Below are 56,428 nucleotides of genomic sequence, written 5' to 3'. Positions count from 1 at the left end.
GTTTTTGAAGTACCCCGCATTGAGACGTTGCCAAATCCGGCGCGTGTCAGCCGGGTGGGGGACATGTTTGAGCCGAAGGCGAGTTTTGTCCCCCACCCGGCTGGCATGCGCCGGATTTGGGGACCCGACCGAAGGGAGGGCAACGGCTTTGCGGTCGCCTTTTCTTTGCTTACTTTCTTTTGGCGAAGCAAAAGAAAGTGAGCGGCTGCCGGGCCGCTCCCGGCTAGCGTCCACGGAGTAGAAAAAGTTTTAGCAATCCACAGACCGTTCTTGGATTTCCGCCGCATATACTCCGTAGCCCGTTAAATAGGGTCGGAGTAATTTTCGCAAACGGCCGCGAAAAAAAACTCCGACCCTATTTAACTAAGTTACCGTTGCTTTTGGCATTCCCTCCGTGGAGGTCGCCAAATCAGATCGAGCTTAGAACGCTATCGCACCTACGTCGTAGAACGTCAAATGGGGTCAGAGTAATTTTCGCAAAGGACGCGAAAAAAAACTCTGACCCCATTTGACTGCTACCGGAGTAGCGCAATCGCTTTTCTTTATTTGGTGGCGGCTTTTAGCTTGATGTTGCAGTTCTCTTTCAGGAATTTCATCGCGCGTGTGAATTTGAGGTCGTCGTCATCGAGCAGGTATTGCTCCGCCTCCGGCAGGAACTCGTCCTCCCACAAAGACAGCAGGTTATCCTTGATCTCGAACGGCGCCGCATCGCGGATGAACGCCAACACCGCTTCACTTTCGAAACCATGCTCGCGCACCCGCCGAACCATCGCCCGCGCCTCGGTCTCCGACACCGCTGTCTTCGGCTTGATGCCCGCCGCAATGCACATGAAGATCGTCAAACGCGAATAAGGATCTTCCTTGCCCTTGGTAACCTTGCTCCACTCCTTCGACACCAGCGCATCGAACCCGTCCGCATCCTCCAGCCCGCCCTCAAGCACGAAGTAACGCAACTCGATCAGATTCAGCAAGGAATCAAGCCCTACCCCGGCATCTGCCAGCGCATCCTGTTTCTCGATTTCACGCCGCACTTTGCCGGCAATATCGCGATGCTCAACCGGCACATCGTCCAGCAACTGCCGAGGAATTTTCAGCTTGCCGCCGACAACGCCTTCATCGCGCACCGTAGCGACCAGCCTGGCAAACCCCAGCCGCCCAGGAAACTCCTCGGCGCCGCCAAGCCGCGCCAGCAAGGCCGTGCGAATCACAGTCTCTGCCCCGGCAAACTCCAGCGCAGCGCGCTCCACGCCCATGTCATCGGCAAACCACAAAGCCGCCGCCAACACCGCCGCAGCCTCCTCGCGCGACTTCAATTCCTTGCGATAAGCATTCAGGGAAAACGGCTTTGCCAGCGTCCGCTCATCCTGGAATTCCTTGAGCCCCTGGCCCTTGCTATCGCCGAAAATGGTGGAATCCGGCAGCGCATGCAAAGCTTTCAGCATCTCGTTGCCGCCGCGCGAATGCGACAGGAAGGTGTTGTCGCGCAGGGATTCCGCGGCTTTGCGCAGATCGCCGCTGAACGTCTGTTCCAGGTACAGGCTGATCAGGTTGACGATACGCTGCCGCGCATTTTCCAGGTCGGCATGCAGATGGCTGGTGCCGAAAAAGGCGGCCACCTGCACCGTGCCCTTGGCGGCGTCTTCTATCATGGCGCGGCATTTTTCCTGGTCCAGGATGCCGCTCTTGAGACCAAAGCCAAGCGCCTTTTCAAAGAAAGGGCGCTTGTCGATGAGATCGATATTCCGGTGCTTGTCGGACATGGGATGCGTCAGTTCAGGAACGGTGAAAACAGAAACAGCCGATGCTCAGAGCGCCGACTCTTCGCCGGAATCGGCGATGGCCGCGGGCGTTGCGGCAGCAGCGGGACGCACACGCCGCTCCTGCGGCTCCTGCGCCTGCTGCTCCAGCATTTCCTGCTCGGCTTCGCGCCGCAGGCGTTCCTTCATGCGCTTCTTCAGCACCGGCCAGATCTGCTCGAACATGTCGGCATGCTCATGCTTGAGCAGCCAGGTCAGTTCCTTCCAGTCGCGATCGCTGATTTCCGCCTTGTCGACTTCATCGCCTTCTTCCATGCGGTTGACGTTGAAGGTGTCGTAGGTGACGAAATGCACGACTTCTTCGTCGCGATCCGACAGGTAATCGATCAGCGCTTCGCAGCCGCCGTCGACCTCGCCGATGGCTTCGATGAATTCGCCGGTGTGGCTATCGTCGCGGAACAGCACGGCGTTGATCATGCCGCGCAGGCGTATATGGCTATGGTCGCCGTACAGACGTTCCATGACCACGGCGCGCGCGAACTGCTCCGGCGTCACCAGCAGGTTGACCACCGACTCTTTCGAGGTGTCGTATTCGCGGATCACCGCCAGCAGGTCTTTCGGCGGCAGCGTGTCAAGCGCGGCGACCAGGGCGTAATCGCCTTCAGTCTCGGCCAGGCTGACCAAAGCGAATTCGGCCCCGGCGATATCGCCGTTGCGGATCAGGTTTGCTGCTTTTACTACGAGCGCGTTTGTCATGGAATCACAGTGTCAAAATGTTTAAATCAGCCCAGCCGTTCGAAGCCCTGCTCCGCCAGCCAGTCGGCGCCTTCGATTTCCAGGTCGCGGCCGTCTTCTTCGTCTTCCTCGACGCCTTCCACTGCGTCGTCCGATTCGCCATGGGCCGAGTGGCCGTAGACGCCCTGGTAGCTGCCGTTGCTCTTCTCATACAGGTATTCGAGGCAAACGCTGGTGATCAGGAAGCGCTCGCCGCCCGGTTCCTGCAAAGCGATGTCGGCCAGCTTTTGCGCCCACGACTCGAACTGCACCGCATCGGCGACCTCGTTCCAGGAAGGGAAATCGTCAGGCTCTTCGCCCAGCAGCATGGTCAGCTGCTGCGGATTGGTGAAATCGACGCCGCCATGAAACGCCACGGCCACCATTTCCGGATCGGTTTCTATCATCGGCATCATCAGCGCAAACTGCGAGCGCTTGCTCTTCAGGCGCGATGTCAGGATATCGTTGCCTTCGGAATCGCTTTGCAAGTCTTCCAGTTCTGCCTGGTAAGCCTTGGTCAAGTCTTCGAAAAAAGCGGAAAGCATCATTGCATAACCTTGTTCATATAAGTGGTCCAGATTTGTCGGGCGCTCTCAAGCGGATTTTCCAACAGGCTGCGGCGCCGGTTTTCATCGTATTCCTGGCGTTTCACGGCATCCGACAACAGATCGTAGGCTTCCTGCACATCGCGGAAGCGGGCCGGCGCATCGGGCGCGCTATTCCTGTCGGGGTGAAACTCTGAGGCTTTCTTGCGATAGGCGCTTTTCAGCGCGCCGCTCGTTGCATCACTGTCTAGGCCGAGAACGGCGTAATAGTCCTTCATGCGTCCTCACACGTTGGCTTGGCGGTCAGGCCGACTGCCAGACCGTTATCTTGTTACCGATGGAATACTTGCAGGGTAAGCATTTGTTGCCGAGAGAAAACAAACACTTAGGGAGAGACTGCGGAGGATACACGAGCGCAAGCCGGAAGTCGATGCCGCGCGTAGCCGGAAAACCACGGTTTTCAGCGCCCCCCATAGGCAAGCTGCTGCGCCACGAAGCCATCGAAAGCCGTCAGCAGGGGCAAATAGCGCTCCTCATTATGCTCCAGTTGCATCAGGGCGTGGCAAGTCGCCTCCAGCGTGGACAACTGCCCCGGCCGCTGGGCCTTGCGGATCAGGTAGCGCGAGGCCGGCATCGCGGTCGGCATATTCTGCAGCGCCAGGCGCGGCAGCTGCTGCAGCAGCGGATTGAGGTAGAGCATTTTGCGGCTCTTGCGCCAGGTGCCGTCGAGCACCACCAGCCGCAGTTTTTCCGCTTCAGGCAACCGCGCCGGGTCCAGCGGCGGCGGCGCGGCCAGCTGCAAGCTCTGGTCTCCGGGCGTGTCCGGATACAGCAGGACGGTGCGGCCGCCGGGCGGCGCTTGCAGCAGCGCCTGCAACACCGGTTCCGCAAAGGCTTCGCCGACCTCCAGCCGGCTGCCGGGCAGGCTCAGCTGCAGCAGGGCGGCGCTGCCCTTGGCTTGATGGACTTCCAGCGGATGCTGCAGGATCAGCACTTGCACCGCGTGCGCGGTCGGCCTGATCCAGCCGCAGAGGCAAGTGCGCTGCGGCCGCGTGCAGCCAGGGCAGGTGAGGCGTTTGACGGGGTCCGGCTGGGTCATGGTGTAAAGGAATCGATGGCAGCCCCGATTTTAACCACCGTTGGCAGCTGCGTGAGCGCCATGCCCTCGATTTGCACATCAATCAGCACATTAAACTGCTTGAAATCAGCTCCAGCAGGAAATCCGGCCGCAGATAAGCGCGGAAACAGGCTGCCAGCAAAGCCAGCAGCAGGGCGCCGCCGAGCAGGATCGCCAGCCATTGCCTTAAACGCAGGGGTGCCGGCTCAGACATGGACGGGCCTGGCCTGGACCGCGCGGTCGTCGATCGGCAGGCTGATGATGGCCGCCACCGCGCTGAGGCCTATCGCGATGGCCCAGACCGGCTGGTAGCTGCCGGTCATGTCGAACAGCAGGCCGCCCAGCCAGACGCCGAGAAAGCTGCCCAGCTGGTGGCTCAGGAAGACAAAGCCGTACAGGGTGGAAATATATTGGTAGCCGAAGATCTGCCCCACCACGCCATTCGACAGCGGCACCGTGCCCAGCCATATCAGCCCCATGACGGCGGCAAAGACATACGTGGTCAGCGGCGTCGCCGGCAGCAGGACGTAGGCCGCCAGGGCGATGCCGCGGATGCCGTAGATCGCCGCCAGCAGGTATTTCTTGCTGATTTTTTCACCGAAATAGCCGCACAGCCAGGTGCCCAGGATATTCGCCAGCGCCACGATCGCCAGCGCAGTCACGCCCACCGTCGGACTCAGTCCCTGGTCGGCTAGGTAAGCCGGCAAGTGGGTAGCGATGAACGCCAGCTGGAAGCCGCAAGCGAAGAAGCCCAGGGTCAGCAGCAGAAATCCCTTGTGGCGGAAAGCCTGGCTGAGCGCCTGTCGCATGCTTTGGCCGGCGCTGGCCGCAGGCTTGCCGGCGCCGGCCGGCGTGCCGAACGCCAGCGCCGCCATCAGCAGGCACAGGCCGGCGCCGATCAGCAGCGCATGCGACCAGCCCAGATGGCCGATCAAGGCCTGGTTGGAAGGCAGCATGGCAAACTGGCCGAGCGAGCCGAAGGCGCCGACAATGCCCAGCGCCATGCCACGCTGTTGCGCGCTGACGAGCTTGCCGACCGCGCCGTAGACGATGCCGAAACCGGTGCAGCTCTGGGCGACGCCGACCAGCAGTCCGGCGCTGGCCGCCAGCTGCAGTCCGCTGCCGGCTTGCGACATGCCGTACAGGCCCAGTGCATAGCAAATGCCGCCGGCGATGAAGGTGCGCCTGGCGCCGTAACGGTCGGCCAGCATGCCGGTGAACGGCTGGCTGACGCCCCACACCAGATTCTGCAAGGCGATGGCAAAGGAAAACGTGGCGCGCTCCCAGCCCAGATCCATGCTCATCGGCCGCAGGAACAGGCCGAAGCTATGGCGCTGGCCGATGCACAGGAACAGGATCATGCCGAAGCAGGTCAGCATCAGCCAGGTGGCGCGCGGCTTGGCAGTCATAAGGTTTCCGCAGAGGGGGTTGAGATGCGGCGCAAACGCTGCCGTCCGGGAGTCATTTTAGACGCGGCGCAGAAGCAGGATAAGGTAGCGCAGGATCACATCTGCGGTGAAGAAAACTCAACAATAGCGATGACTACTGGCTGCGCCGCTTGAGGAAATCAATCAGCCGCTTGACCCGCGGCGGCGTCATCCGGCCAGGCAGATGCAAGGCGTAGACATGATCGCCGTAGCCGGCATCGACCTGCCACTCGGGCAACAAGCGCAGCAGGCGCCCGGCCTGCACGTCCTGCTTCGCGTAATAGTCTGGCAGGACCGCCATGCCGAGCGAGCGCAGCAGCGCATCGCGCACCACCTGCAATTCATTCGAGACCAACACAGGGGAACGCATCGCCTGCAGCTTCTGCTTGCCGCGCGTGAGCACGATGTCGTGCAGCTGGCTGGCGCGGGCGAAACCGGCCACCGGTATCGCCGAAATATCGGGCACTGCCAGTTCGTCGGCAAAGCGCGCCGCCAGTTCCGGGCTGGCGCACAGCCACCAGGAAATCCCGAACAGCTTCTTGGCCACCACATTTTCCGGCGGCTGCGAGGTCACGCGGATCGCCAGGTCGAACGGATCCCTGGTGATGTCGACCGCGAACTCATTGAGACGCAAATCGACGCTGACCAGCGGATTGGCCTCCATGTATGCCAGGATCAGCGGCCGCAGCCAGACCGTGCCGAGGCCGGACGGCGCCGAGATGCGCAGCAGGCCGGCGCTGTCCTGGTTAAGGCCGTTGGCCAGCAGGTTGGCCTCGCCCAGGGTGTCTGCGATCCGGCCGGCATAGGCCGCCAGGCGGTAGCCGGCGTCGGTCAGACTGACGCTGCGGGTGGTGCGGATCAGCAGCTGGCAGCCGAGCCGCGCTTCAATCGCCTTGATACGGTGGCTGAGCGCGGAACGCGACAGCCCCAGCGCCTCGGCGGCCTTGGTCAGGCTGCCGCCGCTGGCGACATGATGGAAGATGATCAGCGAATTGGCGTCGAGATTGTTCATATTGGTGAGTCATGCTCAACAAAGAGATGATGGCAGCATACCTTATGCCCGCGCCTTTTGCTCTCTACAATCGATGACTTACAGAGCCGCAGTTCGAGGACAAATGCAGATCGAATCCCCCACCCGGATCACCGCCACCGATGGCTATCCACTGGCCGCCACCTTGCACTACTCCGACCGGCTGCAGCTGCCGCAAAGAGTGGCGATCATCAATTGCGCCACCGGCGTCAAGGCCAGCTACTATGCGCGCTACGCCCGCTTCCTGGCAGCCCATGGCTATCTCGCCGTCACCTATGACTACCGCGGCATCGGCGCCTCGCGGCCGCTTTCGCTGCGCAGCCTGAAGGCCAGCAAGTTCGACTGGGGCAGCAAGGATTTCGAAGGCATCCTGCAATGGGTGATCAAGAATTTTCCCGATGCCGGCATCGCCGTGGTCGGCCACAGCATAGGCGGCGTGCTGCCAGGCTTCAGCGCTTCCGGCGGCCGCATCGACCGCATGCTGACGGTGGCGGCGCAGTTCGCCTACTGGCAGGACTACGCCGCCCGCGCGCGCTTTCGCATGCTGCTGAAGTGGCATGTGCTGATGCCGCTGGCGACGGCGCTGGCCGGTTACTTTCCCGGGCGCCGGCTGGGCTGGCTGGAAGACTTGCCGGCCGGCGTCGCGTATGAATGGGCGTTCCGCCGCGCGCGCCTGGCGCCGGCCGGCGCCGGCCGTTTGTTCCCGCAGCTGCGTTGCCCGCTGCTGGCCTACAGCATCAGCGACGACGACTTCGGCACCCCGTCCGCCGTGCTGCGGCTGCTGCGCCACTACCGCGGCAGCGAGCGCACCCATGTAGTGGTCCGGCCGCAAGAGCTGGCGCTGGCCGAAATCGGCCATTTCGCATTTTTCCACGATCGCTTCAGCGACAGTCTGTGGCTGGAATCGCTGGCCTGGCTGGATAGCGGCACAGTGACGCGCCAGGCTGCCGACTTCTTGCCGGCGGAACCTGCCGCTAAGGCTTCGGTTTTGCCGCTTTAGCACGCGCCGCCGATTTCCTTTGCGGCTCTGCCGCCATCGGCGTAATGACCGGCGGCGCCGGCGCAATGTTTTTCTGCAAGGCGCACGCTTCGTCATGCAGCCAGCCGCGCAAGGCTTGCAGCGGCGCCCAGTCGCGCAGGGCGGGCGGATATACCAGGAAGTAGGAAGCGTAGTCGACATCCGGCGCCAGCCGCTGTTCCGACAGTTGCACCAGCAGGCCGTCGCGCAGGGCGTCGGCCACCATGAACTCGCGTCCCAGCGCAATCCCCAGCCCTTGCTCGGCGGCTTGCAGCATCAGGCCGGCATCGCTGAATGTGGCCACCGGATTGCTGCGCAGCTTGAGTCCGGCTTCGCTGAACCAGCGGTCCCAGGACTCGGCGCTGCCCAGCAGCGGTTCGTGCGCCAGGGCGGCGACGCTGCCGCCTTGCAAGCGGCGCGCGGTGGCGGGAGAAGCCACCACCACCAGCGGACTGTCGATCAGGCGCTCATCGCTCAAGCCCGGCCAGCCGCCCTTGCCTTGCCTCAGCGCGACGTGGAAACCATCGCGCTGCAAGTCCATCAGCTGCTGCGAGGAATGCAGTTCCAGCGCGATGTCGGGATGGCGCTCGCGCCAGCGATGCATGCGCGGCAGCAGCCAGCGTTGCAGAAAAGAGGGCATGACGGTCAGCCGCAGGCGTTGCGAGGTGCCGATTGCGGCGGCTGCGGCGGCCAGTACGCCGGTGTCCAGTTGCGCCAGCGCGGACTCGACGCTGCACAGCAAAGTCTGGCCAGCTTCGTTGAGCACGATGCGGCGGCCGCGGCGCTCGAACAGGGGAAAGCCCAGCTGCTGCTCCAGTACGCCGATCTGCTGGCTGACGGCGCTGTGGGTAAGGTGCATTTCGACTGCGGTGGCGCGCAGGTTCTGCGAACGGGCGGCGCTGCGGAAGACCGGCAGGGTGTGTAGTGGAAGTCGGCTCATGTTGGTAAGCATAGCTGACCAAGATGGTTAAAACAAGTCGTTTCCCAAGGGGAGTTTGGTTCGATATGCTTACCAATACCGAAGTTGCTTTAAGAAATTATTTTAAAACTCCCTTCAACTCACCTGTGAGCCCGCCATGAACTACACATCGACATCTTGCCAAACTGTTACAGCATCAACTGGTTCGTCCCTCGTCGTATCGGCGCGCTCGCAAGGTGCCGCGGACGGCATCCTGCAAACCCTGCGGCTGGCCGTCGGCCGCTTGCAGCAACGGCTGGAGGCTCAGCCCGCCAGGCCGCTGATCACCCTGCAAGACCTGAGCGATCATGTCCTGCGCGATATCGGTTATCTGGATGGCGCACAGCCGCGCCAGGACAGCCGCCGGACGCGCGAGTATTAATCTTGCGCTTGATCGATGAAGCCGCGCGCTCCCTGCATGCCGCCGGTATGCACGGCGAGCACGCGCTCATCCTCGCGGAATGCATGCGCTTGCTGCAGCTTGCGGAGTGCATGGAATAATTTTCCGGTGTAGACCGGCTCGACCGGCAAACCCAGTTCTTGCGAAAAATCGCGGCAGAACTGGCGCAGTTCCGGCGGCGCCTTGCCATAGCCGCCGTGATGGGCGTCGGTGACCAGCTGGTAGTTCTGGTAATCGGGATAGCCGGCCTGCTGCAACAGGCGCGCAACTTCCTGGCGCAGATAAGCGGCGTCTTTCAGGACAGCGACGCCGATCACCCGGCCGCGGCCGCGCAGGCCCGCCAGGATCCCGGCCAGGGTGGCGCCGGTGCCGCAGGCGACCATGATCACTTCAGGAATGAATTGCAGCTGCTGCTCGATTTCGTCCACCAGCTCCGCCACGCCGCGCAATGCCGCCGGCGCGCTGCCGCCTTCCGGCAGCCAGACATGGCTGTCGTCCGCCGAGCTGACATGACGGCGCCAGGCTTGCCCATCTTCGCGCAACTGGCGATAGTCCATGCGCGACACGAAGCGGATCTGCATGCCCAGGCGGCGGCAATCGTCCAGCGTCGCGCTGCTCATCTCGGCGGCGCCGCGCACCAGTCCTATGCTTGGCCAGCCGCCGAGGGCGGCGGCATGCGCCAATGCATGCAAATGATTCGACCACGGGCCGCCCATGGTGACCAGGGTCGGATGCCGGCCCTGCAGCGCCAGCAAAGGATATTTCAGCTTGCGAAATTTATTGCCGGAGACCTCGGCATGCAGCAGGTCGTCGCGCTTGACCCAGATGCCGCGGCCGAGGAAAGCCGTGCTGTCGATCAGCTGGCAGGGAGAAGGCGGCGCAGCAAACAGCACGGAAGCTCAGAGCGGCTCGATGCCGCGCGCAATTTCGGCGATCAGTTCGTACGAATGCAGGCGCGCCTTGTGCTCGAAGACGTCGGAAACGATCATCAGTTCATCGGCGCCGGTGAGCAGCAGGAAGCGCTCGATGCCGGCGCGCACGGTCTCGGGCGAGCCGATGATCGAATGCGCCAGCATGTGCGAAGCCTGGGCCTTTTCCAGCGGCGACCAGTAGCTTTCGATATCGTCGATAGGCGGCTTGCTGAGGCCGCGCACGCCGCGGTGCATGTCGGTGAAGGACATCTGCTGGGTAGTGGCCAGGCGCCGCGCCTCGGCATCGCTGTCGGCGGCGATGATGTTGACGCCGGCCATGGCATGCGGCCGGGCTTGCTGGCGCGACGGCTTGAACTGCGCGCGGTACATCTGCAGCGCCATCTCCAGCGAATCCGGGGCGAAGTGCGAGGCGAAGGCATAAGGCAGGCCCAACTCGGCTGCCAGGCGGGCGCCGAAGGTGCTCGAACCCAGTATCCACAGCGGCACATTGGTGCCATGACCCGGCACCGCGACGATGCGCTGGCCTGCCTCGGCCGGCGCCAGGAAGGCTTGCAGCTCCAGCACATCTTGCGGAAACGATTCGGCGCTGGCCGGGTCGCGCCGCAGCGCGCGCGTGGTGGCCTGGTCGGAGCCGGGCGCACGTCCCAGGCCCAGATCGATACGTCCGGGGAACAGCGAGGCCAGCGTGCCGAACTGTTCGGCGATCACCAGCGGCGAGTGGTTCGGCAGCATGACGCCGCCGGCGCCGACCCGGATCGTGCTGGTGCCGGCGGCCACGTGGCCGATGGCAACAGCGGTGGCGGCGCTGGCGATGCCGCGCATATTGTGATGCTCCGCCATCCAGAAGCGGCGGTAGTTCCAGCCCTCGGCATGCAAGGCCAGGTCGCGCGCATTATCGAGCGCGGCGCGGGCATCGCTGCCTTCCCGGATGCGGACCAGGTCCAGAATTGAAATTGGTATCACGGCGACTTCCTTGTTCAGCTATCGGTGCGGTTTTCGAGTATAGCCGCAGTGCTTTAAGCCTGCTGGCGGCGCGCTGTTTTGATGGCGCCGCGCCCGATGCAGCCGATTTGCGGGACCATGGCGATCCACTTGGAGTAAACTTGCCGGTCTAATAGCGGCATTCCTGTCCAGGCAGGGAGCCGATTCAACCTTGATAAGCAACGCACCATGAAAATTCTCTATCTGGACTACAACGGCGTGCTGCACGACGCCAAGGTAATCCGCAACCGCAAGCGCGGCCTCTATATCGCCACCCCCGACCGCGCATTCTTTGAGTGGATGCCGATCCTGGAAGAATTGCTGGCGCCTTATCCCGAGATCAAGATCGTCCTCTCCACCAGCTGGATCCGGGCGCTGGGATTCGACGACACCCGGCAGGAACTGACGGCAGGCCTGCGCGAACGCGTGATCGGCTCGACCTTTCATCACCCCAAGCTGACGCCGGCGGAGTTCGACACCATGCCGCGCGGCATGCAGGTCTGGCGCGATGTCGAACGGCGCAAGCCGACCAGCTGGCTGGCGCTGGACGACGATGCCTTCGGCTGGCCGGCGGCCTGCCGCGATCATCTGCTGGAAACCAAGGGCAACCTGGGCCTGAGCGATCCGGCCACACAGGACGCATTGAAGAAAATGCTGGCCGCGCTGTAAGCCGGAAAAACTCGACACCAGACAGGTAGTACAGGAGCGACCGATGCGCCGTCATCTGCACATGTTGATCATCGATCCGCAAAACGATTTTTGCGACCTCCCTCCCGGCTATCTGCCGGACAGCCGCACTGCGGCGACGCCGGCGCTGCCGGTACCGGGCGCCCACGCCGACATGCTGCGCGTGGCCGGCCTGATCGAGCAGGGCGGCGCCGGCCTCAGCGCCATCAGCATCACGCTCGACTCGCATCACCGGCTCGATATCGCCCATCCCGGCTTCTGGATGACAGCCGGCGGCGGCGAAGTCGCACCGTTCACCCAGATTGCGGCGGCAGAAGTACGCGGCGGCAGCTACCTGCCGCGCCTGGCCGGCGCCTTGCCGCGGGTCTTGCACTATCTGGATCAGCTGGAAGCAGCAGGGCGCTACCGGCTGATGATATGGCCGGTCCATTGCGAGATCGGCTCATGGGGGCACAACGTCCACGCCGATGTGCGGCGCGCCTACAACCGCTGGGAAGAACGCACCTTGCGCAGCGTCGGCAAGATCTGCAAGGGCAGCAATCCGTGGACCGAGCACTATTCCGCGGTGCAGGCCGAAGTGCCGGATCCGGACGACCTGCTGACACAATCCAACCAGGCCTTCCTCGACAGCCTGGCCGCGGCGGACCGCATCTATATCACCGGCGAAGCCGGCAGCCATTGCGTGAAAGCCACCACCGAACACATCGCCGATCATTTCGGTCCGCAGCATATGGCGAAACTGGTGCTGGTGAGCGATTGCATGAGTCCGGTGAGCGGCTTCGAACAGCAGTACCGGGAATTTGTCGCAGCCATGACGGCGCGTGGGGCGCGCAATGCGCGGGCGGCCGAGGTGCTGGCGGAGCTGTTGCAAAACGCGAACGGCTGAAACGCCCGGCCGGGGCTATTCGCAAGCGCTCAGTCCCGTCCAGCCCATATCCGTGCGTGAACGACGGCGGCCTGCCCGCAATTGATCATCGGCGTCCGACAGCGTGCAGGAACTCGGTGCGGGCCTGGGCATTGCGTTCGAACTCGCCGGCGTAGCATTGGGTCACAACGCGTTCGTCGCCGCGCCGGTTTTCACCCATCAGCAAGCAGAGCTGCTCGGCCTCGATCAGGCAAGCCGCGCCTTGCGCCGCGCCGTGCGTGACCAGCAGGTTGGCGATGTCGTTCGTCATCCATTCCTGATAGGTGTAGCGATGGCCGATGGCGTCGATCATGCGCGCGATCCGGCCGAAACCGTGCAAGCGCCCGCCCGGAAGATAGGCGACATGCGCCACGCCGCGGAACGGCAGCAGATGGTGCGGGCATACGCCATGCACCGCGATATTGCGGATCACCACCATGTCGCGGCGCGCATCTTCAAAGCCGGCGCCCAGCGCTTCCGCCGGATCGATATCGTAGCCGTCCAGCAGGCGTCTTTGCCAAAGTTCTCCCACCCGCTGCGCAGTCCTGCCGGTATGCACCGGATCGATTTCGATGCCGCTGGCCTCCAGCATGGCGGCCACCGCCTGCTCGAACGCCGCCGCATCGAACGGACGTACGCGGCGGATGCCGGCCTGTCCGCACTCAGGTGAAAAATGATGATCGCAATGGTCTGACGTGGACATGCTGCTTCCTTCCCTGGTTGAATGCGTGGAAATTCCAGGCACGTATTTGATAGACAAATTTACTTGCAATTTAGTTCATGAAAATGATGGCGCCCGAAGCGCCGCGCGGCAGCGGCGGCGATGGAGGCGGCCAGGATTTTTCTATCCATGAAAAAAAGAAGGGACGAAAAAAAACCCCTCGAATCGCTTCAAGGGGCTGGCACTCAGTCGCGCTGAATGACGATTGTTACCTTATTTCTTCTTCTTGTTCACAGCATCTTTGAATGCTTTACCAGCTGTGAATTTCACAGTCTTGGCTGCAGCGATCTTGATTGCTTCGCCGGTACGTGGGTTGCGACCGACGCGAGCGGCACGCTTACCGGAAGAGAACGAACCAAATCCAATCAATTGAACAGTACTGCCTTTAGTAACAGCCTTGATCACATTGTCCACGACGGACTCCAACGCGCGCTGTGCAGCGGCCTTCGAGATTTCGCAGTCGGTAGCAATGGCGTCGATCAATTCGGTTTTGTTCATTTCGTTAAATCCTCAAAAAAAGTGGTGAGTTGCAAATTCTAGCACCGTATTTGCTTGGAATCGGCGATGTAGACTACCGCAATCGCGGGTTTCAGACAAATTGCTTTTAAAATTCCGCGTGCAGCGGTGCATATCTGTAGCATAAAAAGCCGCTTCTACGATAAAAAAAGAGAGTCCTCATGCTGAAAATTCTGGGAAAAGCGTCGTCCATCAACGTCCGCAAAGTGCTCTGGACCTGCGATGAGCTGGGCCTACCGTTCGAACGGGAAGACTGGGGCAGCGGCTTTCGCGCCACCGATACGCCCGATTTCCTGGCGCTGAATCCGAACGCCATGGTGCCGGTGATCCGTGACGGCGATTTCGTTTTGTGGGAATCCAACGCCATCATCCGCTACCTGGCCGCGGCCTATGGCGACGGCCGGCTGCTGCCTGCGGCGCCGCGCGAACGGGCGCTGGCGGAGCAATGGATGGACTGGCAGGCGACCGAACTGAACAATTCCTGGCGCTACGCGTTTGTGGCGCTGGTCCGGAAAAATCCCGACTACAACGATGCCGCCGCGCTGGCTGCCTCGCTGGCCAGCTGGTCGCGCCATATCGGTATCCTGGAGCGCCGGCTGGCGGCCACCGGCGCCTACGTATTGGGCGACAGCTTCACGCTGGCCGACGTGCCGCTCGGCCTGTCGGTCAACCGCTGGCTGATGACGCCCATACAGCATGCCGCGTATCCGGCCGTGAGCGCCTATTTTGAACGGCTCAGCCAGCGCCCCGGCTTCCTGCGACACGGCCGCAACGGCCTGCCTTGAGATCTACAGGGCGTTGATGTCGGCGCTTTCCAGCACCTGTTTGGGGCCGCCCTGGCGCGCCAGCTTGATCATGGCGCGGCCGATCTGCTCGGTGCTGGTGATGTGTTTGGGGAAGAGGCGCTTCATCAATGGCAGCAGCGGCCCGGCCAGCAGATAGAACAGGCGGTAGGAACGGGTTTTGGACACCACCCCGTGCAGCGGCTGGATGACGCCCGGACGGAACATGAAGGCGGCCTTGACCGGCAGGCGCAGCAGAGCGTTTTCGGTGCGGCCCTTGACGCGCGCCCACATGCTGCCGCCGCGCTTGCTGGAATCGGTGCCGGCGCCGGATACGTAAGTCAGGGTCATGCGCGGACTGGCTGCCGCCACGGCGCTGGCGGCAGCCAGCGTGAGGTCGTAAGTCAGTTCGCTGTAGCGCGCTTCCGTCATGCCGGCCGCCGACACCCCGAGGCAAAAGAAGCAGGCGTCGATATCCTGCAAGGCGCCGGCGTGCTCGGCCAGCCGGCTGATATCGGGCAGCACGATCTGGCTCAGCTTGTCGTGCGTCGCTGCCAGCGGCGCGCGGCCGACCGCCAGTATCTTATCGACGCCATCGTCCAGCAGGCACTCGCGCAGCACGCCTTGTCCGACCATGCCGCTGGCGCCAAACAGTATGACTTTCATTGCTTATCCCGATCTTGAACGCCGCATGTCCGGCAAATAAATACACTACGCAGCGTAGTGCCTATTTTTCAAAAAGTAAACTGGGTGGTGTAAAATTCAGCTATCCGTCATCCCGAGATACAACATGACCACAGTCCAACGCCTCACCGACCGCAAGCGCGAGGCCATCGTCCAGGCAGCCATCGCAGAGTTCCGCAGCAACGGCTTCGAAACCACCAGCATGGACAAGATCGCCGCCCGCGCCGAAGTCTCCAAACGCACGGTCTACAACCATTTCCCCGGCAAAGAGGAATTGTTCGCGGAAATCCTGACCCGGCTGTGGCAGACCAGCGAGGAGCAAAGCGCGCTCAGCTATCGCCCCGGAAAACCCCTGCGGGGGCAGCTGCGCGAACTGCTGCAATCGAAGATGCGCATGCTCAACGACAGCAATTTCCTCGATCTGGCGCGGGTCGCCATCGCCGCCGCCATCCATTCGCCGGAACGAACCCAGGACATGGTGGCCAGGATGGGCCAGCGGGAAGAAGGCGTCAACACCTGGATCGTCGCGGCCCAGGCCGACGGCCGGCTGAAAATCGTGGATCCGGCGTTCGCCGCGCATCAACTGCAGAGCCTGTTGAAAACCTTTGCGTTCTGGCCGCAGATCACCTTGGGCCAGCCGCCGCTGGACGCCAAGATGCAGCAGCAGGTAGTCGATTCGGCGGTGGATATGTTTCTGGCCTATTACCAGCTTCCCGCCGAACGTTGAAATCCGCTGGAATCCTGCTTTAGCCGGCACGGCCGGACGGCTGCGGCATGCCACCCGGCTCGGTCTTGCAGCCGGCAAAATCCGCATCCGGCAACGCCACCGGACCATACCATTGGTAGACCCCGGCAAAGCCGCCGGTGCGCAGAATCCAGACGCGCTTCTGCTCTTTGTTAATCAGCGCTGTGTGGGAAAAGCCGTCGCGCACCTGGCCGTTCCGGTTGGGCAGGTCCAGCGTCAGCAGTGCCTGCGGGCGGCTTTGCTGTTCCGCCGGCAGGGCGACGCGGGGCAGGGATTGAGTGAAACCGGAGAAGGAGATGCCGTACTGGCCGATCAACGCATCGGCAACCGCACAGTTGGCCCGGTCCGGCGGCGTGGCGATTGTGACGGCTGCGGCAATGGTGAAGAAGATTACCCGGATCATGTCTGCTTCCTTTAAGGAATGGCGATCCGGCCATTATGCCAGCCCGGCCGGGGCTGACCGATGCTGCGGCCCGGCGCGCTGCCGGGCGGCGGCAGGGGCATCAGAAATGACGCTTGATGACTTCGTTGAAGGCGTCCGCGGCTGAGCTGCCTTTGAGCATCAGTTCGGTGATTTCCGCCGAATGCTCGCCTATGCCGTCTGGCATGGCCTGGCGGTTGCTTCTGAAATATTCATAGCGTGCGGCGTCGATCAGGTCCTTGGCTTTCATCGCCGACGAACCGGCGCGCGGGCTGCTGCTGCGGGTGGCGCCGCTGGAACCGCGGGAGCTGCTGCTGGTGGAGCGGAAGCCGCCGGCGGCGATGGCGGCCTTGATCTGCTCCAGCGAGAAGACCGGCGTGCTGTTGACGCCGACGAATTCGTCTTCCTTCGGATGCAGCAGATGGTTGTTGCCGTCGAAGGCCATCTTCTTGTCGGAGCTGTTGGTGAGCTGATAATACGGGCGCGGGCCCGGGCTGGTCAGTCCAAACTGTACGCGGTCGCCGTACACTTCCATCTTGCCCATGACATCTTTCAGATAATCAGTTGTCAGGGAATCCATCTTGCCGGTCCAGCGCTTGGTTCTTGTCGTGTTCAAAATGCGTTGCTTCCAATATTGATGGCCGCAGCCGCCTGGCGCTTCCGCAGAAATGCGCGCCGGCGGCTGCCGCCGTTTGTGAATCAAGTTCAAGACGCATTATCCCCCGACATGAATTCCCGGGCATCAATTACAGCAAAATATAAAGTTGCTTGTGGATCATTTTTTGATGCAAGCCATGCCTGCCAGCGTGCTGTGCACCGCCTGATCCCAGCCGGTATGCGGCTCGGTGCCCAGCACCTTGAGCAGGCGGCGGTTGTCCATGCGCAAGGGCTGGCGCCACAGGTAGGCGACCTCGCGCAGCTCGCGCATGAGCGGCACGAAGGGCGCCAGCGCCGGCAGCAGCCACCAGGGGAAACTCCTCACCTTCAGATCCGCCTGCCCGGCGGCGCGGGCGATGGCGGCCACCATTTCGGTGCCGTCGGCATCCCAGTGGCCGTTCATGTGGAAAGTATCGAAAGCGGCCAGGGCGTCTTCGCGCTCGATCAGCTGCATCATGGTCTCGGCCACGTCCGGCAGGTAAGCCCATTGGTGGCCGATGCCGCGCTTGCCGGGGTAGGTGACCGCCGTCACCGGGCGGCCAGGCTTGAGCATGCCTTGCGCAAACCAGGAATTGGCCAGGTGCGGTCCGAAGAAATCGCCGGCGCGCACCACCAGCGAGCGCACGCCGCTTTGCGCCGCGCTACGCAGCCGGCCTTCCATCTGGACCCGTATCGCGCCCTTGCGCGTGAACGGATTTTGCGGCGACGTCTCGCTCAGCTCAGGGAAAGCGTCGGCGCCGTAGTTGTAGACGGTGCCGGGCAGGATGATGCGCGCGCCGCAGGCGCGGGCGGCGGCAATGCTGTTTTCTATCATCGGCAGCACCAGCTCGCCCCAGTTGCGGTAACCGGGCGGATTGACGGCATGGACGATGATGGCGGCGCCCTCGGCGGCGGCGATCACGTCCACCCGCTGCATGGCGTCGCCCTGGTGCCAGCCGATGCCGCTGCTGTCCGCGGCGGCCATCTGTGCAGCGCGCCGGTGCAGGGCGCGCACCTGCCAGCCGCGCTGCAGCAGCTTGTGCGCCATGGCGTTGCCGATGCCGCCGGTGGCGCCCAGGACCAGGGCAATTTTCCGCGATGTGTGTGATGTAGGCTGTTGCATGGTGAATCTCCTTGGATAAAGAAAACAGGAGTCCAGCGTAACAGCGGCGCGATTAGTTTAAAATTGGCGATCTCGACATAGCAGCTATACATATTTGTATGACTATCCAAGAACCCGGATGGGATCTGTACCGTGCTTTCCTGGCCGTGCTGGAAGAGGGCTCGCTGTCCGGCGGCGCCCGCAGCCTGGGCCTGACCCAGCCTACCATCGGCCGCCAGATCGAAGCGCTGGAGCAGGCGCTGGGCGTCAAGCTGTTCACCCGCTCGCAAACCGGGCTGGCGCCGACCGACACCGCCCTGGCCTTGCGGCCCTTCGCCGACAACCTGCGCGTCACCGCCAATGCGCTGCGGCGCGCCTCGACTGCCGCCAGCCAGCGCGGCACGGTGCGCATCACGGCGTCGGACGTGGTCGGCGCCGAAGTCTTGCCGCCTATCCTGACCGCCTTGCGCGAGGCCCGTCCCGACATCAGCATTGAACTGGTGCTGTCCAATCGCACCCAGGACCTGCTGCAGCGCGACGCCGACATCGCGGTGCGCATGGTGCAGCCGAGCCAGGGCGCACTGATCGCACGCAAGGTCGGCGCGATTCCACTGGGATTGTTTGCGCACCGCCGCTACCTGGACCAGGCCGGCATGCCGGCCAGCGTGGCGGAACTCAAGCGGCATGCGCTGATCGGCTTCGACCAGGAAACCAGCTACATCCGCGCCATGCGACAGCGCGGCCTGCAGCTCTCGCGCGAGATGTTCTCGCTGTGCACCGACAACCAGCTGGCGCAGCTGGCGGCGATCCGCGCCGGCTACGGCATCGGCATGTGCCAGACGCCGCTGGCCCGCCACAATCCCGATTTGCAGCCGGTGCTGGCCGGCGCCGTCAAGAGCGAGCTGGAAACCTGGATCGTGATGCACGAAGACCTGCGCTCCAGCGAGCGCTGCCGCACTGCCTTCGACGCGCTGGCGGCCGGCGTTTCCAGCTATATTGCACAAGCCGTCTGAGTCCGCCATGACACTGCACATCACTCCTTTACTGCCCGACGCCCTGCCCATGCTGCAAGATCTGTGGAACCGGCAGCTGGCGCCGCACTTGGTGCATACGCTGGCCCATGACTTGCAGAGCCCGGCCCGCGCGCATGGCCGGAACGCGGTCATGATCTGGCGCGCAGAACAGGTGGCAGGATGCGTGGGCTGGGTCACGCTCGGCATCGCCGCCGACGGCTGCGCCTATGCTTCACCGCTGATCGCGGCCGATGCCGAGGCCGCCACGGCATTGATCGAGATCGTCAGCGAAGAAGTACGCGCCGCCGGCGCGCAACGCCTGCGCGTCAGCGTGCGCGCCGGCGAAGATGCCAAGCGCGAAGGCTTGCGCCGGGCCGGTTTCAGCGCCTTGTTCGAATTTGCCAATTTTTCCCGCGCCTTGCCGCTGGCTGTCCCGGCCGGCTTGCCGCCAGGCTTGCATGCGGTCGCCGGCGACGCCATCGACTGGGGCAAGCTGCACGCCTGTTATGCCGAAACATTTGCCGGCGTGCCGAACTCACCGATTCCTGAGCAGGCTGCCTTGCGCGAAGAATGGCTGGCGGCCAATCCGCGCGCCAGCCTGGTATTGGCGGATGCGGACGGCGCATATCAAGCCTTTGCATTGATTGACGGTTGCAGCGTCGAAGGTGTCGGCGTGCGCCTGGCCTGGCGCGGCAGAGGTCTCGCCGAAACACTGTATCGGCTGGCGGCGGCGCAGCTGCAGTCACAGAACGAGACGGAGATGCGGGCCCTGGTCGCCGCCAGCAATGGCGCTTCCATGCGGCTGCATCAGAAACTCGGCTTCAGCGAATATGCGCCGCGCTGGAGCGTCTACGAACTGGGCTGGTAGGTCCGTCTCGCAGTGCAGCCGGCGGCGACCAGGCTCAAGAGGGCTGCGGCAATGGCAGCCGGCCGCGCGCGAGGATGTTGATAATCGGGCGTCGGCTTGAGTCAATGGCCTGTTTTTATTGAAGGTTGAGCAGGATTTCGCTTCCAGGCAGTTAGCGCTATCATTTAAAATATATATCCGTACGGAAACTATTTGCTAGCTCACTGGGAAACTCATGCATCTATCCTTGAACAGGAAATTACTCGCTTCTTCACTGGCTTCGCTGCTGACAGGCGCGCTGCTGGCAGCATGCGGCGGCGGCGACAACGGCAGCAACGCTACCGCGCCGGCCGCGGCAGCGCAGGCGGCAGCCAAGGCCGCGCCGCAAATCCCACCGGGAAAAATGGTGCTGGCCTATTACTCGGACTATCCGAACAACTACAGCGATCTCACCAAAAATTACCAGAACTTCAATACCGTCTCGGTCGATTTCTGGAACATCGCCAGCAGCGGCGAGATCCCGGAAAACGACGATCCTGCGCTGGCCAAGGCGCTCGCCTTCCTGGCCGCCAAGAAGATCCCGGCCTACGGCTGCATCTCCAACATGGCTGACGACTGGAGTCCGTCGATTGCGCACGATGTCACCTCCGCCAACCGGGCAGCGGCGATCGCCAACCTGGTGGCGCTGGCGCAAACCAAGGGGCTGGCCGGCATCAATATCGATTTTGAAAACGTGGCGCCGCAAGACCGCGCGAACCTCAGCGGTTTCGCCGCCGACCTGGGCGCGGCGCTGCATGCCAACGGCCTGAAGCTGATCATCAGCGTGCCGGCCTTCTCGGCAAGCGATGAAAACGATGACTACAACAAGGCATTCGACCTGCAGGCGCTGGGACAGGCGGTCGATTTCATCCAGATCATGACCTACGATGAAACCATTCCGATATGGTCGCCGGGTCCGGTGGCCGGTTCCGGCTGGATGGAAGATGCGCTCGACTATGCCGTCAGCAAGACTGCGCCGGCGAAGATCCTGAACGGCATCCCGGCCTACGGCAACGACTGGCCGGAGAAGGGCGACGGCAGCCAGCTGTTCTGGCGCCAGACCGCGGCGCTGATCAAGCAGTACGGCGCCACGCCGCGCTACGACGCCAAGACCGACTCGCTGGTGTTCAACTACACCGCCACGGACGGCAGCGGCACGCATACTGTGTGGAGCGAGAACGCCGCCAGCATCAAGCTGAAAACCGGCCTGGTGAACGCCTACGGCCTGGGCGGCACTTCGATGTATGCGCTCGGCATGGAAGACAGCAGTTTCTGGAAGGCCTTCAACGCCGGCCTGCAGAACTAAGCGGTGGCAGGAGCGCTTGCCGCGCTGCTTCAGCGGTAAGCGTATCCCAGGCCCAGCGACAGGTCGCGCGCGCGCTGCACCACCAGGTCGATGAAGCCTTGCAGGTTGTCGGCGGTGATGCGGCTGGCCGGGCCGGCGATGCTGAGCGAAGCGATCACCGCGCCGTCGGCGTCCATGATTGGTGCGGCGATCGCCACCGCGCCGCTGGAGCGTTCGGCGAAAGACACCGCGTAGCCTTGCGCCAGCACTTGCTGCAATTCTTTTTCCAGCGCCTGGCGGTCGACGATGGTGTTGTCGGTGAAACGGGTCAGCGCACTTGCCAGCACCGCTTCCTGCACCGGCTGCGGCGCGTGCGCCAGCAGCACCTTGCCGGAGGCGCCGGCGTATAGCGGGCGGCGATTGCCGACATCGGTATGCACGCGGATCGCCTGGGTCGATTCCCAGCGCGCCACGCACACCATTTCCAGGCCGTCGCGCACCCGCACCTGGACGTTTTCATTGCAGATGCCGCCGATATCGCGCAGATGGCTGCGCGCCACCCGCACCAGGCTGACCTGCTCCTGGGCGGCGACGCCCAGATACAGCGCCTTGTAGCCCAGGTGATAAGTCGGCGTATCGCCTTCGCGATGCAGCAGCCCGCGCTGTTCCAGCGTGTAGAGCAGCCGGAAGGTGCGCGCCTTGGTGTTGCCGGAGCGGACCGACAGCTCGGTCACCCCGAGTCCCGGGCTTTGCGCCACCAGCAACAGCAGCGCCAATGCTTCATCTACTGCGGCAACGGTATAGTCGGCCATGCTTCCTGCTTCTGATCAGATTAATTTGTCGCTAATATACCTCGACATCGCTCCGGCAAGTTGGGTGAGGTGTTCCTGCAGTGTGGCAAAGCCGGCGCTGCGCTCCAGGCTTTGCTCGTTCATGTACAGGGCGCGGTTGATTTCTATCTGCATGCTGTGGCGGCCACGTTGCGGATCGCTATAGGCGCGCACCAGTTCGGCGCCGCGATAGGGATCGTTGATCTTGACTGCATAGCCCAGCGCCTGCAGTTGCTGCGCCACCCATTGCGTGAAGGCCGGATCGGCGGCGCTGCCGTCGCGATCGCCCAGCACAAAGTCCGGACGGCGCGCGCCGTTGTCGATATTCATGGCGTTGCCGACCGATTTCATCGAATGGCAATCGATATGCCAGACCTGGCCGAAACGGGCATGGGCGCTATCGATCAGTTGCTTCAGTTGCGCATGGTAGGGATCGTAATAATGTTCAATGCGCTGCTGCACTTCGGCCACGCTCAGCTTGCGCGCGTACATGGGCACGCCGGGCAGGGCGTAGCGGCGGATCAGCCCCATCCCGGCCTTGCTTTTTTCCGACACCTGGATCGGTTGCGGCCAGGGCTGCGCCAGCAGTTCCGGGTCGATATCGCCGCGGGCGCGGTTGAAATCGATGTAGCTGCGGTGCACGCCGGCCGCCAGCAGTGTCGCGCCAGACTGCGGCGCGCCGCTCCACAGCTCGTCGACATAGGCGTCCCAGCCGGACATCAGCGCCGCCTCCGGCGCAATGGCGCGCATGTCGGGCGGACAGAAGCGGCTGCTGTGCGGCGAATCGAAGATCAGCGGAATCTGCCTGCCTTGCTCCGGCCGGGTGAGAAAAAACGTGTCTTGCATGATGGTGCCTTATTCTATGAAACCGCGGCTCAATAGCCGCTGTAAACCGCAAACGCCATGAAGGCCATCGCCAGCAGGGTAAAGATGGCGAACAGCGGCAGGATGAAACGCAGCCAGGCGCCGTAGCCGACCTTGCCGGTCGCCAGGTAAGCCAGCAGCATGCCGGAAGTCGGCGTCACCATATTGGTCAGGCCGTTGCCGAACAGGAAAGCCAGCACCACGCTCTGGCCGCTGACGCCGGACAAATGGCCGATCGGACCGAGGATGGGCATGCTGATGGCAGCCTTGCCGGAGGTCGAGGGAATCAGCACGTCGAGCAGCATCTGCACCAGGATCATGCCTTCCGCCGCGAACAGCCGGCCGCGTCCTTCGACGATGGCGGCCAGGTGGAAGATCACGGTGTCCAGCACCAGGCTGTCGTGCAGGATGATTTCAACCGCCTTGGCCAGGCCGATCAGCAAACCCGCCAGCATCATGCCCTTCATGCCCTCTACAAATGCATCGCAGGCGGTGCGCACCGACATGCCGGCGGCGATGGCGATAACGATGCCCTCGAAGATATAGAAGGTGCCGAGCTGGATATCGCCCCATTTCCAGACGCTGGTGCCGACCACCAGCACGATCACGCTGGCGCCCACGACTGCCAGCACGAAGCGATGCGGCAGCGACAGCCGCTGGCTATGGTCGAGCGCGGCCGGCACGCTGTAGCCCTGGCGCTTGACGTAGTACAAAAGGTAGGCGATGCCGATCGCCAGGAACAGCACGAACACCGCCAGCCGCAAGCCGGCGCCGCTCAGCAGCGGCACTTGCACGATAGGCTGGGCGATCACCAGCGCCAGCGGATTGGTGACCGATGCCAGATAGCCGACCTTGGCCGCGATCGCCACCAGCGCGGTCGCATACAGCGGTCCCAGGCTGAGCCGTTCCGCCAGGATCAGCATCATCGGGATGATCACCAGGTATTCCGAGATCAGGCCGAGGAAGGTGCTGCCGGCGGCAATCGCCACCATCAGCACCGGCGTCAGCAGGTAGACATTGCCGCCGGTACGCGCCAGCAGGCGGTCGATGCCGGCATCCAGCGCGCCGCTCTTGCGCAGCACGCCGAACATGCCGCCGATGAACATGATCATGAAGATCAGCGGCGCGCTCTTGGCGAGGCCCGCCGGAATCGCCGCCATCGCTGAAAACAGGCTGGCGGGATAAGCCTGCTGGTCATTGCTGGCGGCGGGGCTGGCGGCCAGCAATGACATCAGGTCGCGCTGCTTGGCGATCAGCTGGTAGGTGCCGGGCACCACCAGCCTGGCCTGACGCTGGAACTGTCCCGAATCCAGGAGATAAGTCAGGCCGACCGCCACCAGCATGATCAGCAGCATCATCGCCACCGGATGCAGCATGCGGCTTTTGCCGTGCGCGTCCTGTTTTTCGCTTTCCATGCTGCTGCTTGCCATGCTGGTCTCCGCGGCCGATTTCCCGAATGATATGTTGCTGTGCCGGTCCCCGAACAGTTTATCGGGTACCGGCGCTATGCTGCCTTAGAACTTGTGGCGCAGGCCGACCGTGAAGGCGGTTTGCGCGTTGTCGGCGCCGGGTGCGCCGCCGGTGATGCCCGGACTGTACATGTCGGCGGCGCGCAAGTTCGCCACGTAGCTGTACAGATCGGTGCGCTTCGACAAGCTATAGTCGAGACCCAGGTTGACCTGCGTCAGGCGGCCCTTGGTGCTGCTGCCCACAAAGCTGTAGCGCGACTGCAGCACGCTACCGACCAGGCGCAGGCTGTCCGACCAGGCGTAGTTGACGCCGAGGTCGAAGACATTGGTGCTGTTGTTGTTGGAGCCGCCCGCGGTGAATGGCGAGGAACCGGCGCTGCCGCTGAATTTCACAGCCAGCGGCGCGGCGTTGCCGCCATTGACGGCCAGCGGCTGCAGCACTTTCGACCAGGCGCCGAAGAAGCGCCACGGACCGGTCTTGTAGCTGGAGCCCAGCATCCAGGTCTTGATGCAGGTATCGCCCGGGTGGCCGTAGCTTGGCGTACAGCCGGCGCCCAGCGTCACGCCCTGGTCGCTGGAGGTATTGACGCCGCCGGACAGGGTGCCGAGCTTGGATTGCCAGTAGCCGAAGCCGATGCCGAACGGACCGTTGTCGTAATTGGCGCCCAGGCCGATCGACTGGCCGGTGGAAGTCGAACCGGCGGTTTCGCCGAAACCGTAGGTAGCGTTCAGCACCAGGCCCTTGAGCAAGGGGGTGTCGTAGCGGATCTGGTTGTTGGCGCGATTGCCGCCGACGCGGTCCAGGTTGTTGTCGTGCACGCCGTTGATGAACACGCCGAAATCGTACACGCTGGAGTAGTAAGTAGCCACTTCGTCGATGAAATCCTTGCGACGCCCCAGTTGCACAGTGCCGAAACTGCCGGACAAGCCCACCACCGAGGTGCGGCCGAAGGTCAGCCCGCCCTGGCCGGAAGCGCCGGTATCAACGCTAAAGCCGCCTTCCAGGTGAAACAGGGCTTTCATGCCGCCGCCCAGGTCCTCGCTGCCCTTGAAGCCGAAGCGCGATTGCTGCAGATCGCCGGAATCGACGCTGAATCGGCTGCCGGTGCCGCGCGCATTGGCGGCGGTCGGCGTGGCGATCTTGTTGACATAGGTGATGCCCGAATCCAGCAGGCCGTATACGGTGACATTGGTTTGCGCCTGCGCGGCGCAGCTGCAACTGCCTAGAACGGATAATGCAATTAACGACTTCTTCATGACTCACTCCTCCCGGTTGAAAAAAATTCAAAGGCAGCTTCGGCTGTCCGGTCGTCTTCAGGCAGCGTTTTCCTGAAAATGCATGACCGCTTCCGGCTGCTCTATTGTTTCATCTAATAAAACAACGTATTGATATATGAAACAATGGTAGAGGCGATATTTTCCCGTGTCAATCGCAATTGCTGAAAATTTGAGCGCGCTCTACAGGACCCTGTTGTGCAAAAAGTCCGGAAACGCTTGGCGTTGCGGCAGGAAAGATGGCGCTGTCAGGAGGAACAGGACAGCATGCGAAGATCAAACGGGAGGCGGGAATTTGTCGGCATCCAGCAACAACAGCAACAACGCCGGCTCAAGCAGTGCGCCTGGACCGGCGTTGCGCAACGTTTCAGGAAAGCGCGGCGTCGGCTTCCGTTGCGGCTTGCTTGCCGTTTTCCGGAGTGACGGCGGAACGCAGCATCGCCGATGCCGCATCGAGCCGGCAAGGCTTGCCGAACAGGCGGGCGGAAATCAAACCGCTTTGCAGCGCGCCCAGGATGGTCATGGCGTAAACCGACGGCGCGGCCGGCAGTTTCACGCCTTTTTCAGCCACCGCGCGCTCCAGCCGCTGAGTGATCCAGGCTTCGTGCATGCTGTAGAAAGATTGCAAGGCGGTTAGCACGTTTTGCGGCAGGCTGGTGGCTTCGGCAGCCAGCATGCCGCACAGGCAGACGCGGCTGGTGCCGAGATTCTTGCGCCACAGCGCCAGGTATTTTTCGACCTGTTCCTTGAGCGGCCCGTTCACATCCATGCCGCGCATGATGTCGCCGATATTGCCGGCATAGGCCTGCACCGCCGCCAGCGCCAGGTCTTCCTTGGTCGGAAAATAGTAGTGGATGCTGGAAGTCTTGACGCCCACCAGCTCGGCCAGGTCGCGATAGCTGAAACCGTTGTAGCCGCGCGTGCCCAGCAGCACCAGCGTGTGCTCCAGCAGTTGTTCGCGTACAGGGGAGGCGGTTTTCATGATCTTGTTACCTATAAAGAGATAGAGGCGCAATATGGTGAGCGCACAATGCACGATTTCAGGCGGCAGTTCCAGGCTGCAAATATCCCGCCATGCTACGTCTTTTATCCCTGCTGCGGCAAGCCTGCGCGACAATCAAAATCACAAAGACGCTTTGTTCGGATAATATCATATGTTATCTACTGAAAGGTAGACAAATTCTTGATTTTCATTTTCTGTGGCGTATCAGGTAATGATTTATTTATATAAGCAAATACCATTTGACTACCTAGTAGTAGATAACTAGAATCCATCTTACAGTAGTTGCAGACACGTTGTTACAGCCTTATCCGACCCAGATTTTTTCCTACGGCAATATCAGGACTGGATCGGGCAACGTGCCCGGGCTGCGGGATGAAATAGCGGATTCAGGAAGCGTCATGTATCTCAGGCGCTTTTTATTTCCTCTAGTTATCTACCTAGTGATAGATATATATCCCAAAGCCTAGCACGACGGTCCAGCAAAGTTGCCGCCCCGTCAGACCATGCGTTGCATGGCCACTGTATTTGACACTTTGTTATCAACTCAAACAAGAAAGCATTCATCATGAAAACCAATCTGATCGCCGCACTGGCCCTGACCGCAATCGTTTCCGCTCCTGCATTTGCAGCCGACAACACCGCTCCGCTGACCCGCGCCCAGGTCCAGGCCGAACTGGTCCGCGCCCGCGCCGCCGGCGAACTCAATTTCGCCAACTCGCAATATCCGGTGTACCTGCCTGTCGCCGCCAGCAACGTTCCGGGCAAAACCCGTGCCGAAGTGCAGGCCGAACTGGCAAAAGCGCGCGCTGCCGGCGAGCTCGATTTCGCCGGTTCGCAATATCCGCAGTTCGTCGCTCCTTCCATTGCATCCACCAAGACCCGTGCCGAAGTCCAGCAAGAACTGGCGCAAGCGCGCAGCTCCGGCCAACTGGTTTTCTCCAACGGCCAATATCCGGTCGATGCAAATAACGGCAACTGATCGTCTGTCAGCGATCCTTCGGGAATCGGCGGTAAATGACAAAACCCGCGCCTCGTAACGAGTGCGCGGGTTTTGTGTTTTCTGCGCGGCACAACAGCGTCGTCTCTCCCCCAACAGACTACCTAACCTATAGCGCCTGAACGCCCCACCTGAGGATAACGATCCCTTTTGTTTGAATAACGTGAGCAGCAGTGCTTCCCAAGAGATATTTACCCATAGCGTAGGTGCGTGCATTGACATTGTTGCCATTAGACAAATAACAGTACAATAGGGACTTCCTTCGCCAGATATCGATCATGGGCAAAGACACAAGCATAGAGTGGACGCATCATACTTTTAACCCATGGTGGGGCTGTGTCCGGGTGTCCGCCGCATGTGATCATTGTTATGCGGAGACCTGGGCCAAACGCTTGGGTGAGGATGTATGGGGCGCGAAATCAGAGCGAAGACTCTTCGGCGACGCACACTGGAGCCAACCACTGAAGTGGGATGCAGAAGCAAAGGCCAAAGGGGTACGCAAACGAGTGTTTTGCGCGTCCATGGCCGACGTCTTCGAGAATCGCAAGGATTTAGCACCACATCGCCTGCGTCTTTTCAAACTCATTCTTCAGACTCCGCATTTAGATTGGTTGCTGCTAACAAAGCGCATTCACTTGGTTCGTAAGCAACTCCCAAAAGGATTTGAGCTCCCCAAGAACGTCTGGCTTGGTGCAACAGTAGAAAATCAGGCCGCTGCCGGCAAGCGAATTAAACATCTATTGGAGTTCACTACACCAGCTGTACGATTTTTATCATGCGAACCTTTGTTGGGCCCGCTAGATTTACGTGAGCATCTCGAACGCGGTCCACTGGGTACCCGAGTTGATTGGGTTATTGCGGGTGGTGAATCCGGTCCTGGATCTCGGCCTATGGCTCCGCATTGGCCGGATGACCTACGGAAACAGTGCAGTGCAGCGGGTGTCGCCTTTCATTTCAAACAGTGGGGGCACTGGGCACCGCTTGAACAAGCTAGCGATGTGATAACTAGACGGACTTTAATTCATGTAGTGCGTCACGACGGCACAGAAGTCAAATTAGCGGCCGTCGGAAAAGGAAAAGCAGGCCGTACGCTTGAAGGTCGGCAGTGGAACCAGTTTCCAAAAATATCCAATATCACTTAGATTGCTGTTGACGTCTTCTTGAAAGGCTCTCCTTGGCGAAGAAGCACTATGATTGGACGGATGGGCCTGCAGAGTTAGAAGCCCACAGCCTGACAAAACATGACGTATTGGTAGGTTACCTATGTCGCTACTTCGAACAAAGAACGCTCAACGCGCGTGGTCGTGAGCGCTTTCGCATCACGCTGGTCGATGGTTTTTGCGGTGGTGGGCTCTACAAAGTACGAGGAACCAGTCAAGAAGCGCTCGGTTCGCCGTTACGTATGCTTGCCGCAGTGGAAGAAGCTCGGGTTCGCGTCAATCACGGACGTATCAAACCGCTAGATTTAGATGTTCAGTACATCTTCATCGATAAGGATGTCAATGCGATTACGCACTTGGCCAAGATTCTAACTGAACGTGGGCACGGTGCTAAACTCGGACATTCAATTCATCTTATGCGTGATGAGTTTTCCACAGCCTTTCCCGCGGCCATGGTGCTCGTAAAGCGTCATACTCCTCGCTCGCCGACCGCACTGTTTTTTTTGGATCAGTACGGGTATAAGGATGTCCCTGCAACGCTAATACGGACGATATTCCAAGAGCTTCCGCACAGTGAAATCGTGTTGACATTCCATGTGTCGTCATTTGCGACCTACATGAACGACGAATTCGTGGACCAAATTAGCAACACGTTAGCTATTGATATTCGTGCTGCCCTCGGCGGTCAATCTATTGAAGACATAAAAAATAATGATGCAGATTGGAGACGTTTTATTCAGGGGGCACTTTATCAAGCTCTCGTAAAAAACTGTGGCGCGCAATTTTTTACGCCATTCTTCATACGCGGGCAAGGTAGTGGGCATGGAGAGTATTGGCTTGTGCATTTATCTCAGCACCATCGTGCACAAGATGTCATGAAGCAGGTCCATTGGCAGCACCAAAATCATTTTGTGCACTACGGCGGCGCCGGCCTGAATATGTTGGCCCCTCATTTGATGGGATTTAGACAGGAATTTACTGGTGGCTTTCAATTCGACGATGTAGCTCGAGATCAATCCCATGAAGCACTCATTGTGCAGCTTGCGCAAAACATATTCACATTAACGCAACCAACTCGTATCGGAGAAATTTTTTCCTCCACATGCAATACCTCGCCTGCAACCGCGGGAATGTACAACCATGCTTTAGAGACATTGGTAGGTGAGCGCGACATCATCATCGTATCGGCAGACGGCAAGCCTCGCAAACATGCCAGATATATGCAAGACACCGACGTAGTTGAAAAAAATCCTCAAACAAGGCTTTTCCCTTCGCTCGCGCAAGGTACTTCATGACTTTCTTGCTGGCACACGATCCAGATCCGTTACCGAACCTTTCAGTTGAGTCAGGGAAGAGCGGTGAAGGCGTCGGTCGCTGGGTTCCAGAAATGAAACATACATTTCTGGCCAAATATATAGAAGGAACGCGTCAAGCTCGGAAGAAATATTCGCAAAGAATCTATATTGATCTATTTTGCGGCCCCGGACGCGTGCAAGTCAAAGAGGAGACCACAACCAGGCACGGAGGGGCTTTGATCGCATGGCAGCATTCACATCTTGCTAATGCATCCTTCACGTCTTGTTTGGTAGGAGATCTAGATCCTGTTCGAGCAAATGCCTGTGTTGAGCGTCTACGTGCGTTTGGCGCGCCGGCGCGGGCTTTTGTTGGTGCCGCGGAGGATACGGTCAACGAAATCATACGAGCAGTTCCTGGGAACGCGCTCTGTCTCGCGTATCTAGATCCGTACAATCTTCAATATCTCAGTTTCAACATTATCGAAAAACTTGCGCAACTCAGCCGTGTCGATTTTGCTGTGCATTTTAGTACCATGGATTTAAGGCGTAACGTGCTGATGGAATATAACTCCGAGCGAGCACGTTTTGATCAGACAGCGCCAGGCTGGCGCGACCATATTGATCCTGAGGCCTTTGTACGTGGAGACGCTGATGAGATATTTTTCGATTATTGGTGTGAATTAGTGAAAAATTTGGGTTTTACGATTAGTCAGCGAATCCCGCTCGTCCGCGATGATGGAAATCGTCCTCTATACCATCTCGTCTTTTTCAGTCGACACCCATTTCCAAATAAAATCTGGGGACATGTAGCGCAAGGGCCAAATCGCGAATTCAATTTCGGCTAAATAACAATAGTAGGACACTCAAAAGCCAGGTTAAGTGGCGTTGGAAAAATATGATTTCGGTTAAACAGGCAATAACCTTCTCGGAGATAGAAGATCTGTATGAGGTAATAGATACTCCCGAGGCCGGTCTCTTACGCATCCCAACATCTCTGAAATATGGAGGTGGTTTTGGTGTTCCTGTCTCCCTGGTACAGTACCTTGCCAACTGGTCCCGCCAGCTTTTCCCGCCTACACTCAAGCTGTATCCGTCCCCGAACACCGACGTTTCGTTGAAGGCCTTGGCACAAGAGCCACATGGTATGGCAGCACTGTATTTTGCGCCAAGCCTTCTCGACAGTACCAATCAAAAGCTTGCATCACGCGATGGATTACGTTTTGTAATTCCGTATATTCAAGCTATGCAAGCAAGTAGCTACCGAGAAACTATGCATGGTCGCGGGGTCTTTTTGGCTTGCTTTTCGGCAGCCAAAAATGAATATCTCCTTCCGCTCTATTCGAAGGGACGAGTAGGGACACTTCGACGCAGGGAAGACTTCATCACTCTAACCGAGCAGATAATCGTCGCATGCGCCCCATCTGCAAAACGTGCCCTTACGAACCGGCGCTTGAGCTCAATTGCAAATTTGCTGTACGAGCTGTTTCGGAATACAGACGAGCATGCTCAAACTGACGAGATCGGAAATTCGTATACACGAAACATCCGTGGAATTATGGCTAAATTTGTTTCCATTAATGATTCGAATGCCCGCACGGCCTCAGATGTGCATGACGTTTCACAAAATTTATTCATGCTAAGAAATATTGCTAATAAAAGACTATTTCCCGATGAAGAGGGACGCGGGAGAGCGAGCGCCGAGACGTATTTTTTAGAGTTAACGGTATTCGACACCGGACCAGGCTTAGTTCGGCGGTGGATTTCAAAAAATTCCCATGGAACTAGTATTGAGCAGCTCTCCATCGAAGAAGAAGTAAACTTTGTCAAAAAGTGTTTTGAACAACACGCCTCGACCAAAGATTCCCAAGGAAGTGGACATGGCCTTGATTTGGTAATCGGTGTTTTGGCTGAGCTAAACGCCTTCCTAAAACTGCGTACTGGACGTGTGTGTCTTGTTCAGGACTTTTCGGCGTTACGATCGAAAAAATTTGACCCCCGCCACTGGATGAAAGATAGGCCCGAGCTTGCGCTGGCGGCCGGTGCTGCCTACTCAATTATTATTCCGTTGTCCCGGGGTGACACATGAAAGGATATTTTTCTTTCGATTGGGTAGCGGAGAATTCAAGTTTCGAGCGACGGAATTTCCGTTTTCTATTCAAATCACCAGGTGTGTTAAACGAAGGCGATTTAGCCGACGCGATTGAGCTCAGTGTGAATGCCGTATTGTTTCCAGATGTGATCGCGATTGTTTGCATTCAGTCGGAGCTAAAAGAGATACGAGAGGCCTTTTCATCTATTGTATTGAATCAGGCTGCGAACCGCACGTCCAAAAAAATTGGCTTATGCGTTTGTACCTACGACGGTCGCGGCGTAATCCGCCTCTCCAAGTTTATTAGAAATGAAATCCCGCAAGTAAAGCAAATCATCGCTAAACATTCGAACTCCATCACGAAGGCAGGTTTACGAGAGCTCTTTTCTTCGCCGCATATTTCGGTAACGGCACCTCCCGGATTTACATTTGTCAAACCATCTGGAGATAGATCGACGCACTTTCTTCGTGCGGAAGAGGCATTGACGGAGATCGAAGGGGTACAGTTTCTTAGTTTTTCTCTTCTTTCGAGAGTCAGTCAGCGCGATACATTATTAGGAAACCGCGTTGATGTAATTTACATAGATTCTATGGCAATAGCGTCTGTTGCATATGCATTGCGTGAGATGTATCGAAATCTATTTGAATGTGAGAATCCGAGGGTGGTCAGCTTTCACTCACACAACGGATTGGCCGATTTGGAGATGCCACTATACGGGACCTCATTCTGCCTGATTTCCGCCTCGTCATCGATGAAGTTGGAGCGAATCTGGAAAGAGAAAACACATTGCCATCCCGCTGAAGTAGTCACCTTTCTGACCTTACATGGGGTAACCGATGCGGAGAATGCCTTATTCACTCTCCCGCCTCCACTTAGCGATAAATCTAAACACAAAGAAACTGCCGGCGTTCTAAAAGATTTGCGTATGGCGGGTGAACGATTTGTGCCGGAAGAGATGCAACCTAAAAAAATTCTCCTGAAAAGTAAGGTTCACGCGGTTTCGTCAGCAGCCCAGTTTTCGGAGATATTTACCGGCTCCAATAAAGTCTTGGTATCAAGCAGAGGGGAAATCCCGACTGCAAAAATACGCCCCATATTTGTGGACGGTAGCGCACTTGTGAATGACAAAAAATTTTCCATATTTCTAAGAAAAATCATAGAACAAAAAACAGCTTTATCAGTTCAAGCGATCGTACATCAGGACGATTGTGCTTCACTTGAAATTGCCAATAAATGTGCGAACTACATAAAAGAAATTACGGCATCGGAAAATCGACTGCCAATAATTTCTCAAGAAAATTTAGAACTATCTAACGTACAACTTGATACATCCAAAGCACTATTGATTGTTGCTGCAGTTGTTGGCCGAGGCTCAAAATTATTGTCGATTAGCCGTGATCTGCGTGCTTTGCACGCGGGGGCAAGAACTTACGTAATCGGCGCACAAGTTGCCGAGACTAGAGCCCAAATTATCGCTCTCAATCGCAATCTAGAATATTCTGCCACCAAAGCTCAGATACTTATCGAAACATTTTCTAGCTTGGCTATAGGAGTCGGATTAGGAGACTCGTACGTCGAGGAACATGATTTCGTAGCCAATTTTCCAACCGATGCACTCGGCGATTTAATAACCGCGAGAAAGGGAATTCTGCCGGGTAATCGGACCGGGTTCAATGACAATACGTTTTTGCCGACAGGACCTAACCTCACTGACAATCTAAAACTTCGTCCAGACTTTGCTTTCTGGCAGTTCGAATATAACGATGAAGAATCTCATGTACCGGCCTTATTTGCTACGATCGCTGCAATTCTTCAGCACGCACGAGAATCCAAATTCGACGCTGTTGAGAATCGTTTGGCGTCGGACGCTTTTCAACAAGTCATTCTTGATCCAGAAAATTTTTCTCGTTACAACGACGGTGCCATACAGGCCTCTCTGTTGCGCGCAGCACATCGTGGAGAACTGGACTATTCATCTGAGCGGGTAGCGAGTCAGTATATTTTAGATTTTCTCATCAAGATATTTTCTCAACATGATCACCCTCAAGGTGAGGCCGCGCTCGAGTTTGCACTTGCCATTAGAGTAGGCAGACTTAAATTAATGAAGGAGCACGAAGAAGTGCTTCGAAAGAACGTCGAAGAAGTACTTCAAGGTGACACTCCGTCAAAGAGGGCACTTCGTTTATTCTTGGATTTAGATAGTTCGGTTGTAGAAGGTTCGTTGCCGTCCGATTTTTGAGATTCTCTCCAGCAGCGTTGTTTACGGAATATAGGAGTCACCTGCATTAGATAGCACCGACAGTTGATACTAAAATCAATTTTGAAAATTGGACAGAATAGATCTAATTAATTGGGGGAACTGTGGAAGAGAACGAAGAGGCATTCAATAACGAACTTTTAGCACGCCCGGCGGGACAATTGCTGAACGACTTCGGAGCGGGTCACGCCTCGCCAGGTTCTGGAAGTGCGGCAGCTCTCTTGGCACTTCTGGCGGCAAAAATGATTACGACCGTATGTGAGATCAGCGCAAGAAAACCTGAATGTCAAAAATATCTTCGCGATTTTGGTCAGATTGTAGCGATCATCAAAGATGAAATTGAGCCAAAACTTAGACATCTGTTTGAGCAAGATGCTAAAGACTTCGACAAGGTTGTTGGACTTCGAATTGCACGTGATGAGGCAACAGATCAGGCCCAAAAAACCAAACTCGCCAAAGAATCTCTGGATCTGCTGGAAGTTGCTACAAACTATACCTTTGAGGTGGGAGATCTCTCGGTGCGGCTAATGACGCAAGGTATTGCAATGTTCGAAAACGGGTGGCATGCGGTCCGAGGGGACTCTGGCGTGGCTATCAGCGCAGCCATGTCTGCTGTAATGTCTTCAATTTTCATCATCAAGTTGAATTTAAAGACGTTGAAGCGTCGCAACTATGCAAGGAGCAGTCTTGAGCGCAGTGAAGAGTTGAGGATGCGCTTGGCGGAATTGCAAACACAGGCATTCAAATGTGTCGCGGCCATTAGCACGGAGTCCATCGAATCGATACAACTTGAACTCGCAGTGGAAGTTCCTGATCAGAGTTAGTTAACGGATCGCTTCAATCGCTGAATCAAAGTCAACTATACGTGGGCGTTTAAATATACGGCAACCGTCCAAATTCTTTCTCGAACGCCACTCGAAACGGTGTTCGGATTTGCCGCGGGGCTCGCCGCACATACCCTTTAGCCAAGATAAAATTTTGCGGTGAGAGAAATTTGAGATATGCGATAGCCTCTTCTGGGGGGAAGGGGCTTGTAAAATTTTTCGCGTTGAATTTTGATGGTAATGCCGTCCAGGCGAGGCCGTCCAATTGATTTGCATCAGCCCATGCCGCTATTTCTCAGCCATAGAGCAAATAAAATTTATTTCTCCCAGCCAGACACCAAGCCATTGATCATTGCAGCCCGCTCGTAAACATAGAACTTCAGCCGCAACTTCATCCGTTGTGTAATCGAGCACCGTCCATAATGATCGGACTTCAGATGCGCCTGGACTAATTACTAACGTAAGTCTGCCAATGCCTCGGTCAGGATCTCTTGCAAACTCTGATGGCAGAATCGAACCATCTTCACGCCGTGGACCGACAATTTTTAGCTCGCGGGGGAAAGCGTCTATATCCATCTATCTGGCGCACCAATGAAAAACCCACACCTCGTGACGAGTGTGTGGGCTTATTTCTGCCAGGGAGCAAGAATTTCAACTTAATTTACGGAAGAAATCGGACAGCTTGGGCAGGTCCGAAAACGCAACATTGAAACGAAACCACGGATGCGGCGGCGGCGCTACGTGGAAAAACTCTCCCGGCGCCAGCCAGATGCCCTGCGCCAGCGCCTGGTCGGCAATTTCCGTGGCGCTCAGCGTGCTGTCCTGCATCCTGGCCCAATAAAACATGCCGCCGCGCAAGGGCCCGAACGGCAGCAAACCGGCGTCTTCCAGCCTGGCGCTGACCTGCGCCTGCGCAGTCAGCAAGGCGCCGGCCAGGCGCTCGACGTGGCGCCGGTGATGGCCTTCGGTCAGGGCGTTGTAGACCAGCCGTTCGGTGATTTCTGAATTGGTCAGGGTCAGGACCATCTTGGTGCGCGCCAGCTCCTGCGCCAGTTCGCTCTGGCAAACGATGAAGCCCAGCCGCAGAGAGGGCGCGATGGTCTTGGAAAAGCCGCTGACGTAGATCACGCGGCGCAAGCCGTCCAGCGCCGCCAGCATCGGATCGGTGGCTTGCGCCAGTTCGCGGTAGAGATCGTCTTCCACCACCCAGAAACCGTGACGCTCGGCGGCCTGCAGCACGCGCATCGCGCAGGCCGGGGTGTAGCTGGTGCCGGTCGGATTCTGCAACACCGGATTGGTGAAGAAAATCTTCGGCCGGTGCAGCGCCGCCAGTTGCTCCAGCGCTTCCAGGTCGACGCCGCTGACGGTGCGCGGCACGCCGATCACATTGATGGACGCCAGCCGCAGCATGGCGATCAGGTTGCAGTAGCCGGGTTCTTCGATGAAGACCGTGTCGCCCGGCTTGACCAGGGTGCGCATGATCAGATCCAGCGCCTGCGTCACGCCGTGGGTGGTGACCACCTGGTGCGGCGCGATATCGAGCGACCAGTTGGCGAAGGACTTGGCGATGGTTTGCCGCAGCGGCCCGTAGCCGAAGGGATGGCCGTAGCCGACCTGCTGCGCCCCGGGCGAGCGGATGATGCGCCGCTCCGCCGCGTGCAAACCCTCGCCGTCCAGCATGCTGCTGGGCAGCCAGCCGCAGCCGGCCTTGATCGGCACCCGTTCGTCGGCAAACACTTCCGAAAACAGCCAGGCCGAATCGATCACCGGATTGGGCCGGACCGCCGGCATGCCGCTGCGCTGCGCCGCTTCGCGCTTGGCGATGAAGAAGCCGGAGCCGCGCCGGGCGATCAGCATGCCGCTCGCCACCAGCCGCTCGTAGGCTTCGACGATGGTGGCGTTGCTGACGCCTTGCTGCCGGGCGAACCGGCGGATCGACGGCAGCCGTTCGCCAGGACGCAGCCTGCCGCTGTCGATCAGGGCGCCGAGGGCGGCGACCACTTGTTCCACCAGGCCGAGCGCGGCTTGCCGTTCCAGCGGCAGGGGAAGTTGCAGGGCATTGGGCATATCGGTCATGGCATTGGTGTATTCAGTACAGATCAGGATTCACAACAATACACTTTTAGCGATTTGTGTGAAGTGTATCTATGAATCCTGATTGTAACTGCAATAATCGGCCGCATTACCAACCACCGTAAAGCAGCCTGCCGTGAACACACATCAATCGGAACAAGACTTGTCGGCATTCTGGATGCCATTCACCGCCAACCGCCAGTTCAAGGAGGCGCCGCGGATGTTCGTATCCGCCAAGGGCATGTATTACCAGACCGACGACGGCCGCCAGGTGCTGGACGCCACCGCCGGCCTGTGGTGCGTCAACGCCGGCCATTGCCGTGACGAGATCACCGCCGCCGTCACGCGCCAGATCGGCAGCATGGACTACGCGCCGTCTTTCCAGATGGGCCATCCGCTGGCGTTCGCCGCGGCGCGCAAGGTGGCAGGACTGATGCCGGCCGGGCTGGACCGCATCTTTTTCACCAATTCCGGTTCGGAAGCGGTCGACAGCGCGTTGAAGATCGCCCTGGCTTACCACCGCGCCCGCGGCGAAGGCCAGCGCACCCGGTTCATCGGCCGCGAGCGCGGCTACCACGGAGTCGGCTTCGGCGGCATTTCGGTAGGCGGCATCAGCAACAACCGCAAGGCTTTTTCCGGCAACCTGATGCCAGGCGTCGACCACTTGCCGCATACCCTGAACATCGCTGAAGCCGGCTTCACCGACGGCCAGCCGGCCTGGGGCGCGCACCTGGCGGATGAACTGGAACGGCTGGTGGCCCTGCACGACGCCTCCACCATCGCCGCCGTCATCGTCGAACCGCTGGCCGGCTCCACCGGCGTGCTGGTGCCGCCGGTAGGCTACCTGGAACGCTTGCGCGCGCTGTGCAGCAAGCACGGCATCCTGCTGATTTTCGATGAAGTGATCACCGGCTTCGGCCGCCTCGGCGCCGCCACCGCGGCTGAATATTTCAAGGTGACGCCAGACCTGATCACGCTCGCCAAGGGCATCAACAACGCGGCCATTCCAATGGGCGCGGTAGCGGTGCAGCGCGAGATCCACGATACGGTGGTGCAAGCCACCGCCGTCGGCGGCATCGAACTGATGCATGGCTACACCTATTCCGCCCATCCGGCAGCCGCCGCGGCCGCCATCGCCGCCATCGACCTGTATCAAAGCGAGCGCCTGTTCGAGCGCGCGCGCGAGTTGTCGCCGCTGTTCGGCAGGGCGGCGCACGGCGTGGCCGGCGCGCAGCACGTCAAGGATATCCGCAACCTCGGCCTGGTGGCCGGCATCGAACTGGAAGCGCGGCCGGGCGCGCCCGGCGCGCGCGCCTACGAGGTCTTCCGCAAATGCTACGAAAAGGGCGTGATGGTGCGCTATACCGGCGACATCCTGGCGTTCTCGCCGCCGCTGATCGTGCAGCCGGAAGAAATCGAACGCATCTTCAGCACAGTGCGCGAAGCACTCAATGAAACCAAATAATCAGAGGCAAGCCATGACCATTTCTCAAATTAATCATTTCATTTCAGGCGCACCGGTGAGCGGCCGCTCGGAGCGTTATTCCGACGTCTTCAATCCTGCCACCGGCGAGGTGGTCGCCCAGGTTGCGCTGGCATCTGCGCAGGAAGTGGATAAAGCCGTCGCCAGCGCGCGCGCCGCTTTTCCGGCCTGGTCGGAGACGTCGCCGCTGCGCCGCGCACGAGTCATGTTCAAATTCAAGGAACTGCTGGAGCAGAATCATGACAAGCTGGCGGCCATGATCACACGCGAGCACGGCAAGGTGTTTTCCGATGCCAAGGGCGAAGTGGTGCGCGGCATCGAGGTGGTGGAGTTCGCCTGCGGTATTCCGCATCTGCTCAAGACCAGCCATACCGACAATATCGGCGGCGGCATCGACAACTGGAACTTGCGCCAGCCGCTGGGCGTGGTGGCCGGCATCACGCCGTTCAACTTCCCGGTGATGGTGCCGATGTGGATGTTCCCGCTGGCACTGGCATGCGGCAATTGCTTCATCCTGAAACCGTCCGAACGCGATCCTTCGGCCAGCCTGCTGATCGCCGACCTGCTCAAGCAGGCTGGCTTGCCCGACGGCGTATTCAACGTGGTCCAGGGCGACAAGCTGGCGGTGGATGCCTTGCTTGCGCATCCGGATGTGCAAGCCGTTTCCTTTGTCGGCTCGACCCCGATTGCAGAATACATTTATACCGAAGGCGCGCGCCGCGGAAAGCGCGTGCAGGCGCTGGGCGGCGCCAAGAACCATCTGGTGGTGATGCCGGATGCCGACCTGGAACAAGCGGTCGACGCCTTGATCGGCGCCGCCTACGGTTCCGCCGGCGAGCGCTGCATGGCGATTTCGGTAGCGGTGGCGGTGGGCGATATCGCCGACCGCCTGGTCGAGCGGCTGGCGGAACGCGCTGCCGCGCTCAAGATCGGCAACGGCGACCGGGCCGATTCCGAAATGGGCCCGCTGGTCACCGGCGCGCACAAGGCCAAGGTCGAGGCTTACATCGCCAAAGGCGTGGAAGAGGGCGCCAAGCTGCTGGTCGACGGCCGCGGCTTGCGGGTTGCCGGCCATGAAAACGGCTTTTTCGTCGGCGGCACCTTGTTCGACCACGTGACGCCGGAAATGACCATCTACAAGGAAGAAATCTTCGGCCCGGTGCTGGCGGTGGTGCGCGTGCCGGACCTGGCCGGTGCCGTGGAACTGGTCAATGCCCATGAATTCGGCAACGGCGTGGCTTGCTATACCAGCGACGGCGGCGTGGCGCGTGCCTTTGCGCGGCAGATCCAGGTCGGCATGGTCGGCATCAACGTGCCGATTCCGGTGCCGATGGCCTGGCATTCCTTCGGCGGCTGGAAGCGTTCGCTGTTCGGCGATCACCATGCTTACGGCGAAGAAGGCATCCGTTTCTATACGCGTTACAAGAGCATCATGCAGCGCTGGCCGGACAGCATCGCCAAGGGCGCCGAGTTCACCATGCCAACCGCGAAATAGAAACGCTCGTTCTCTGGCGCGGTACGGGAACCGGCGCGCCGCAACGTCAATGCGTCGCCAGCAGCCGGTATTTTGCGCCCGCTGCCGTCGGCGCCGATTGCACCAGCACGGCTTGCCCTTGCCCGACTTGCCAGACGAGCGGCGGCGCCAGCACCGTATCGGCGGGCGCATCGGCATTGCGCGCCAGCGTGATGTGCGGCTGGAAACGGCGGCGGTGGTCGAAGCCGATCCGGCAACGCAGCAACTCGGCCGCCAGCGCGGCCTGCAGGTCGAGCAGCGCGGCCGGCGGTGCGCTCATCTGCAAGGCCGCGATACGGTGACGGCGAAAGTAGGCGAGCCGGTCCAGCACCAGCGTCATCGCGGCCTGCGGTAAATTTTCCAGTATCTGTTCCAGCAACGGCAGCACGCCAGCCGGCTGTTCTCCCAGGAAAGCCAGGGTGATATGGAAATCGTCGCGGTGCACGGCGCGCCCCGGCGCCAGCGCCTGTACCTGGGCCAGGCGCTGGCTGGTTGCTTCATCCGGCCACAGCGCATAGAACAGCCGCAGCGGCCCGGCATCGAGGCTAGCTGTCATGCGCCGCTCCTGCCAAGGCCGGCTTCAGCGCCGGCCCCGCGACGGTATCTTCCACCAGGAAACCGAGCGCCCGGATCTGTTCGCGCAAGCGGTCCGCTTCCTGCCATTGCCGCGCCGCGCGCGCGGCCTGGCGTTGCGCGGCCAGCTGCGCTACTGCTGCGGGTATGGCGACGCTGGCCGGACGCCAGCCATCCAGGTCCAGGCCCAGCACTTCATCCATTGCTCGCAAGGTCGCTTTGCAACCGGCGGCATCGGTGTCGCTGCGCACCAGCTCCCACACCAGCGCCAGCGCGCGCGAAAAATTGAGGTCGTTATTGATCTCGGCGCGGAAGCGCTGCATCCATGCCTCATCAGCCGCACCGCCATGCGGCCAGCGATGGTAAGCCTCTCTCAAGCGTTGCAAGCCGGTGGCCGCGGCCTGCAAGCCATCCCAGCTGAATTCCAGCTGGCTGCGATAATGCGCCGCCATGCACAGGTAGCGATAGGCGAGCGGATCGAACCCCTGGTCGACCAGCGACTGCAGGCGCAGGAAATCGCCGCCGGACTTGGACATCTTTTCACTGCCGGTCTGCAGGAAATAGCCATGCATCCAGTAATTGGCCAGACGGGTGCCGTGGCAAGCCTGGGTCTGCGCGATCTCGTTGCTGTGATGGACGGCGATGTGATCCTCGCCGCCGCAATGGATGTCGAACAAGCTGCCGAGATGCGCGGCCGACATCGCCGAGCACTCGATGTGCCAGCCGGGAAAGCCGCGCCCCCAGGGACTGTCCCACTCCATCTGGCGGCGCGCCTCGGACGGACTGAATTTCCACAGGGCGAAATCGGTAACGCTGCGCTTCTCTCCCATGTCGACCCGCGCTCCGGCCTGCAAGGCGCTGCGATCCAGCCGCGCCATATAGCCGTAATCGTCCTGCTTGCTGGTATCGAAGTAGATGCCGTCGCCGGTGCGGTAGGTATAGCCCTTCTGCTCCAGGCTCTGGATGAAACCGATCTGCTGCGGCAGATAGTCGGTGGCGCGGCACCAGACCGCCGGCTGCAGCAGGTTGAGCGCGCGGAAATCTTCCATGAAGGCCGCGCTATAAAATTCCGCGATGTCCCAGGCGCTCTTGCCGCTGCGGCGGCTGCCTTTTTCCATCTTGTCTTCGCCGTCGTCGCCGTCCGACACCAGGTGGCCGACGTCGGTGATGTTGACCACGTGCTGCACCTGGTAGCCGTTGAACTCCAGCGTGCGCCGCAGCAGGTCCTCGAAAATGTAGGTGCGCAGGTTGCCTATGTGGGCGTAGTCGTACACCGTCGGCCCGCAGCAGTACAAGCCCGCGCGGCCGGGATCAATGCTGTCGAAGCGGCGGACGCGGCGCTCCCAGCTGTCGTATAGATGGAGTTCCATGCAGTTCATTTAAAAATACGGGTGATGTGAAACGATGCCGTGACGGCAAGCCGGCGCCGGCTAAATCAAACGCAAAAAATCAGGCGCAATGCAGGGATGTCGTGCGACAACAGCGTGCGCAGACTTGGGGGCGGGAACAGATGATGGATTGCTTGGGCATGGCTTATACTAACTTGCGGCGCTTGCCATGGTCAAGCACGCCGAGCGCGTCTCGGCGGCCCCACCTAGGCGGCCCCAACACTTTCCGGAGCAGACAATGAAAGAGCAACTCATCAAGCATCGCAAGCTGGGATCGGGCGGCCTGACGGTATCGGCCATGGGGCTGGGCTGCATGGGCATGAGCACCGCCTATGGCGCCGCCGATGAAAAGGAATCCATCGCCACCCTGGAACACGCGCTGGAACTCGGCATCAACTTCTTCGACACCGCCGAGCAATACGGCCCCTACCTCAACGAAGAGCTGCTGGGGCGGGTCTTCAAGGGCCGCCGGCATGAAGTGGTGCTGGCCACTAAGTTCGGTTTCAAGATCGAGAACGGCGTCACCACCGGCATCACCAGCGAACTCGGCCATGTCCGGCGCGCGGTGGAAGGCTCGCTGCGCCGTCTCGGCACCGACCACATCGACTTGCTGTACCAGCACCGGGTCGATCCGGCGGTGCCGATCGAAGAGGTGGTCGGCGTCATGGCTGAGCTGGTGCGCGAGGGAAAGGTGCGCTACCTGGGATTGTCGGAAGCCGGCGTCGCCAATATCCGCAAGGCGCACGCGGTGCACCCGATCAGCGCCCTGCAAAGCGAATACTCGCTCTGGGAGCGCAACCTGGAAGCCGAGATCCTGCCTGTGCTGCGCGAGCTCGGCATCGGCCTGGTGCCTTTCAGTCCGCTTGGCCGCGGCTTCCTCAGCGGCAGCGCGCAGCGCGCCGAAACCTATCCGGCCAGCGATTTCCGCCATCTCGATCCGCGCCTGCAAGGCGAGAACTTCGACGCCAACATGCGCGCCGCCAAAGTGGTCGCCGGCATTGCCGCGACCAAGGGCGCCACCGCCGGCCAGGTCGCGCTGGCCTGGGTGCTGCAGCAAGGCGACGACATCGTGCCGATTCCTGGCACCAAGCGCCGCACTTACCTGGAACAGAACGTGAACGCCGTCGACGTTACCCTGACGGCAGCCGAGACCGAAGCGCTGGAGAGCGCACTGCAGCAGGTGGCCGGCGAGCGTTACAGCAAGGAGCGCATGGCCTGGGTCGACCGTTAAGCGTTAAACCTCAAGGGCAGGCGCTGGCGTTGCAGGTATTGCCGGCGTTCGCTGCGGACTTGAGATTGGTCTGCACGGCATTGCCGTTGTTGGCGCTCAGGCGGTTGTTGCTGAAGCTGGACTGGGCGTAGGCGGCCAGCCCGAAATGCTGGTTGCCGCGCATGGCGTTGCGGCTGACCTTGAGGTCGATGCCGAAAATGCCGTCGCCGCCATTGTTCTCGGCGGCGCTGTTGCTGATCGCGCCGCCAAACATGACCGCGCCGCCGCGGCCGTTGCGCGACACCACCACATGATCCAGGCTGGCCGAATTGGTCTCCAGGTAGATGCCGTAGTTGCCCATGCCCTGGACGATGCCGTTCCTGACCGCGACATGGCTGCGGTTCACCGCGTGGATGCCGTTGCCGCCGCCGAGCGGCCAGCAGGGCGCAGGCAGTTGCTGGCAGCGCGTCGGCCCCTGGATCGCATAGCCATGCAGGTCGATGGTGACGTTATCGGCATTGATTTCGATTGCGGTGGTGTTGGGGTCGGCCACCTTCATGTTGCCGGCCAGCTGATAGTGTCCCGGTTCGTCGATGATCACCATGAAACCCGGCTTGTCGGCGCGCGCCGGATCGATAGGAATGATGCGTTGCGCCGCCGCGCTGGCGCCGGACAAGGGCAGCCAGGCGAGCAGGGCTGCCCCCGCGAATTTCTGCAAGCTGTGCATGACAGGTCTCCAATTTTTTTTGCGGCAGGCCGCCTTGCCCGGCAAGGCAGGTCCGGCCAGCTTATTCAAGATCCAGCTTCTCTGCATCCCTGGCAAAGATCGCCAGGTTCAAAGGCCGCACTGCCCCCATCCAGATGGCATGATCGCGATGGTCGGCCAGCTCGTCGCCGGTCAGCGGATGGATGAATACGACCAGGCCGGCCCGATGCAGCGCCAGCCACGGAACCAGTTCGCCGAATACTTCCGGCGCAAAGCCCAGCTGGCAGCTCCAGTCCGGGTGCGGACCTACCGGCTGCCGATGCGCGCGGCCCACGCTCAGCGCAAAGCGTTGCGCGGCTTGCTCGCACAAGGCCAGCGCCTGCGGCAGGCTGGCGGCGTCGTAATAGATGTGGGCGTGATAGCCGGCAATGGCGGCAAGCGGCTCGGGTGAAACGGTCATGCGAAAAACTCCAGACAGGTGATGCAAGAATGACAGCGGAGCGAAGCGGCCGGTTTCTTCAAGCGTTAGACTTCAAGAATACCCCTTTTCCGCCGCCAGAGGAATCGGCCGCCGGGAAGCGTCCGCTTGCTTGTCTTTCTGACTATCAGGATGCGGATAAACGTGCACAAATATAAGTTTCAGGCAGATATCAGGCGCACAATTGCTCTTGAAAAATCAAACCGGCTCTGTGTGCTGACGCACCGAGCCGGCATTCCAGCCCGTATATGCTGCTGCTATCGGCTTTGCCTCCATGACGAGCAATCAACACGTGAAATCAACTACTCCCATGAACTCAATCAGCGCAGATGCAACAGTGGATGCCGGCAACGCCGCGCCCCCTCAACCGGCGCCGACGCAGGCGCCACCGGACCAGCCGGCGGCGCAAGCGGCAGCCGAAACGCCGATGACCGGTCCGCTGGCGCCGCTGGTCTCCCACAGCTCCACGCACGTGCGCAGCCTTTGCCTGCACATCCTCACCGTGCTGGCCCTGGTGTTCGCGCTGCAATGGGGGCAAAAATTCCTGGTGCCGCTGGTGTTCGGGATTTTCATCGCCTATACCTTGAATCCGCTGGTGGTCTGGCTGGAGCACATCCGCGTGCCGCGCCTGTTCGGCACCTGCCTGGTGATGGCGACGCTGATGCTGGGCCTGGCCCAGGTCGGCTATTCCTTGCGCGGTGAATTCCAGTCCATCATGGAACGCCTGCCAGCCGCCGCCCATCAATTGTCGCGGGCCATCGTCAGCGCCAGGAACCAGGGCGGGCAAACCAGCACGATCCAGAAAATGCAGGCGGCCGCCAACGAAATCGAAAGCGCCGCCGGCCAGGCTGCCGGCGTGCGGCCCGACGCCAAACGGCCGGCGCCGGCGGTGGTCGCGCCGCCCTCCTTCCAGCTCAGCGAATGGATATGGACCGGTTCGATGGGCGCCATGATTTTCATCGGCCAGGCCACCATGGTGGCCTTCCTGGTGTTTTTCCTTTTGCTGTCCGGCGACAAGTTCAAGCGCAAGCTGGTGAAACTGACCGGACCGTCGCTGTCGAACAAAAAGATCGCCGTCAGCATCCTGCTCGAAATCAATTCCTCGATCCAAAGGTATATGTTCATGCTGCTGGTGACGAACTCCCTGCTGGCGGTGCTGATGTGGGTCGCATTCCGCTGGATCGGCTTGGAAAACGCCGGCGCCTGGGCCCTGGCCGGCGGCTTCCTGCACATCATTCCCTATTTCGGCCCCCTGCTCATCGCGGCGGCGACCGGCGTCACCGCCTTCATGCAGTTCGATTCCTTCTACATGATGCTGCTGGTCGCCGCCTCCACGCTGGCGATCGCCACCCTGGTCGGCACCTTCGTGACGACCTGGATGACCGGCCGCATCGCCAAGATGAATGCCGCGGCGGTGTTTATCGTGCTGCTGTTCTGGGGCTGGCTGTGGGGAATATGGGGCTTGCTGCTGGGGATACCGATCATCGTCATCGTCAAGGTGGTCGCCAAGCAGGTCGACGGCATGCAGGCGATCGCCGAGCTGTTGAGCGACTAGGATCGGATCTGGCAAATCGCCGCGGATAAAAAAATACGGCATCCGAAGATGCCGTATCGACTTCAGGACTGCCTGAGGCTGCGCTGCTTACAGCGTGATCTTGGTGATCTTGGCGCCTTGCAGCGAAACGCCGGCGATCAGGCCGCCGTTGGTGGTGACGAAACCGACGATAGGCTGCTGCGCCGTGTTGGTATCGATATTGCCGTTGGCGCCGATGTTAGCCAGCGCCACGGTGGCGTCGGCGCCGACGGTCCAGCCGTTACTGTTGCGGAATTTATCCAAAGCGTCTTGCGTCATGAACAAGAGCACGATGGCTTTCGATTGCGCGCCAGCCTGGAAACCGACGGAACCGGCAGTGGTGCTGTAATAGCCTTCGGTACGGTTGCCGACGCGCAGCGCGCCCTTGCCGTATTCAGCGCCCAGCACGAAGCTGGCTTGCAGCACTTGCGGGAAGACCAGGACGCCCTTGGCGCGCGCGACCAGCTCGCGTGAAGCCGGCGCGGTCTGGTACAGTTTCGACAAAGTGGCGTCTATGCCGGCATTGATGTCGGAGCGGCTGGTTTGCGAACTGGCATCCTTGCCTGGCATGGTGGTGGTGCAGCCGGCGAAGGTGACGCTAGCCAGGGCGACAGCGACGGCGGCAAGGGTCTTGCTTGGGAATAGGGATTTTTTTTGCATTTTTTTCTCCAACGAGATGTGGATGACAAATGAATAACGTTACAGATGATATACCGCACTTCACGATGCATGTACAAACTGGCAATTTTACGTAAGCCTCAAGCCCTCCAGTTCCGGACGATATCCCTGATCGGATCAGGCATCCTTGATTCGGCATCCATGAGCGACGGCAAGCGGCCCAGGCAACAGCCGCGTCGCAGTGATCGAGATGCGGCTGCATCTTTATCCGCAATCATGATGCCACTGTAGGCGCGATGTAAGATTGAATCTGTACGGTAGCGCACATTCAGGCAACGTTTCTCCGGCATCGGCCTGCCTGGGAAGACGGGCGCCGCAAGCTTTGAACAAACCCTAGGAAGCCGTCATGAACCAACATAGCAGTTCCCCGCAACCCGCGCTGTACCTGGACGACCTCACCGTCGGCTCACTCTTCGTCAGCGGCGAGCACGCCATGGACGAGCAGCAGATCCTGGCGTTTGCGCAGCAGTTCGATCCGCAGCCGTTCCACCTCAGCGACGCCGCCGCCAGGGAAACCCTGTTTGGCGGGCTGGCCGCCATCACGATGCGCCTGCTGGTCACCAGCGGCATGCCGCTGCAGGGCGGCATCATCGGTTCCGGCGGCGAACTGAGCTGGCCGCGCCCGACCCGCGCCAGCGATATCCTGCATGTGGAAAGCGAAGTGCTGGAGGTGACGCCTTCGCGTTCGCGGCCGGACCGCGGCATGGTGAAGCTGCGCAGCGAGACCCGCAACCAGCATGGCGAAATCGTCCAGCTGTTCATTTCCAAGCTGGTGGTGTCGCGCAAGACGCCATAGCGGCCGGCGGTCTACAATAAGAATTTTGAACGAAGCCAAGATGATAAAAATCCGCGAAATCGACCACCTGGTCTTGAGAGTGGCAGACCTCGGCAAGATGCTGCATTTCTACTGCGATGTGCTGGGCTGCAGCGTCGAACGGCGACAGGAAGAAATCGGCCTCGTGCAGCTGCGCGCCGGCAGTGCGCTGCTCGACCTGGTGCCGGTCGACGGCAAGCTCGGCAGCGCCGGCGGCGCCGCGCCGGGCAAGGAGGGACGCAACCTCGACCATTTCTGCTTCCGCGTCGAACCCTTCGACGAAGCCGCCATCCGCAGCCATCTGCTGGCGCACCGGGTCGATGCCGGTCCGCTGGCTTCCAGGAATGGCGCCGAAGGCGAAGGGCCGTCGATCTATATCAGCGATCCGGAAGGCAACGTGGTGGAGCTGAAGGGGCCGCCGGCGGCTTCCTGACGCTTCCGCCATGGCTATTTCCGGATTGACCGCTCTTACCTTTATCTTGCTTGCTGCGGCGATCTGCGCAGTGTGGCTGCCGCCTGTCCGTATCAGCCGGCGCATGGCGCTGCCGCCCTGGAGCGGATGCTTCGTCGCCGCGGCCTGCTGCGGCCTCGCCGCCGGCGTCCTCAATCCCTGGTCGGCAGCGGCGTTGGCGATTTTTTGCGGCATAGCCTATCTGGCGGCTACCGCCAGGCAACCATCCGTTTCCCGCATCCTGCTGACCGCCGCTGCCGCAATCGTGGCGCTGGCGTTGGCCTTGCACCGCCTGCCGGGATTCAACAATCCGCTGCTGATTTCCGCCCTGACGCTGTCAGCCGGCGCCGCGCCGTTCAGCCAGTATGCAAACTTCGACAAGGGCGCCGCCGGCCTGGTGCTGCTGGCATTGCTGTGCCGCCGCGCGGATTCCGCCGCGGCCTGGCGCGATCTGTTGAAAAAAACCTGGCCGGCAGTACTGGCGACCACGATCGCGGTGCTGGGAGCGGCGACCTGGGTCGGCTATGTCAAAGCGGATGTCAAGCTGAGCCAGACCACCGCGCTGTTCCTGGCAACCAATCTGTTCTTTACGGTGGTGGCGGAAGAGGCTTTTTTCCGCGGCGTGCTGCAAGACCGCCTGGCTGCATCGCTGGCGCGCTTTCGTCATGGTCCGATGGCAGCGCTGGTTTGCTCCGCGTTGCTGTTCGGCGCGGCGCATGCAGCCGGCGGCGGCGTTTATGTCATGCTGGCGACCATCGCCGGCTTCGGCTATGCCTACGCTTATTACGCCACACAGCGCATCGAAGCGCCGATCATCGCCCATATCGCGGTCAATGCCGTGCACTTCATTGGCTTCACTTATCCGTATCTGCGCTGAGCCAGACAAGCGGCTGCAAGATCATTGCCCTCCAGCCGGCCCCTTGTCATTCTGCTTGAGCAGCACCCAGGCCATCGCTCCCAGCGCCAAGACGGCCGTCAGCAGTACGCCCCACAGCGCAAGATTGCGGACCGGCGCCCCGTCGCGGCTGGCGGTAGCCTGCACCACCGCGGCAGCGCCGTCGACCGTCGCCAGCGGCAAACTGTTTTCTTGCGCCGCGCGATAGCCGGGCAGCAGGCTTTGCATCGGCAGGTAGGGACTGGCTGCATTGGCCAGGCCAGCCGCCAAGGTGAACGGCGGCTGGCCGCTGACCAGCGCCACGATCTGGACAGGTTCGAACTCCAGGGTAATGTCCGGCGCCGCGCTGAACCCGGCGCTCTTCTTGTCGGCTTCGATCTTGATTTCACGGAACGCCGTCGGCGGCAATTCGAGCGCGGCGCTATCCTGCACTTTGCCGGCCGTCTGCAAATGATAAATGACGCCGGCTGCGAGCGAGGTCCATGGCTGGCCGGGGTCGTTACGGCCCAGCACCCGGACCGGGATCAGGAAATTGTCCCCCGCCGCCTTGATCTTCAGCGCCGCCAGCGGCGTCGCAAAGGGCAGGGCAAAGCGCAGCTCGTACGGATTGAGCAGCTGCGGCGCGGCCAAGGCAGCACTGACCCTGGGCGCGCTGCCGATGCCGCGCGCGGTCGTCAGGGTGGCGCCGCGCATGGTCACCGGCGCCGCATGTCCGCCGGCGTCGGTCCAGCTTACGCGCAGATACTGGTCCTTGAGACTGGCGCCGGGCAACTCCACATGGTCGGCGCCAAGATGGCCGGCACCGGCCCGATACAAAACGGTTTCCGCCAGCGGCCGCCAGCCTTTCAAATCCGCGCTGGCCTGCACGGTAAAGGTAATCGGCTGGGCATCGGGCAGATCGACATCGAGCGCCATATCCACCACCGGATCGGCGATGGCGCGGGTATCCAGCAAGGCGCCCAGCACTTTTACGGACTGCTGGCCGGCAGCGGCGCCGCTATCGATTTGCACCACGCGCTTGCCTTGCTGCTCCTCGATGCGCAATGAGGAAGCGGAGAGATCCCCGGCATCCGGCGCACCCATGACCGGCAATGACGGCAGGACCAGCTTACGATGTTCAGTTTGCCGCAGACTGGCGCTATCCGACCAGGCCATAGAGAGCGGCTGGCCTTGGCCATTGAAGATGCGCAAGTCGCTCATGCCGCCGCTTTGCAGATTCGCCAGTACCTGCGCCGGCAGCAGCAGGCGCTGTAACGAGGCATCGCCGTTGAAGTGCACCGGCAGCCGTAGCGCATAGGATTGCATGACGTTCGGATCGCTTGCCGGCCATGCCGCCAGCGGCGTCGCCAGAACGCAGGCGACGGCCAGCCAGCTCAAACCTGGAAAATGTCTCATGCTTGCTTGTTCTCCATAGGATTGGGGTGCGCAGCCAAGGCTTTGGGCGGCAGCGGAGCGAAATAACCGACCACCAGCATCAGGACGCCGACGGCAATAAAGGTAATGATGCGTTCGGCGCCGCCGGCATTCGACAAATCGACCAGCAGCAGTTTGACCACCACCAGCCCCAGCAGGCCGGCGCCGGTCAGCCACAAGGCGCGCTGCGCACGCCGGTGCGCCAGCAGCATCAGGCCGAGCGCCAGCAACGTCCAAAGGATGGCGATACCGGTCTGCACCACGAAACTGTCGAACAAGGCCGGACCATCCCAGCGGACGCCGAAGAAATGGTGGGCGATGCGCAGCCAGACCGTATTGAGCGCGACAAAGGCCAGCGCCGCCAGCGCGAGCAGCGTCTCTCTGCGCGCCACCCAGGCCGCGGCAGCCGGCAAGGGCTGCGCCGCACTCGCCACGCGGCGCCACAACAGCAGGGCGCCCAAAGCCAGCGCCAACGCCAGGTCCGTGGGATTAAGCAAGGGAATATACGGTAGCGGCTCGGTATGCCCGGATGACAGCAGGGCCATCAGCAAGGCTCCGGCATACACCAGCAGCACCAGCGGCATCGCCGCATGCCAGTAATAAGCCACCGCATGCGGATTGCGCGGCCAGCCGAATTCCGCCAGCGTCGCCAGCCGGTTCGCCTTGCCCGCCCACAGCGACAGCAACAGCAAGATGGCGATGATGCTGACCAGCAGCACGACGCTGGCCCACGAGGTTTGCCAGAGATGGGCGCGGGCGATCCAGAACCACAGGCAATCCGCCAGCAGCAGCGTCAGCAGCCAGACGCCGCCGACGTGCATGGCGCGATTGAGCCTGAGTACGCCGGTGCTGGCGCCGGCATCGGTATCGTTTTGATAGAGCATGCGGAAATGCAAAGCCAGCGCCGCCAGCCAGATCGCCCAGGCCGGCGTAGCGAGAACGCGGAAATCCGACAATTCCTGGACAATCAACGCCAGCACTAGCGGCAACAGGGTAAGGCGGCTCGGCCAGGTGGCGACCGCCCAACCGCTCTTGCGCCCCAGCAGCGACCACAGCCAGGCGCTCGCCACCAGGGCCAGCATGGTCAGCAACTGCTGCGTGCCGGCGCTGAACAAGGGCTGCGCTGCCATGCCGGCTTCGCTGCCGGGCACGCTGCGCCATGCTTCGACAATCCAGGCCAGGCACCAGAACGCGAAGCCATACAGGTAGGCCGGCTGAGCCAGCAATGCCTCTGCTTTCACATAGGACCTGGCCCAGGCCGAATCGCTGTGCAGCAACGGAGCCCGCAGCCACCAGGCAATAGCCAGCGCCGGCAGCGCAATGAACATGGCGCCGATGAACATCGGGTTGGCCAGAGGCCAGGCCGCCACATTGTCATCGAGCGCCGCCAGGAAGGCGCCGCCGGCAACCACCTGCAGCAGCAGGCCAAAGGCACGCGGCATCCAGCGCGCCTGGCGCATGCCGACCCAGAAGGCGCCGGCGCCTTCCAGCGCCCATACTGCCGAAGTCCAGCGCACGTCCAGCGCCAACGGCACCGCCAGCGTCACGAAACCGATGCCGATGGCCAGCATGGATTCGATCATCAGACGGTAGTTCTGCCGTCCACGCCGCATCAACAGGGCGGCCAGCAGCAGATACAGGGCGGCGAAGCCAAGCGCCGAGAACGCGCTGCCCAGCTTGAACTGGCTGGCCAGCCCGACTTGCAGGCCAAAGCCGATCAGCGCAGTGCCGAACATCAAGGTGCTGTCCACTGCATTCCCAAGCCTGGTGGGAGTATTGCGGGCATACAGGATCGCCGCCGTCACGTAGATCAGCACGAACAGAATCAGGAACAGTTGCGAGCTCAGGTACAGCGCCGGATCGTACTTCAGCACGCCCCAGGTAGTGGCAACGCCGAAAGTGGCCACGAATCCCACCATATTCAGAACCCGCCACGAGCGCTTATAAGCAATGAACAGGATCGCCAGGTTCAGCACCGTGTAATAGCTGAACAAGCCGACGCTGCTGCCGCCTCCCGTCGACAGCAGCAGCGGCACCGCAAAGCCGCCGGCAAACGCCGCCACCGCCAGCCCGCGCGAATCCTGCAACAGCGCCAGCGCACAGCTTAGCGCGCACACCACGATCATCAGGCCGAACGCCGGCAAGGGCGGGATCAGGCTAAACAAACGGAAAGCGGCAAACACCGTCAGATAGATCACCGCCACGCCGCCGCCCTGCAGCGCCAGCGCAAACGCCGGCTTTATCCGGCGCTTGCCGAAACCCACCGCCAGCAGCGCAATCCCGGCCACCGCAACCGCCGCCAGCCGCAATTCCACCGGAAACAAGCCGGCAGAGGCGGCGTAACTGGCCAGGAAGGAGAGGCCGATGAACAGGATCACCAGGCCGGCGCGGATGATGGTATTGCCGCCGAGGAGCCAGTTCCTGGCGGCGGCGATGGCCAGGTCCAGCGGGTTGGGCGGCGCCGGAACAGGAGGCGGTTTGCGCGCTGCAGGCGCCGATGGCGGCGCCTGTATCCTGGGCAAAGCATCCGGCAGGGGCGCGCCGGCCGAGGCGGCCGGCATCACTGGAGGCGCTGGCGGATAGACGGAAGCATTCACCGCGGCCGCCCGGTCCATGGCAGGCTTGGCGCCCGGATTCAAATTGGGCGCCGGCGGACTGCCATCCAGGTTTGGCTGACTCTTCAACCATTCTTGCATCTGCTTGCGCAGCTTTTCATTGCCGGCAGCGATTTCTCCCCGGATCGCGTAACGCAAGCCCAGGCCGGCCACGAGGCCGAGCACGCCGCCGGCAAATACGCCGACATCGCCATATCCGGCATTAGGCCACAGCCAACCCAGCACCCCACCGCAAAGAATTCCCCACAGGATCATATAGTCAGCTCGCTGGTTGTAATTGGCCCTGGTATTGTCTGCCAAGTAACTTGCCTATGCAATGGGCGCGGACTGCGTGCTCCAGCCGCCGACGCGCGATGTCGCGATTTACCCGGCAAAGTCATTTGTCCTGATTTGCCCATTAGGCTAAGCTAAGCAATTTTATCCGCGCCATGTCCGCCACCTACGATCACGACACCGAACATCCCATAGACCCCGATGTGCGCACCCAGATCAACGCCACGCTTGCTCAAGTCGAAGCAGAGCATGCCGTGAAAATCCTGTTCGCCTGCGAATCGGGCAGCCGCGGCTGGGGCTTTGCCTCACCCGACAGCGACTACGACGTGCGCTTCATCTATGCCCACCAGCCGGACTGGTATCTGACTGTGTTCCCGGGACGGGACGTGATTGAACTGCCGATCAGCGAAGTCTACGACGTCAGCGGCTGGGACCTGCGCAAGGCGCTCGGGCTGCTGCGCAATGGCAACGCCACCCTGGTGGAATGGCTGTCTTCGCCGGTCGTCTACCGCGCCGATCCTGCATTCCTGGGCACGATCCGGGCGGCAGCCGAGCAGGTCAGCCGGCCGGACCGCTCTTTCCATCATTACCTGCACATGGCCAGGAAAAATTACCGCGAATATCTGCAAGGAGAGATGGTGCGGCTGAAGAAGTATTTATACGTGCTGCGGCCCTTGCTCGCCTGCATCTGGATAGAACAGCAGCGCGGCGCCGTGCCGATGCGCTTCCAGGATATGGTCGACGCCATCATTAGCGACGCCGCGCTCAAGGATGCCATTGCAGAATTGCTGGTCATCAAGCGGCGGGCGAAAGAGTCGGAACATGCGCCAGCCATGCCGCTGATCAACCAGTTCATTGAACATGCGCTGGAGCGATTCAGCCACGATTCCCCGCCGCTGCAGCCGGAACAGCAGGATTTTTCCGTGCTGGACCGCCTGCTGCGTGACACCGTGCTGGCCCAGCGATAGCGCCGGCGCGGCGAATGCCTATCTGCCGGCCACCGCTTCCCAGCCCAATCCGAATTTGGCCAGGTATTTTTTGAGGCGGTCCGCATCGTTCGGCTTTTCTTTCGCGCTGCGCGATGCGGCAAACAATTTGCGGCCGGCATCCGACATCGATTTCGAGCGGCGGCAGATATCGATCACCGCTTGCAGCTGCATGACATCGAACAGGTCCATCTGTTCTATCTGATCCCGTTCCAGCACTTCGCTGAGATCGACGGCGCCGGCTGCCGCCGGTTGCTCGGCGTAGGGACGCCATAGCCGCTGCAGGCGGCGGATTTCGTCCGCTGCGATGGCATCGGTAATGCGGCCGGCGTCAGCCAGGGTCGCCATGCGCGTCACCGACGCCGACAAATCCCTGAAATTCCCCATCCACAAAGCATCCGGCGACATGGCGAAGCGCATATAAACATCGCGCGCCTCCTTGTTGAGCCTGACCATCTGGCCATTCTCGGCGCCGAACTGCGCCAGCAGGTAGTCGATGTTCGGCTCCACGTCTTCGGAGCGGTCCACCAGGCCCGGCAATTCATAGGTCCACAAATTGATGCGCGCATACAGGTCCTCGCGGAAGCGGCCGGCCACCACTTCGCGCGACAGATCGCGGTTGGTGCCGGCGATCAGCTGGAAATCGCTTTGCACCTCGTTATCGCCACCCACCGGCAGGAAGCGCTTTTCCTCGACCGCCTTCAGCAGCATGGCTTGTTCGTCCAGGCCGAGTTCGCCGATTTCGTCCAGGAACAGCAAGCCCTTGTGCGCGCTGCGCAGCAACCCGGGACGATCCGCCGCGGCGCCGGTGAAGGCGCCCTTGATGTGGCCGAACAAGGTCGAGCCGGCGCCGTCGCCATGCAGCGTCGCGCAATTGAGTTCGACGAATTTGCCGTCCAGCTGATGGCGCGCCTTCTTCAGCTCGAACACGCGCCGCGCCAGAAACGACTTGCCGGCGCCGGTCGGCCCCATCAGCAGCATGGGCGCCCTGGATTTGATGGCGACCCGCTCGATTTCATCGATCATCGTATTGAAGCGCGCATTGCGGGTGGCAATGCCCGATTTCAGGAAGGCCACGCCTTCCTCCTGCTCGCGCGAGAAGCGCTGCGCGATCTGGTCATAGCGGGAAAGGTCGAGATCGATCAACGTATAGCTGCCCGGATCGCCGACGGTCTGCCGGCGCGGCGGCGACGACTGCAGCAGGCGCCCCGGGAAGTAGTGCGCTTCAGTCATCAGGAACATGCAGATCTGCACCACGTGCGAGCCGGTGGTGATGTGGATCCAGTAATCCTCGTTGTCGGTATCGAAGGGGTAGCTCTTGGCGAAGTCGAACACGCTACCGTAGACATCTTCAAAATCCCAGGGATCGACGATCGGCAGCTGGCGCGGGATCACCTCGGTTTCCGGCGAGACCGACGCGATATCGCGCCGCACCTGATGCACCAGGCTTTCATACTTGCCGCTGTACAGCAGCTCGAAGCGCTCCACCACCATCTCTTCATGCTGCGTCAGCGCCACCGTCGGCCGCCATTTTTCCCAGCGACCGCTGCCTGAACCGTTATCGAGCTGGGTGCCGACGAAGCCGATGACGACGATGCGCTTCTTTTTCATATATTGGATAAATTCTTATCTAAAAAGATAATTTATCACAAAAACCAAATCTCACACAAATTCTTCCAACCTTCGCCAAATCGTTAAAAATCTCTTTTAAATCAATTGATTAACATCAAATCCAAGCCTCGCAGATGCGATTGGCACAGTCGTTGCAATAAAGGAGGCATGGAAGCGGCAGATAAATAGAAATTGCCGCAGCAACAGACGACGCGAACAAGCCCCCTAGCGGCTCAACGCAATCAACAAAAGAGGAAATGAAAATGGCCAATACCCAATTGTTCCAAAGCCTGAAAGGCAAATTCCTGCC

At 60.6% G+C, this 56,428-nt stretch carries 57 protein-coding genes (1 of these 57 cut by a window edge); 26 read left to right on the top strand and 31 right to left on the bottom strand.

Translation table 11 applies throughout. The features are described from left to right. Positions 1–201: hypothetical protein (locus tag KHU30_RS11535; RefSeq protein WP_211442770.1), on the top strand; the 201-nt coding region annotated here is incomplete at its 5' end. Positions 202–542: 341 nt separating this feature from the next. On the opposite strand, the gene KHU30_RS11530 is transcribed toward KHU30_RS11535, so the two are convergent. The 8 genes from KHU30_RS11530 to KHU30_RS11495 all read right to left on the bottom strand — a co-directional run bounded on the left by KHU30_RS11530 (position 543) and on the right by KHU30_RS11495 (position 6,632). Further along, positions 543–1,760, bottom strand: a complete 1,218-nt coding sequence (locus tag KHU30_RS11530) for a hypothetical protein (protein WP_211442769.1) — start codon at positions 1,758–1,760, stop codon at positions 543–545. Positions 1,761–1,805: 45 nt separating this feature from the next. Continuing rightward, positions 1,806–2,513: a hypothetical protein gene (locus KHU30_RS11525; protein ID WP_211442768.1), complete on the bottom strand. Its 708-nt coding sequence runs from the start codon at positions 2,511–2,513 to the stop codon at positions 1,806–1,808. 26 nt (positions 2,514–2,539) lie between these two features. Beyond that, entirely contained in the window at positions 2,540–3,079 is a 540-nt protein-coding gene (locus KHU30_RS11520) for a hypothetical protein (protein ID WP_211442767.1), read from the bottom strand. Beyond that, entirely contained in the window at positions 3,076–3,354 is a 279-nt protein-coding gene (locus KHU30_RS11515; RefSeq protein ID WP_211442766.1) for a DnaJ domain-containing protein, read from the bottom strand. Before KHU30_RS11515 ends, KHU30_RS11520 begins: the two co-directional genes overlap by 4 nt. A 182-nt stretch (positions 3,355–3,536) precedes the next feature. Then, a complete protein-coding gene (locus KHU30_RS11510; RefSeq protein WP_211442765.1) occupies positions 3,537–4,175 on the bottom strand; it encodes a tRNA-uridine aminocarboxypropyltransferase in 639 nt (212 codons plus the stop codon). A gap of 82 nt (positions 4,176–4,257) precedes the next feature. Then, complete coding sequence (locus KHU30_RS11505) at positions 4,258–4,407, bottom strand: hypothetical protein (protein WP_211442764.1); 150 nt, start codon at positions 4,405–4,407, stop codon at positions 4,258–4,260. After that, entirely contained in the window at positions 4,400–5,602 is a 1,203-nt protein-coding gene (locus tag KHU30_RS11500; RefSeq protein ID WP_211442763.1) for an MFS transporter, read from the bottom strand. Before KHU30_RS11500 ends, KHU30_RS11505 begins: the two co-directional genes overlap by 8 nt. Positions 5,603–5,735: 133 nt before the next feature. Continuing rightward, positions 5,736–6,632: a LysR family transcriptional regulator gene (locus KHU30_RS11495; protein ID WP_211442762.1), complete on the bottom strand. Its 897-nt coding sequence runs from the start codon at positions 6,630–6,632 to the stop codon at positions 5,736–5,738. A 103-nt stretch (positions 6,633–6,735) separates the two neighbouring features. Between KHU30_RS11495 and KHU30_RS11490 the strand changes: the two genes are divergently transcribed. Further along, positions 6,736–7,650: an alpha/beta hydrolase family protein gene (locus KHU30_RS11490; protein ID WP_230427325.1), complete on the top strand. Its 915-nt coding sequence runs from the start codon at positions 6,736–6,738 to the stop codon at positions 7,648–7,650. On the opposite strand, the gene KHU30_RS11485 is transcribed toward KHU30_RS11490, so the two are convergent. Then, positions 7,625–8,620 carry a LysR substrate-binding domain-containing protein gene (locus tag KHU30_RS11485; protein ID WP_211442760.1) on the bottom strand — a complete coding sequence of 332 codons (996 nt, stop codon included), beginning with the start codon at positions 8,618–8,620 and terminating at the stop codon, positions 7,625–7,627. The two genes, KHU30_RS11490 and KHU30_RS11485, sit on opposite strands and share 26 nt — an antisense overlap. A 124-nt stretch (positions 8,621–8,744) precedes the next feature. Between KHU30_RS11485 and KHU30_RS11480 the strand changes: the two genes are divergently transcribed. After that, a complete protein-coding gene (locus KHU30_RS11480; RefSeq protein WP_211442759.1) occupies positions 8,745–9,008 on the top strand; it encodes a hypothetical protein in 264 nt (87 codons plus the stop codon). On the opposite strand, the gene KHU30_RS11475 is transcribed toward KHU30_RS11480, so the two are convergent. Together KHU30_RS11475 and KHU30_RS11470 are read right to left on the bottom strand one after the other, a co-directional pair. Next, a complete protein-coding gene (locus KHU30_RS11475) occupies positions 9,005–9,919 on the bottom strand; it encodes a 1-aminocyclopropane-1-carboxylate deaminase/D-cysteine desulfhydrase (RefSeq protein ID WP_211442758.1) in 915 nt (304 codons plus the stop codon). The genes KHU30_RS11480 and KHU30_RS11475 overlap by 4 nt on opposite strands. 6 nt (positions 9,920–9,925) lie before the next feature. Next, positions 9,926–10,921, bottom strand: a complete 996-nt coding sequence (locus KHU30_RS11470) for an LLM class flavin-dependent oxidoreductase (protein WP_211442757.1) — start codon at positions 10,919–10,921, stop codon at positions 9,926–9,928. A 207-nt stretch (positions 10,922–11,128) separates the two neighbouring features. On the opposite strand from KHU30_RS11470, the gene KHU30_RS11465 reads away from it, so the two are divergent. Then, on the top strand, positions 11,129–11,608 hold the full coding sequence (locus tag KHU30_RS11465) for an HAD domain-containing protein (RefSeq protein ID WP_211442756.1): 480 nt from the start codon (positions 11,129–11,131) through the stop codon (positions 11,606–11,608). Between the two features lie 43 nt (positions 11,609–11,651). Further along, positions 11,652–12,512, top strand: coding sequence for a cysteine hydrolase family protein (locus KHU30_RS11460; RefSeq protein ID WP_211442755.1), 861 nt, complete (start codon positions 11,652–11,654; stop codon positions 12,510–12,512). An 85-nt stretch (positions 12,513–12,597) separates the two neighbouring features. On the opposite strand, the gene folE is transcribed toward KHU30_RS11460, so the two are convergent. Next, positions 12,598–13,233: a GTP cyclohydrolase I FolE gene (gene folE, locus KHU30_RS11455; protein WP_211442754.1), complete on the bottom strand. Its 636-nt coding sequence runs from the start codon at positions 13,231–13,233 to the stop codon at positions 12,598–12,600. A gap of 231 nt (positions 13,234–13,464) precedes the next feature. Then, positions 13,465–13,749, bottom strand: coding sequence for an HU family DNA-binding protein (locus KHU30_RS11450; RefSeq protein WP_061935477.1), 285 nt, complete (start codon positions 13,747–13,749; stop codon positions 13,465–13,467). Between the two features lie 179 nt (positions 13,750–13,928). Here KHU30_RS11450 and KHU30_RS11445 point away from each other — a divergent pair, with 179 nt between their 5' ends. Continuing rightward, positions 13,929–14,552, top strand: a complete 624-nt coding sequence (locus KHU30_RS11445; protein WP_211442753.1) for a glutathione S-transferase family protein — start codon at positions 13,929–13,931, stop codon at positions 14,550–14,552. Between the two features lie 3 nt (positions 14,553–14,555). Here KHU30_RS11445 and KHU30_RS11440 read toward each other — a convergent pair whose 3' ends face one another. Continuing rightward, positions 14,556–15,215 carry a Rossmann-fold NAD(P)-binding domain-containing protein gene (locus KHU30_RS11440; protein WP_211442752.1) on the bottom strand — a complete coding sequence of 220 codons (660 nt, stop codon included), beginning with the start codon at positions 15,213–15,215 and terminating at the stop codon, positions 14,556–14,558. A 124-nt stretch (positions 15,216–15,339) separates the two neighbouring features. Between KHU30_RS11440 and KHU30_RS11435 the strand changes: the two genes are divergently transcribed. After that, positions 15,340–15,960 (top strand): TetR/AcrR family transcriptional regulator, encoded by a 621-nt coding sequence (locus KHU30_RS11435; protein ID WP_211442751.1) that lies wholly within the window; start codon positions 15,340–15,342, stop codon positions 15,958–15,960. A 19-nt stretch (positions 15,961–15,979) separates the two neighbouring features. On the opposite strand, the gene KHU30_RS11430 is transcribed toward KHU30_RS11435, so the two are convergent. The 3 genes from KHU30_RS11430 to KHU30_RS11420 form a co-directional block, all read right to left on the bottom strand. Next, positions 15,980–16,381 (bottom strand): hypothetical protein, encoded by a 402-nt coding sequence (locus KHU30_RS11430; protein WP_211442750.1) that lies wholly within the window; start codon positions 16,379–16,381, stop codon positions 15,980–15,982. A 100-nt stretch (positions 16,382–16,481) separates the two neighbouring features. Next, entirely contained in the window at positions 16,482–17,015 is a 534-nt protein-coding gene (locus KHU30_RS11425) for a hypothetical protein (RefSeq protein ID WP_211442749.1), read from the bottom strand. 159 nt (positions 17,016–17,174) lie between these two features. After that, positions 17,175–18,158 carry an SDR family NAD(P)-dependent oxidoreductase gene (locus tag KHU30_RS11420; protein WP_211442748.1) on the bottom strand — a complete coding sequence of 328 codons (984 nt, stop codon included), beginning with the start codon at positions 18,156–18,158 and terminating at the stop codon, positions 17,175–17,177. A 98-nt stretch (positions 18,159–18,256) separates the two neighbouring features. On the opposite strand from KHU30_RS11420, the gene KHU30_RS11415 reads away from it, so the two are divergent. The 3 genes from KHU30_RS11415 (at position 18,257) to KHU30_RS11405 (ending at position 21,342) form a co-directional block, all read left to right on the top strand. Continuing rightward, on the top strand, positions 18,257–19,150 hold the full coding sequence (locus KHU30_RS11415; protein WP_211442747.1) for a LysR family transcriptional regulator: 894 nt from the start codon (positions 18,257–18,259) through the stop codon (positions 19,148–19,150). 7 nt (positions 19,151–19,157) lie between these two features. Then, a complete protein-coding gene (locus KHU30_RS11410; protein WP_211442746.1) occupies positions 19,158–20,018 on the top strand; it encodes a GNAT family N-acetyltransferase in 861 nt (286 codons plus the stop codon). A gap of 226 nt (positions 20,019–20,244) precedes the next feature. Further along, a complete protein-coding gene (locus KHU30_RS11405; RefSeq protein WP_230427324.1) occupies positions 20,245–21,342 on the top strand; it encodes a glycosyl hydrolase family 18 protein in 1,098 nt (365 codons plus the stop codon). A gap of 29 nt (positions 21,343–21,371) precedes the next feature. On the opposite strand, the gene KHU30_RS11400 is transcribed toward KHU30_RS11405, so the two are convergent. The 5 genes from KHU30_RS11400 to KHU30_RS11380 all read right to left on the bottom strand — a co-directional run bounded on the left by KHU30_RS11400 (position 21,372) and on the right by KHU30_RS11380 (position 26,741). Then, the gene (locus tag KHU30_RS11400) at positions 21,372–22,133 is read right to left on the bottom strand and encodes an IclR family transcriptional regulator (protein ID WP_211442744.1); all 762 of its coding nucleotides are present in this window, start codon (positions 22,131–22,133) and stop codon (positions 21,372–21,374) included. 15 nt (positions 22,134–22,148) lie between these two features. Beyond that, positions 22,149–22,997: an N-formylglutamate amidohydrolase gene (locus KHU30_RS11395; RefSeq protein WP_211442743.1), complete on the bottom strand. Its 849-nt coding sequence runs from the start codon at positions 22,995–22,997 to the stop codon at positions 22,149–22,151. Between the two features lie 29 nt (positions 22,998–23,026). Further along, positions 23,027–24,445, bottom strand: a complete 1,419-nt coding sequence (locus KHU30_RS11390) for a YfcC family protein (RefSeq protein WP_211442742.1) — start codon at positions 24,443–24,445, stop codon at positions 23,027–23,029. Between the two features lie 84 nt (positions 24,446–24,529). Then, on the bottom strand, positions 24,530–25,741 hold the full coding sequence (locus tag KHU30_RS11385; protein ID WP_211442741.1) for a porin: 1,212 nt from the start codon (positions 25,739–25,741) through the stop codon (positions 24,530–24,532). Positions 25,742–26,126: 385 nt separating this feature from the next. After that, positions 26,127–26,741, bottom strand: a complete 615-nt coding sequence (locus KHU30_RS11380; RefSeq protein WP_211442740.1) for a TetR/AcrR family transcriptional regulator — start codon at positions 26,739–26,741, stop codon at positions 26,127–26,129. 586 nt (positions 26,742–27,327) lie between these two features. Here KHU30_RS11380 and KHU30_RS11375 point away from each other — a divergent pair. The 7 genes from KHU30_RS11375 (at position 27,328) to KHU30_RS11345 (ending at position 35,385) form a co-directional block, all read left to right on the top strand. Further along, positions 27,328–27,741, top strand: coding sequence for a DUF4148 domain-containing protein (locus KHU30_RS11375; RefSeq protein WP_211442739.1), 414 nt, complete (start codon positions 27,328–27,330; stop codon positions 27,739–27,741). Between the two features lie 296 nt (positions 27,742–28,037). Next, positions 28,038–28,901 carry a DUF5131 family protein gene (locus KHU30_RS11370; protein WP_211442738.1) on the top strand — a complete coding sequence of 288 codons (864 nt, stop codon included), beginning with the start codon at positions 28,038–28,040 and terminating at the stop codon, positions 28,899–28,901. Positions 28,902–28,933: 32 nt separating this feature from the next. Beyond that, positions 28,934–30,214: a three-Cys-motif partner protein TcmP gene (locus KHU30_RS11365; RefSeq protein WP_211442737.1), complete on the top strand. Its 1,281-nt coding sequence runs from the start codon at positions 28,934–28,936 to the stop codon at positions 30,212–30,214. Then, a complete protein-coding gene (locus KHU30_RS11360; RefSeq protein ID WP_211442736.1) occupies positions 30,211–31,059 on the top strand; it encodes a three-Cys-motif partner protein TcmP in 849 nt (282 codons plus the stop codon). The genes KHU30_RS11365 and KHU30_RS11360 overlap by 4 nt, the downstream gene beginning before the upstream one ends. A 50-nt stretch (positions 31,060–31,109) precedes the next feature. Beyond that, a complete protein-coding gene (locus tag KHU30_RS11355; protein ID WP_211442735.1) occupies positions 31,110–32,300 on the top strand; it encodes a hypothetical protein in 1,191 nt (396 codons plus the stop codon). Continuing rightward, entirely contained in the window at positions 32,297–34,543 is a 2,247-nt protein-coding gene (locus KHU30_RS11350) for a hypothetical protein (RefSeq protein WP_211442734.1), read from the top strand. The genes KHU30_RS11355 and KHU30_RS11350 overlap by 4 nt, the downstream gene beginning before the upstream one ends. A gap of 122 nt (positions 34,544–34,665) precedes the next feature. Continuing rightward, the gene (locus KHU30_RS11345) at positions 34,666–35,385 is read left to right on the top strand and encodes a cyclodeaminase/cyclohydrolase family protein (RefSeq protein WP_211442733.1); all 720 of its coding nucleotides are present in this window, start codon (positions 34,666–34,668) and stop codon (positions 35,383–35,385) included. Between the two features lie 651 nt (positions 35,386–36,036). Here KHU30_RS11345 and KHU30_RS11340 read toward each other — a convergent pair. Beyond that, entirely contained in the window at positions 36,037–37,461 is a 1,425-nt protein-coding gene (locus tag KHU30_RS11340; RefSeq protein WP_407928059.1) for an aminotransferase-like domain-containing protein, read from the bottom strand. Positions 37,462–37,636: 175 nt separating this feature from the next. On the opposite strand from KHU30_RS11340, the gene KHU30_RS11335 reads away from it, so the two are divergent. Then, a complete protein-coding gene (locus tag KHU30_RS11335; RefSeq protein ID WP_211442816.1) occupies positions 37,637–38,923 on the top strand; it encodes an aspartate aminotransferase family protein in 1,287 nt (428 codons plus the stop codon). A 13-nt stretch (positions 38,924–38,936) separates the two neighbouring features. Then, positions 38,937–40,436: a CoA-acylating methylmalonate-semialdehyde dehydrogenase gene (locus tag KHU30_RS11330; protein WP_211442732.1), complete on the top strand. Its 1,500-nt coding sequence runs from the start codon at positions 38,937–38,939 to the stop codon at positions 40,434–40,436. Between the two features lie 46 nt (positions 40,437–40,482). Here KHU30_RS11330 and thpR read toward each other — a convergent pair whose 3' ends face one another. Next, complete coding sequence (thpR, locus tag KHU30_RS11325) at positions 40,483–41,010, bottom strand: RNA 2',3'-cyclic phosphodiesterase (protein ID WP_211442731.1); 528 nt, start codon at positions 41,008–41,010, stop codon at positions 40,483–40,485. Beyond that, positions 41,000–42,397: a cysteine--tRNA ligase gene (gene cysS / locus KHU30_RS11320; protein ID WP_211442730.1), complete on the bottom strand. Its 1,398-nt coding sequence runs from the start codon at positions 42,395–42,397 to the stop codon at positions 41,000–41,002. Before cysS ends, thpR begins: the two co-directional genes overlap by 11 nt. A gap of 256 nt (positions 42,398–42,653) precedes the next feature. On the opposite strand from cysS, the gene KHU30_RS11315 reads away from it, so the two are divergent. After that, positions 42,654–43,646, top strand: a complete 993-nt coding sequence (locus KHU30_RS11315) for an aldo/keto reductase (RefSeq protein ID WP_211442729.1) — start codon at positions 42,654–42,656, stop codon at positions 43,644–43,646. A 10-nt stretch (positions 43,647–43,656) separates the two neighbouring features. Here KHU30_RS11315 and KHU30_RS11310 read toward each other — a convergent pair whose 3' ends face one another. Together KHU30_RS11310 and KHU30_RS11305 are read right to left on the bottom strand one after the other, a co-directional pair. Then, entirely contained in the window at positions 43,657–44,352 is a 696-nt protein-coding gene (locus tag KHU30_RS11310) for a right-handed parallel beta-helix repeat-containing protein (RefSeq protein WP_211442728.1), read from the bottom strand. 61 nt (positions 44,353–44,413) lie between these two features. Further along, positions 44,414–44,791, bottom strand: a complete 378-nt coding sequence (locus KHU30_RS11305; protein WP_211442727.1) for a DOPA 4,5-dioxygenase family protein — start codon at positions 44,789–44,791, stop codon at positions 44,414–44,416. Positions 44,792–45,119: 328 nt separating this feature from the next. Here KHU30_RS11305 and KHU30_RS11300 point away from each other — a divergent pair, with 328 nt between their 5' ends. Continuing rightward, entirely contained in the window at positions 45,120–46,364 is a 1,245-nt protein-coding gene (locus tag KHU30_RS11300; protein ID WP_230427323.1) for an AI-2E family transporter, read from the top strand. An 87-nt stretch (positions 46,365–46,451) separates the two neighbouring features. Here KHU30_RS11300 and KHU30_RS11295 read toward each other — a convergent pair whose 3' ends face one another. After that, positions 46,452–47,042, bottom strand: a complete 591-nt coding sequence (locus tag KHU30_RS11295; protein ID WP_211442726.1) for a BPSL1445 family SYLF domain-containing lipoprotein — start codon at positions 47,040–47,042, stop codon at positions 46,452–46,454. Positions 47,043–47,406: 364 nt separating this feature from the next. Between KHU30_RS11295 and KHU30_RS11290 the strand changes: the two genes are divergently transcribed. The 3 genes from KHU30_RS11290 to KHU30_RS11280 are packed head-to-tail and all read left to right on the top strand — an operon-like array spanning position 47,407 to position 49,202. After that, positions 47,407–47,856, top strand: a complete 450-nt coding sequence (locus KHU30_RS11290; RefSeq protein WP_211442725.1) for a MaoC family dehydratase — start codon at positions 47,407–47,409, stop codon at positions 47,854–47,856. Between the two features lie 40 nt (positions 47,857–47,896). Then, positions 47,897–48,307 carry a VOC family protein gene (locus KHU30_RS11285; RefSeq protein WP_211442724.1) on the top strand — a complete coding sequence of 137 codons (411 nt, stop codon included), beginning with the start codon at positions 47,897–47,899 and terminating at the stop codon, positions 48,305–48,307. Between the two features lie 10 nt (positions 48,308–48,317). After that, a complete protein-coding gene (locus tag KHU30_RS11280; RefSeq protein WP_211442723.1) occupies positions 48,318–49,202 on the top strand; it encodes a CPBP family intramembrane glutamic endopeptidase in 885 nt (294 codons plus the stop codon). A 21-nt stretch (positions 49,203–49,223) separates the two neighbouring features. Here the strand turns inward: KHU30_RS11280 and KHU30_RS11275 are convergent, their stop codons facing one another. Continuing rightward, positions 49,224–50,615, bottom strand: a complete 1,392-nt coding sequence (locus KHU30_RS11275) for a DUF3999 domain-containing protein (RefSeq protein WP_211442722.1) — start codon at positions 50,613–50,615, stop codon at positions 49,224–49,226. Beyond that, positions 50,612–53,548, bottom strand: coding sequence for a DUF2339 domain-containing protein (locus KHU30_RS11270; RefSeq protein ID WP_230427322.1), 2,937 nt, complete (start codon positions 53,546–53,548; stop codon positions 50,612–50,614). The genes KHU30_RS11275 and KHU30_RS11270 overlap by 4 nt, the downstream gene beginning before the upstream one ends. Positions 53,549–53,676: 128 nt before the next feature. Between KHU30_RS11270 and KHU30_RS11265 the strand changes: the two genes are divergently transcribed. Further along, a complete protein-coding gene (locus KHU30_RS11265) occupies positions 53,677–54,489 on the top strand; it encodes a nucleotidyltransferase domain-containing protein (RefSeq protein ID WP_211442721.1) in 813 nt (270 codons plus the stop codon). Positions 54,490–54,507: 18 nt separating this feature from the next. Here the strand turns inward: KHU30_RS11265 and rtcR are convergent, their stop codons facing one another. Next, positions 54,508–56,118: an RNA repair transcriptional activator RtcR gene (gene rtcR, locus KHU30_RS11260; protein ID WP_211442720.1), complete on the bottom strand. Its 1,611-nt coding sequence runs from the start codon at positions 56,116–56,118 to the stop codon at positions 54,508–54,510. Between the two features lie 263 nt (positions 56,119–56,381). Here rtcR and KHU30_RS11255 point away from each other — a divergent pair, with 263 nt between their 5' ends. After that, positions 56,382–56,428: the start of a vWA domain-containing protein gene (locus tag KHU30_RS11255; RefSeq protein ID WP_211442719.1), read on the top strand. The gene runs 1,507 nt beyond the window's last position; the window shows 47 of its 1,554 coding nt (coding positions 1–47); it begins with the start codon at positions 56,382–56,384; its stop codon lies off the right edge, out of view.

Source organism: Collimonas humicola, from assembly GCF_018304945.1.
Taxonomy (GTDB): Bacteria; Pseudomonadota; Gammaproteobacteria; order Burkholderiales; family Burkholderiaceae_D; genus Collimonas; species Collimonas humicola.
This window is presented reverse-complemented; position numbering and strand designations above follow the sequence as displayed.

Coding starts and splice junctions, on each gene's coding strand:
- KHU30_RS11505 (WP_211442764.1), bottom strand. CDS start 4,407: ATGTCTGAGCCGGCACCCCTGCGTTTAAGGCAATGGCTGGCGATCCTG.
- KHU30_RS11350 (WP_211442734.1), top strand. CDS start 32,297: ATGAAAGGATATTTTTCTTTCGATTGGGTAGCGGAGAATTCAAGTTTC.
- KHU30_RS11385 (WP_211442741.1), bottom strand. CDS start 25,741: ATGAAGAAGTCGTTAATTGCATTATCCGTTCTAGGCAGTTGCAGCTGC.
- cysS (WP_211442730.1), bottom strand. CDS start 42,397: ATGGAACTCCATCTATACGACAGCTGGGAGCGCCGCGTCCGCCGCTTC.
- KHU30_RS11515 (WP_211442766.1), bottom strand. CDS start 3,354: ATGAAGGACTATTACGCCGTTCTCGGCCTAGACAGTGATGCAACGAGC.
- KHU30_RS11500 (WP_211442763.1), bottom strand. CDS start 5,602: ATGACTGCCAAGCCGCGCGCCACCTGGCTGATGCTGACCTGCTTCGGC.
- KHU30_RS11460 (WP_211442755.1), top strand. CDS start 11,652: ATGCGCCGTCATCTGCACATGTTGATCATCGATCCGCAAAACGATTTT.
- rtcR (WP_211442720.1), bottom strand. CDS start 56,118: ATGAAAAAGAAGCGCATCGTCGTCATCGGCTTCGTCGGCACCCAGCTC.
- KHU30_RS11525 (WP_211442768.1), bottom strand. CDS start 2,513: ATGACAAACGCGCTCGTAGTAAAAGCAGCAAACCTGATCCGCAACGGC.
- KHU30_RS11410 (WP_211442746.1), top strand. CDS start 19,158: ATGACACTGCACATCACTCCTTTACTGCCCGACGCCCTGCCCATGCTG.
- KHU30_RS11335 (WP_211442816.1), top strand. CDS start 37,637: ATGCCATTCACCGCCAACCGCCAGTTCAAGGAGGCGCCGCGGATGTTC.
- KHU30_RS11400 (WP_211442744.1), bottom strand. CDS start 22,133: ATGGCCGACTATACCGTTGCCGCAGTAGATGAAGCATTGGCGCTGCTG.
- KHU30_RS11280 (WP_211442723.1), top strand. CDS start 48,318: ATGGCTATTTCCGGATTGACCGCTCTTACCTTTATCTTGCTTGCTGCG.
- KHU30_RS11530 (WP_211442769.1), bottom strand. CDS start 1,760: ATGTCCGACAAGCACCGGAATATCGATCTCATCGACAAGCGCCCTTTC.
- KHU30_RS11315 (WP_211442729.1), top strand. CDS start 42,654: ATGAAAGAGCAACTCATCAAGCATCGCAAGCTGGGATCGGGCGGCCTG.
- KHU30_RS11490 (WP_230427325.1), top strand. CDS start 6,736: ATGCAGATCGAATCCCCCACCCGGATCACCGCCACCGATGGCTATCCA.
- KHU30_RS11395 (WP_211442743.1), bottom strand. CDS start 22,997: ATGCAAGACACGTTTTTTCTCACCCGGCCGGAGCAAGGCAGGCAGATT.
- KHU30_RS11265 (WP_211442721.1), top strand. CDS start 53,677: ATGTCCGCCACCTACGATCACGACACCGAACATCCCATAGACCCCGAT.
- KHU30_RS11380 (WP_211442740.1), bottom strand. CDS start 26,741: ATGAAAACCGCCTCCCCTGTACGCGAACAACTGCTGGAGCACACGCTG.
- KHU30_RS11305 (WP_211442727.1), bottom strand. CDS start 44,791: ATGACCGTTTCACCCGAGCCGCTTGCCGCCATTGCCGGCTATCACGCC.
- KHU30_RS11445 (WP_211442753.1), top strand. CDS start 13,929: ATGCTGAAAATTCTGGGAAAAGCGTCGTCCATCAACGTCCGCAAAGTG.
- thpR (WP_211442731.1), bottom strand. CDS start 41,010: ATGACAGCTAGCCTCGATGCCGGGCCGCTGCGGCTGTTCTATGCGCTG.
- KHU30_RS11330 (WP_211442732.1), top strand. CDS start 38,937: ATGACCATTTCTCAAATTAATCATTTCATTTCAGGCGCACCGGTGAGC.
- KHU30_RS11375 (WP_211442739.1), top strand. CDS start 27,328: ATGAAAACCAATCTGATCGCCGCACTGGCCCTGACCGCAATCGTTTCC.
- KHU30_RS11485 (WP_211442760.1), bottom strand. CDS start 8,620: ATGCTTACCAACATGAGCCGACTTCCACTACACACCCTGCCGGTCTTC.
- KHU30_RS11355 (WP_211442735.1), top strand. CDS start 31,110: ATGATTTCGGTTAAACAGGCAATAACCTTCTCGGAGATAGAAGATCTG.
- KHU30_RS11295 (WP_211442726.1), bottom strand. CDS start 47,042: ATGCAAAAAAAATCCCTATTCCCAAGCAAGACCCTTGCCGCCGTCGCT.
- KHU30_RS11465 (WP_211442756.1), top strand. CDS start 11,129: ATGAAAATTCTCTATCTGGACTACAACGGCGTGCTGCACGACGCCAAG.
- KHU30_RS11420 (WP_211442748.1), bottom strand. CDS start 18,158: ATGCAACAGCCTACATCACACACATCGCGGAAAATTGCCCTGGTCCTG.
- KHU30_RS11390 (WP_211442742.1), bottom strand. CDS start 24,445: ATGGCAAGCAGCAGCATGGAAAGCGAAAAACAGGACGCGCACGGCAAA.
- KHU30_RS11415 (WP_211442747.1), top strand. CDS start 18,257: ATGACTATCCAAGAACCCGGATGGGATCTGTACCGTGCTTTCCTGGCC.
- KHU30_RS11510 (WP_211442765.1), bottom strand. CDS start 4,175: ATGACCCAGCCGGACCCCGTCAAACGCCTCACCTGCCCTGGCTGCACG.
- KHU30_RS11300 (WP_230427323.1), top strand. CDS start 45,120: ATGAACTCAATCAGCGCAGATGCAACAGTGGATGCCGGCAACGCCGCG.
- KHU30_RS11480 (WP_211442759.1), top strand. CDS start 8,745: ATGAACTACACATCGACATCTTGCCAAACTGTTACAGCATCAACTGGT.
- KHU30_RS11370 (WP_211442738.1), top strand. CDS start 28,038: ATGGGCAAAGACACAAGCATAGAGTGGACGCATCATACTTTTAACCCA.
- KHU30_RS11435 (WP_211442751.1), top strand. CDS start 15,340: ATGACCACAGTCCAACGCCTCACCGACCGCAAGCGCGAGGCCATCGTC.
- KHU30_RS11290 (WP_211442725.1), top strand. CDS start 47,407: ATGAACCAACATAGCAGTTCCCCGCAACCCGCGCTGTACCTGGACGAC.
- KHU30_RS11430 (WP_211442750.1), bottom strand. CDS start 16,381: ATGATCCGGGTAATCTTCTTCACCATTGCCGCAGCCGTCACAATCGCC.
- KHU30_RS11285 (WP_211442724.1), top strand. CDS start 47,897: ATGATAAAAATCCGCGAAATCGACCACCTGGTCTTGAGAGTGGCAGAC.
- KHU30_RS11275 (WP_211442722.1), bottom strand. CDS start 50,615: ATGAGACATTTTCCAGGTTTGAGCTGGCTGGCCGTCGCCTGCGTTCTG.
- KHU30_RS11450 (WP_061935477.1), bottom strand. CDS start 13,749: ATGAACAAAACCGAATTGATCGACGCCATTGCTACCGACTGCGAAATC.
- folE (WP_211442754.1), bottom strand. CDS start 13,233: ATGTCCACGTCAGACCATTGCGATCATCATTTTTCACCTGAGTGCGGA.
- KHU30_RS11440 (WP_211442752.1), bottom strand. CDS start 15,215: ATGAAAGTCATACTGTTTGGCGCCAGCGGCATGGTCGGACAAGGCGTG.
- KHU30_RS11340 (WP_407928059.1), bottom strand. CDS start 37,461: ATGACCGATATGCCCAATGCCCTGCAACTTCCCCTGCCGCTGGAACGG.
- KHU30_RS11495 (WP_211442762.1), bottom strand. CDS start 6,632: ATGAACAATCTCGACGCCAATTCGCTGATCATCTTCCATCATGTCGCC.
- KHU30_RS11360 (WP_211442736.1), top strand. CDS start 30,211: ATGACTTTCTTGCTGGCACACGATCCAGATCCGTTACCGAACCTTTCA.
- KHU30_RS11310 (WP_211442728.1), bottom strand. CDS start 44,352: ATGCACAGCTTGCAGAAATTCGCGGGGGCAGCCCTGCTCGCCTGGCTG.
- KHU30_RS11520 (WP_211442767.1), bottom strand. CDS start 3,079: ATGATGCTTTCCGCTTTTTTCGAAGACTTGACCAAGGCTTACCAGGCA.